Source organism: Actinospica acidithermotolerans (assembly GCF_018139625.1).
In the GTDB taxonomy this organism is placed as follows: domain Bacteria; phylum Actinomycetota; class Actinomycetes; order Streptomycetales; family Catenulisporaceae; genus Actinospica; species Actinospica acidithermotolerans.
Genome location: NZ_JAGSOH010000021.1, coordinates 1 through 57,671, shown reverse-complemented (window position 1 = coordinate 57,671; position 57,671 = coordinate 1). Strand labels below are relative to the sequence as shown.

The 57,671-nt window shown below is 71.1% G+C and carries 45 protein-coding genes and 1 pseudogene (1 of these 46 running past the window's edge); 27 read left to right on the top strand and 19 right to left on the bottom strand.

The window, feature by feature from the left end; translation table 11 throughout:
* Both KDK95_RS10310 and KDK95_RS10305 read left to right on the top strand, forming a co-directional pair.
* Positions 1-715: the 3' portion of an FUSC family protein gene (locus KDK95_RS10310; RefSeq protein ID WP_212517847.1), read on the top strand. Its footprint begins 413 nt before the window's first position; only the last 715 of its 1,128 coding nucleotides appear in the window; its start codon lies off the left edge, out of view; it ends in the stop codon at positions 713-715.
* The gene (locus KDK95_RS10305) at positions 712-882 is read left to right on the top strand and encodes a hypothetical protein (RefSeq protein WP_212517846.1); all 171 of its coding nucleotides are present in this window, start codon (positions 712-714) and stop codon (positions 880-882) included. Before KDK95_RS10310 ends, KDK95_RS10305 begins: the two co-directional genes overlap by 4 nt.
* Positions 883-891: 9 nt before the next feature.
* On the opposite strand, the gene KDK95_RS10300 is transcribed toward KDK95_RS10305, so the two are convergent.
* Complete coding sequence (locus tag KDK95_RS10300) at positions 892-2,310, bottom strand: cellulose binding domain-containing protein (RefSeq protein ID WP_212517845.1); 1,419 nt, start codon at positions 2,308-2,310, stop codon at positions 892-894.
* A gap of 300 nt (positions 2,311-2,610) precedes the next feature.
* The gene (locus KDK95_RS10295) at positions 2,611-3,108 is read right to left on the bottom strand and encodes a DUF3592 domain-containing protein (RefSeq protein ID WP_212517844.1); all 498 of its coding nucleotides are present in this window, start codon (positions 3,106-3,108) and stop codon (positions 2,611-2,613) included.
* A gap of 228 nt (positions 3,109-3,336) precedes the next feature.
* On the opposite strand from KDK95_RS10295, the gene KDK95_RS10290 reads away from it, so the two are divergent.
* The 10 genes from KDK95_RS10290 to KDK95_RS10245 all read left to right on the top strand — a co-directional run bounded on the left by KDK95_RS10290 (position 3,337) and on the right by KDK95_RS10245 (position 14,760).
* Entirely contained in the window at positions 3,337-4,542 is a 1,206-nt protein-coding gene (locus KDK95_RS10290; protein WP_212517843.1) for an MFS transporter, read from the top strand.
* Positions 4,543-4,977: 435 nt separating this feature from the next.
* Complete coding sequence (locus KDK95_RS10285) at positions 4,978-5,559, top strand: SRPBCC family protein (RefSeq protein WP_212517842.1); 582 nt, start codon at positions 4,978-4,980, stop codon at positions 5,557-5,559.
* A gap of 486 nt (positions 5,560-6,045) precedes the next feature.
* Positions 6,046-6,900, top strand: a complete 855-nt coding sequence (locus tag KDK95_RS10280) for an HpcH/HpaI aldolase family protein (protein WP_212517841.1) — start codon at positions 6,046-6,048, stop codon at positions 6,898-6,900.
* Between the two features lie 28 nt (positions 6,901-6,928).
* Positions 6,929-7,984 carry an amidohydrolase family protein gene (locus tag KDK95_RS10275; RefSeq protein WP_212517866.1) on the top strand — a complete coding sequence of 352 codons (1,056 nt, stop codon included), beginning with the start codon at positions 6,929-6,931 and terminating at the stop codon, positions 7,982-7,984.
* On the top strand, positions 7,981-9,630 hold the full coding sequence (locus tag KDK95_RS37640; protein ID WP_212517840.1) for a thiamine pyrophosphate-binding protein: 1,650 nt from the start codon (positions 7,981-7,983) through the stop codon (positions 9,628-9,630). The genes KDK95_RS10275 and KDK95_RS37640 overlap by 4 nt, the downstream gene beginning before the upstream one ends.
* Entirely contained in the window at positions 9,630-10,517 is an 888-nt protein-coding gene (locus tag KDK95_RS10265) for a hypothetical protein (RefSeq protein WP_212517839.1), read from the top strand. The genes KDK95_RS37640 and KDK95_RS10265 overlap by 1 nt, the downstream gene beginning before the upstream one ends.
* 35 nt (positions 10,518-10,552) lie before the next feature.
* The gene (locus KDK95_RS10260) at positions 10,553-11,533 is read left to right on the top strand and encodes a substrate-binding domain-containing protein (RefSeq protein ID WP_212517838.1); all 981 of its coding nucleotides are present in this window, start codon (positions 10,553-10,555) and stop codon (positions 11,531-11,533) included.
* A gap of 18 nt (positions 11,534-11,551) precedes the next feature.
* Complete coding sequence (locus KDK95_RS10255) at positions 11,552-12,403, top strand: amidohydrolase family protein (RefSeq protein ID WP_212517837.1); 852 nt, start codon at positions 11,552-11,554, stop codon at positions 12,401-12,403.
* 51 nt (positions 12,404-12,454) lie between these two features.
* Positions 12,455-13,129, top strand: a complete 675-nt coding sequence (locus tag KDK95_RS10250) for a GntR family transcriptional regulator (protein ID WP_212517836.1) — start codon at positions 12,455-12,457, stop codon at positions 13,127-13,129.
* Positions 13,130-13,161: 32 nt separating this feature from the next.
* Entirely contained in the window at positions 13,162-14,760 is a 1,599-nt protein-coding gene (locus KDK95_RS10245) for a carboxylesterase/lipase family protein (RefSeq protein ID WP_212517835.1), read from the top strand.
* Positions 14,761-14,843: 83 nt separating this feature from the next.
* Here KDK95_RS10245 and KDK95_RS10240 read toward each other — a convergent pair whose 3' ends face one another.
* The gene (locus KDK95_RS10240) at positions 14,844-16,370 is read right to left on the bottom strand and encodes a Na+/H+ antiporter (RefSeq protein WP_212517834.1); all 1,527 of its coding nucleotides are present in this window, start codon (positions 16,368-16,370) and stop codon (positions 14,844-14,846) included.
* A 424-nt stretch (positions 16,371-16,794) separates the two neighbouring features.
* Here KDK95_RS10240 and KDK95_RS10235 point away from each other — a divergent pair, with 424 nt between their 5' ends.
* Positions 16,795-19,626 carry a cellulose binding domain-containing protein gene (locus KDK95_RS10235; protein ID WP_212517833.1) on the top strand — a complete coding sequence of 944 codons (2,832 nt, stop codon included), beginning with the start codon at positions 16,795-16,797 and terminating at the stop codon, positions 19,624-19,626.
* A 150-nt stretch (positions 19,627-19,776) separates the two neighbouring features.
* Here the strand turns inward: KDK95_RS10235 and KDK95_RS10230 are convergent, their stop codons facing one another.
* The 4 genes from KDK95_RS10230 to KDK95_RS10215 form a co-directional block, all read right to left on the bottom strand.
* Positions 19,777-21,663: an ABC transporter ATP-binding protein gene (locus KDK95_RS10230; protein ID WP_212517832.1), complete on the bottom strand. Its 1,887-nt coding sequence runs from the start codon at positions 21,661-21,663 to the stop codon at positions 19,777-19,779.
* A 146-nt stretch (positions 21,664-21,809) separates the two neighbouring features.
* Entirely contained in the window at positions 21,810-22,283 is a 474-nt protein-coding gene (locus KDK95_RS10225; protein WP_212517831.1) for a peroxiredoxin, read from the bottom strand.
* 3 nt (positions 22,284-22,286) lie between these two features.
* Positions 22,287-23,156, bottom strand: a complete 870-nt coding sequence (locus KDK95_RS10220) for an alpha/beta fold hydrolase (RefSeq protein ID WP_212517830.1) — start codon at positions 23,154-23,156, stop codon at positions 22,287-22,289.
* A gap of 120 nt (positions 23,157-23,276) precedes the next feature.
* On the bottom strand, positions 23,277-23,498 hold the full coding sequence (locus tag KDK95_RS10215) for a hypothetical protein (protein WP_212517829.1): 222 nt from the start codon (positions 23,496-23,498) through the stop codon (positions 23,277-23,279).
* Between the two features lie 54 nt (positions 23,499-23,552).
* On the opposite strand from KDK95_RS10215, the gene KDK95_RS10210 reads away from it, so the two are divergent.
* From KDK95_RS10210 to KDK95_RS10200, 3 genes are all read left to right on the top strand, one after another.
* The gene (locus KDK95_RS10210) at positions 23,553-24,083 is read left to right on the top strand and encodes a P-loop nucleotide/nucleoside kinase family protein (RefSeq protein ID WP_212517828.1); all 531 of its coding nucleotides are present in this window, start codon (positions 23,553-23,555) and stop codon (positions 24,081-24,083) included.
* Positions 24,084-24,240: 157 nt separating this feature from the next.
* The gene (locus KDK95_RS10205) at positions 24,241-25,224 is read left to right on the top strand and encodes a D-alanyl-D-alanine carboxypeptidase family protein (protein ID WP_212517827.1); all 984 of its coding nucleotides are present in this window, start codon (positions 24,241-24,243) and stop codon (positions 25,222-25,224) included.
* Positions 25,225-25,537: 313 nt separating this feature from the next.
* On the top strand, positions 25,538-28,942 hold the full coding sequence (locus KDK95_RS10200; RefSeq protein ID WP_212517826.1) for a pyruvate carboxylase: 3,405 nt from the start codon (positions 25,538-25,540) through the stop codon (positions 28,940-28,942).
* A gap of 18 nt (positions 28,943-28,960) precedes the next feature.
* On the opposite strand, the gene KDK95_RS10195 is transcribed toward KDK95_RS10200, so the two are convergent.
* A complete protein-coding gene (locus KDK95_RS10195; RefSeq protein ID WP_212517825.1) occupies positions 28,961-30,559 on the bottom strand; it encodes an MFS transporter in 1,599 nt (532 codons plus the stop codon).
* 109 nt (positions 30,560-30,668) lie between these two features.
* On the opposite strand from KDK95_RS10195, the gene KDK95_RS10190 reads away from it, so the two are divergent.
* Positions 30,669-31,157: a MarR family winged helix-turn-helix transcriptional regulator gene (locus tag KDK95_RS10190; RefSeq protein ID WP_212517824.1), complete on the top strand. Its 489-nt coding sequence runs from the start codon at positions 30,669-30,671 to the stop codon at positions 31,155-31,157.
* On the opposite strand, the gene KDK95_RS10185 is transcribed toward KDK95_RS10190, so the two are convergent.
* Positions 31,114-31,422, bottom strand: a complete 309-nt coding sequence (locus KDK95_RS10185) for a hypothetical protein (RefSeq protein WP_212517823.1) — start codon at positions 31,420-31,422, stop codon at positions 31,114-31,116. The two genes, KDK95_RS10190 and KDK95_RS10185, sit on opposite strands and share 44 nt — an antisense overlap.
* Positions 31,419-32,042 (bottom strand): hypothetical protein, encoded by a 624-nt coding sequence (locus KDK95_RS10180; RefSeq protein ID WP_212517822.1) that lies wholly within the window; start codon positions 32,040-32,042, stop codon positions 31,419-31,421. Before KDK95_RS10180 ends, KDK95_RS10185 begins: the two co-directional genes overlap by 4 nt.
* A gap of 253 nt (positions 32,043-32,295) precedes the next feature.
* Here KDK95_RS10180 and KDK95_RS10175 point away from each other — a divergent pair, with 253 nt between their 5' ends.
* From KDK95_RS10175 to KDK95_RS10155, 5 genes are all read left to right on the top strand, one after another.
* A complete protein-coding gene (locus tag KDK95_RS10175; protein ID WP_212517821.1) occupies positions 32,296-36,288 on the top strand; it encodes a glycoside hydrolase family 3 C-terminal domain-containing protein in 3,993 nt (1,330 codons plus the stop codon).
* A gap of 122 nt (positions 36,289-36,410) precedes the next feature.
* Positions 36,411-36,824, top strand: a complete 414-nt coding sequence (locus tag KDK95_RS10170) for an STAS domain-containing protein (protein WP_212517820.1) — start codon at positions 36,411-36,413, stop codon at positions 36,822-36,824.
* 44 nt (positions 36,825-36,868) lie between these two features.
* Entirely contained in the window at positions 36,869-37,675 is an 807-nt protein-coding gene (locus tag KDK95_RS10165; protein ID WP_212517819.1) for a GAF and ANTAR domain-containing protein, read from the top strand.
* Positions 37,676-37,765: 90 nt separating this feature from the next.
* Complete coding sequence (locus KDK95_RS10160) at positions 37,766-38,527, top strand: SDR family oxidoreductase (RefSeq protein ID WP_307844299.1); 762 nt, start codon at positions 37,766-37,768, stop codon at positions 38,525-38,527.
* A gap of 22 nt (positions 38,528-38,549) precedes the next feature.
* Complete coding sequence (locus KDK95_RS10155) at positions 38,550-39,485, top strand: NADP-dependent oxidoreductase (RefSeq protein WP_212517818.1); 936 nt, start codon at positions 38,550-38,552, stop codon at positions 39,483-39,485.
* A 133-nt stretch (positions 39,486-39,618) separates the two neighbouring features.
* Here KDK95_RS10155 and KDK95_RS10150 read toward each other — a convergent pair whose 3' ends face one another.
* Complete coding sequence (locus KDK95_RS10150) at positions 39,619-45,117, bottom strand: ATP-binding protein (RefSeq protein WP_212517817.1); 5,499 nt, start codon at positions 45,115-45,117, stop codon at positions 39,619-39,621.
* 235 nt (positions 45,118-45,352) lie between these two features.
* Here KDK95_RS10150 and KDK95_RS10145 point away from each other — a divergent pair, with 235 nt between their 5' ends.
* Together KDK95_RS10145 and KDK95_RS10140 are read left to right on the top strand one after the other, a co-directional pair.
* Positions 45,353-46,675, top strand: coding sequence for a Tim44 domain-containing protein (locus KDK95_RS10145; protein ID WP_212517816.1), 1,323 nt, complete (start codon positions 45,353-45,355; stop codon positions 46,673-46,675).
* 94 nt (positions 46,676-46,769) lie between these two features.
* Positions 46,770-47,807 carry a hypothetical protein gene (locus KDK95_RS10140; RefSeq protein WP_212517815.1) on the top strand — a complete coding sequence of 346 codons (1,038 nt, stop codon included), beginning with the start codon at positions 46,770-46,772 and terminating at the stop codon, positions 47,805-47,807.
* 34 nt (positions 47,808-47,841) lie between these two features.
* Here KDK95_RS10140 and KDK95_RS10135 read toward each other — a convergent pair whose 3' ends face one another.
* Entirely contained in the window at positions 47,842-49,800 is a 1,959-nt protein-coding gene (locus tag KDK95_RS10135) for a serine/threonine-protein kinase (protein WP_212517814.1), read from the bottom strand.
* 164 nt (positions 49,801-49,964) lie between these two features.
* Between KDK95_RS10135 and KDK95_RS10130 the strand changes: the two genes are divergently transcribed.
* Complete coding sequence (locus KDK95_RS10130) at positions 49,965-50,612, top strand: Bax inhibitor-1/YccA family protein (RefSeq protein WP_212517813.1); 648 nt, start codon at positions 49,965-49,967, stop codon at positions 50,610-50,612.
* A gap of 85 nt (positions 50,613-50,697) precedes the next feature.
* Here the strand turns inward: KDK95_RS10130 and KDK95_RS10125 are convergent, their stop codons facing one another.
* From KDK95_RS10125 to chrA, 5 genes are all read right to left on the bottom strand, one after another.
* Positions 50,698-51,279 carry a TetR/AcrR family transcriptional regulator gene (locus KDK95_RS10125; RefSeq protein WP_212517812.1) on the bottom strand — a complete coding sequence of 194 codons (582 nt, stop codon included), beginning with the start codon at positions 51,277-51,279 and terminating at the stop codon, positions 50,698-50,700.
* A 58-nt stretch (positions 51,280-51,337) separates the two neighbouring features.
* Positions 51,338-52,771, bottom strand: coding sequence for an MFS transporter (locus KDK95_RS10120; protein ID WP_212517811.1), 1,434 nt, complete (start codon positions 52,769-52,771; stop codon positions 51,338-51,340).
* 165 nt (positions 52,772-52,936) lie between these two features.
* Positions 52,937-53,077, bottom strand: coding sequence for a hypothetical protein (locus KDK95_RS10115; RefSeq protein ID WP_212517810.1), 141 nt, complete (start codon positions 53,075-53,077; stop codon positions 52,937-52,939).
* A 182-nt stretch (positions 53,078-53,259) separates the two neighbouring features.
* Positions 53,260-53,889 carry an alpha-ketoglutarate-dependent dioxygenase AlkB gene (locus tag KDK95_RS10110; RefSeq protein WP_212517809.1) on the bottom strand — a complete coding sequence of 210 codons (630 nt, stop codon included), beginning with the start codon at positions 53,887-53,889 and terminating at the stop codon, positions 53,260-53,262.
* Positions 53,890-53,950: 61 nt separating this feature from the next.
* A complete protein-coding gene (chrA, locus tag KDK95_RS10105; protein WP_212517808.1) occupies positions 53,951-55,198 on the bottom strand; it encodes a chromate efflux transporter in 1,248 nt (415 codons plus the stop codon).
* 189 nt (positions 55,199-55,387) lie between these two features.
* Here chrA and KDK95_RS10100 point away from each other — a divergent pair, with 189 nt between their 5' ends.
* Entirely contained in the window at positions 55,388-55,774 is a 387-nt protein-coding gene (locus tag KDK95_RS10100; RefSeq protein WP_212517807.1) for an Rv3488 family transcriptional regulator, read from the top strand.
* 166 nt (positions 55,775-55,940) lie between these two features.
* Here KDK95_RS10100 and KDK95_RS10095 read toward each other — a convergent pair whose 3' ends face one another.
* Positions 55,941-56,420, bottom strand: coding sequence for a lipopolysaccharide assembly protein LapA domain-containing protein (locus KDK95_RS10095; protein ID WP_212517806.1), 480 nt, complete (start codon positions 56,418-56,420; stop codon positions 55,941-55,943).
* A 92-nt stretch (positions 56,421-56,512) separates the two neighbouring features.
* Between KDK95_RS10095 and KDK95_RS10090 the strand changes: the two genes are divergently transcribed.
* Complete coding sequence (locus tag KDK95_RS10090; protein ID WP_249160823.1) at positions 56,513-57,538, top strand: L-threonylcarbamoyladenylate synthase; 1,026 nt, start codon at positions 56,513-56,515, stop codon at positions 57,536-57,538.
* A 1-nt stretch (position 57,539) separates the two neighbouring features.
* Here KDK95_RS10090 and KDK95_RS10085 read toward each other — a convergent pair.
* Positions 57,540-57,671: pseudogene (locus tag KDK95_RS10085) on the bottom strand (integrase core domain-containing protein); the annotation flags it as partial.

Here is a 57,671-nt window from a genome sequence, read left to right as displayed (position 1 = left end):
CCTGTGGTTCATCGTCTGCCTCGGGGTCGCCGCGAGCCTCCACCACACGAGCGTCGTCACGAGCTACACCTGGGCTCAGACGCTCGCGTGGGCCGGGGGAGCGGCGCTGTGGATAGCGGTCACGTTCGCCTGGTGGCTGATCCGCGGACGCGAGGACCGTCCACCGCTCGTCGCCGAGCTCCCCGGCGACACGGCGCGCCGGAGCCTGACCCGGCCGATGATCATGTTCGCGGTGCTCCGCGCCCTGGTCATCGCCGGCACCGCCGCGCTCGCCTTCGGACTGAGCATCTCGCACGGCTACTGGATGCCGATCGCGGCCCTGGTCGCGATGAAGCCGAGCCTCGACCAGGCCACGCTCGTCGCCGCCCAGCGCGTGGCCGGTGCGCTGATCGGCGGCATCGTCGCCGCCCTGGTGCTCCTGATCCCGGCCGACGAACACGGGCTCAGGCTGTTCGCGATCGACCGCGGACTCGAAGTGGTCGCCCTCGTCCTGTTCGCGCACGCGGTCGGAATCCGCTTCTGGAACTACGCCGTCTACTGTGCGGCCATCGCCGCGGGTGTGCTGATACTCGTCGACCTCCCGCAGCCCTCCGACTACGGCGCCGAAGGCGACCGCGTGCTGTGGACGGTGTGCGGTGCCGGCATCGGCGTACTCGTCATGCTCCTCGCGGGCCTGCTCGGCAAGAGGCGGGAAGCCTCCGGCGATCGCACGTGATCACGAACCCGCTCACCGTCACCCTCGACCACGGCCAGGTCACCGAGATCACCGGCGGCGCGTGGACCCCGGCCGTCTACGTGCTCCTGGTCGTCGGCACCGTCATCTGCGGCCGCCTCTGGCGCCTGCTGCCCAGCATGCGGAAAGGGAGCGAAAGCCGGTCCTGATCCCGCTGCTCAGCCGGCCGAGCAGGTCGCGGACGTCGGCGGCGGCCCGCTCCCGTTCACCGTCATACCCCAGCTCGTCGACGCTCCCGCCGCCACAGCGCCGTCGTACGACGCCGCGACGGCGGTGACCGTCTGGCCCGACTGAGCGGTAGTCGCGTTCCACGAGCTCGCGATCGTGTCGGACCCGGGCAGCGCGAGCACGGTCTTCCACGTGGTGGTCGCCGCGGTCCCGGTGTTCGCGACATTGATCGAGACCTGATAACCGCCGGTCCAGCTGGACACGGTCGAGACGGTCGCCGCGCACTGCGCACCAGCGCTCGCCCCCGTCGTTCCTCCCGTCGCCCCGGTGGCCGTTGGACCAGCCGACGAAGAGCTCGTACCGCTGGTACTGGTACTGGCACTGGCACTGGCGCTCGTACTCTGGCTGGCGCTCGCAGTCGGTCCGGTGGAGGTCGTGTACGTCGTCGCCGTGTACGCCGCGCTGCACTGGGTCCCGCAGGAGGACGGCATCGAGAACGAGTACACCTCGCCGTTGTTGAGCAGGCTGTCGGAGGCGTCGATCACCTGGATCTCGTACTGGCTGCCGCCGCTGGTCGTCGGGGCGATGATGTAGTCGTCGCCCATGTCGCTGTCCATCGTGCCGGACTGCCACGTGCCGTTCGCGTAGTAGCGCACACCGTGGATTCCGTTGGGCAGGTGCGAGATCGCGATCGCCGACCACCACGCCTGCGCGCCCTGGATGAACCCGATGTTGATGTCACCGCTGTAGTTCGGCGCCGACACGAACTGCCAGCTGACCTGCCGGTTGTTCCACTTGCCCGGCAGGCCGGCGGTCGTTGCGCCGTTGAGCAGGAACTGGCTCAGCGAGTTCTGCGCGAGATCCACGTGGTACGGGTCGTCGCGGCACCACGCGTTGGCGTCCGCGCAACTGTCCGCGACGACGAACGTGAGCGTGGCGCCGTTGTACTGGTCCGCGACCCAGGAGCCGTTGCGGCAGAACGATTCGTTCTGCGCGCCGTCGTTGGTGCCCGTGCAGTAGTCACCGATGGTGACCTGCACGTAGCGGCCGCAGTTGAGTCCGTTGTCGAACATGCCCGTCATCGACGCGTCGGCCGCCGGAATAGGCCGCGGCTCGCTGCCGTAGTTGCCCGGCGTGTTGTAGACGTTCAGCGCGAGGAAGTCCTGCGTATCCAGGTCCGCCTGCGGCAGCCCGCAGCCGCCGTACGGCGAGCCGAGCCCGGAGAAGTAAGTGGCGTTCCCGGTGACCGGCGAACCGCTGCCGGTCACGTCCAGCGCGTCCGCGGGCGCCGAACCCGCGATCACCGCCATCGCGGCCAGCCCCACGGCGCAGAGGACGGCGATCAGCGTACGAATGCTGACGGCGGTGGCGTGGCGCCCCCGCACGGACGCATGAGTTCGGCTACGCATCGGCAGGTTCCCCGCATCTCCTCGCGACGGGTCGGATGCCGGAATGGTCGCGCCGGGCGCGGGACTATGTCAAAAGTCTGTGAAACTTTCAACGCGCCAACACACGGGATGCGGCCTGCGCCCACGGCGGATCCAGGTGCATCATTGCCTGGTGAACGCTTGGATACGCACGCAGTCGCTACCGAAGCTCTTCCTCGTCTCCGCGGGCATCGTGCTCGTGCCGTTAGCGGTCGTGCTAAGCGCCTTCACACTGCTGATCGTGCACCATCAGGTGACGCTGTTTGCCGTATCGGTGATCATCTATGGGACGCTGCAGTCGGCAGCCATCATCACCCTCAGTGAGCATGTCCGTCGCCGGCGGCGGGTCGCCGCCAACAGATAGCCGGGGCACGCCGCATTGAAACAGTGGTGGTGCTTGTGCCCGCGTTCGGCGTCGGCGGCGATCTCGGCTTGGGCGCGGGCTACGCGCTCCTCCTCGTAGTGCTTGAGGGTGGCCTTCGCGTCGGCGATCTGCTTGGCGTGCGCGGCTTCGAGGGCGGGCATGTCGATGACCGCCTTGGAGTGGTCGTCCGGGTCGTAGCGGACCGGGACCTTGTCGCCGACGCGGAGGATGCCGACCTGCGCGCGCTTGGTCCAGCGGTGGACGATCTCGGTCTCGCCGCCGTCCTCGAACCTGACCTTGACGCGGATCGAGTAGTCGAGTTCGCTGCCGAACTGGTCCCGCGCGATCTCCTTGTGGTCCGTGACCACGCCGTGGGTCGCGGCACCGTGCTTGAGCAGGTGGTTTCGCTCGAACATCCTGATCTTCCTCAGTCTCCTGCGGCCAGGTCGTCGGCGGGTGCGCCGATGACGGTCCATGAGGTGCCGGTGCCGGTGCCTGTGCAGACCTCCGCGCGGGATCTCCCACGCTGATACTCCAAGCGTGGGGACGAGGTGTCTTGAGTAGTGCGTACTCAGACAGAAGGTCGGTGGCAGGTAGCTCGCCGCAGGTAGCTCCTTACCCGAGCTAAATATACAGTGAGGGTTGTGCGCATAATCTCCTCGCTGGCCCATCGGAACTACCGGCTGTACTTCGCGGGCCAGCTCGTGTCCGTGATGGGCACGTGGATGCAGACGGTGGCCCAGTCGTTCCTGGTGCTCGGCCTCACGCACAGCGGCACGGTGCTCGGGCTGGCGACGGCGGCGCGGTTCGTGCCGATGCTGCTGTTCGGGCCGATGGGCGGATTGATCGCGGATCGGTCGAACAAGAGGCGCATCCTCTACGTCACGCAGACGCTGGCCGGCGTCGTCGCCGCGGTCTTCGCGATCCTCACCGGCACGCACGTCATCCGGGTCTGGTCGGTCGTGATGCTCGCGCTCGCGCTCGGGTTCGTGAACGTCTTCGACAATCCGGCGCGGCAGAGCTTCATCACCGAGATGGTGCCGCCGCAGGACCTGGCGAACGCCGTCACGCTCAACTCGGTGGCGATGAACCTGGCCCGCGTCTTCGGTGCCGCGCTCGGCGGAGTCCTGGTCGCCTCGCTCGGGCTCGCGACGTGCTTCGCGTGCAACGCGGTCTCCTACGGCGCGGTGCTGGCGTCGCTCGCGCTGATGAACTCGGCGCTGCTGTATCCGGCGCGGCCGGTCAAGCAGCGGAAGGGGCAGATCAGAGCCGGGCTGGCCTACGTCCGCGAGACGCCGGAGCTGCTGGTTCCGCTCCTGATGATCGGGCTGATCGGCGCGCTCGCCTGGGAGTTCCCGGTGACGCTGCCGCTGATGGCGAGCGGGGTGTTCAGGGGCGGAGCCGGGACGTACGGCCTGATGACCTCGGTGATGGGAGCCGGCGCGGTCGTCGGCGGACTCGTGTCGGCGTCAAGGGCGAGGTTGCGGGCCCGCTCGCTGTGCCTGGCGGCGATCGGCTGGGGGATCGCGATCACGGTGGCGGCGCTCGCGTCGTCGCTGTGGGCTGAGTTGGTGGTCCTGCTGTTCGTCGGGTACGGCAGCATCACGTTCAACTCGTACGCCAAGACCACGCTCCAACTGGGGGCGCGACCCGAGATGCGCGGCCGGGTCATGGCGCTGTGGGCGCTGGCGTGGCAGGGCTCGACGCCGATCGGCGGCCCGCTCGTCGGCTGGATCGCGCAGGCTGAGGGCCCTCGCTGGTCGCTGATCGCCGGCGGGGTGCCGACAGTGCTCTGCGGGCTGCTGGCGCTGCCCGCGCTCACCCGCATCGACAATCGGGTCGAAGCCTGACTGCGGCTTCGACCACCGACCTCCTTCCTGCGGTTCGACTCAGATTGTCGAACAAGAAGTAGTTTTAAGCTAACACTGCCCCTGGGGCGTGGCAAGCTACGTGCGAAGACATCTCTTTCGCGCCCAAGGTTGACCAACATGTATGGCTAAGTGTCTGCCAATCTGCCCTGAACAGGCCAGATGTTCCCGACCAGCCCGCGCCACCCGACGTCTCTAGCGACGATTGTTGGACAAAATACTTCGCCCGAGCAGGCGCATATCGGGCTAAAAATGCACGAGACCAGGTTCTTGCTGTTGGCTGAGGGCTCCTGCTACGGTGACGGAGGAGTTTGTAGGACAATCACTCTCCCGTGTTGGCGGAGACTCCCCGGCGCGCCGACCTCACCGGCCGGCGCCGCCCGCCCCACCGATGACTCGGCAAGCGAGGTCCCAGCTTTGATCAAGATCGAGGAAGCGATCCCCGTCCCGGCTCCGCCCGACCGGGTCTGGGCCGTCGTGTCCGACCCGTCCGAGGTGGTGTCCTGCATCCACGGGGCCGAGCTCGGCGAGTACCACGACGACGGCTCGTTCGACGGCGCGCTGGTCGTGAAGTTCGGCGCGGTGCGGGTGAAGTTCGGTGCCCGTCTCTCGCTGGAGCTGGACGAGCCCGCGCACGAAGGGCGGTTGGCCGCGCGCGGCCGGGACGGCCAGGGGGCGACCCGGTTCTCCGCGCAGGCCACGTTCCGGGTCGCCGAGGACCGGGAGGGCGGCGGGTCCTGGGTGCACATGTCCGGGGAGGTGACGCTCGCGGGCCGGCTGGCGTCCGTGATCGAGGCCGGCGCCGGCGCCGTCGTCGCCCGGATGACCCGGGAGTTCACCGAGGAGCTCGTCCGCCGGTGCGTCGTCGACGAAGCGGCCGCGCCGGTCACGGTCGCCCGGCAGGCGCCCGTGCGGCGCTCCTGGTGGACGGCCCTGCGTGCCTGGTGGCGCCGCGCGGTGAGCAAGCGACAGACCGAAGAGGCAGGGAGTGCTCGATGACGAGGCTCAACGGGCGCTCCTGGTGGACGGCCCTGCGTGCCTGGTGGCGCCGCGCGGTGAGCAAGCGACAGACCGAAGAGGCAGGGAGTGCTCGATGACGAGGCTCAACGGGCGCTCCTGGTGGACGGCCCTGCGTGCCTGGTGGCGCCGCGCGGTGAGCAAGCGACAGACCGAAGAGGCAGGGAGTGCTCGATGACGAGGCTCAACGGGCGCTCCTGGTGGGCGGCCCTGCGTGCCTGGTGGCGCCGCGCGGTGAGCAAGCGACAGACCGAAGAGGCAGGGAGTGCTCGATGACGAGGCTCAACGGGCGCTCCTGGTGGACGGCCCTGCGTGCCTGGTGGCGCCGCGCGGTGAGCAAGCGACAGACCGAAGAGGCAGGGAGTGCTCGATGACGAGGCTCAACGGGCGCTCCTGGTGGACGGCCCTGCGTGCCTGGTGGCGCCGCGCGGTGAGCAAGCGACAGACCGAACAGGCAGGGAGTGCTCGATGACGAGGCTCAACAGTGTGATCGGCGCGCTGGAATCGGGACGGCACGCCTTCGGCGCGTTCGCCGCGCCCGAGCCGGCCGCAGCCCTCGAATTCGCCGCGACCGACTACGACGGCCTCGTCTTCGAGGCCGAACACAAGGCGTGGGACGCGGCGATCCTCCGGGACAGCCTGCAGTACCTGCTCGACCGGCGGCGGATCTTCTCGGGCGAGACGCTCGCCGCGGCGCCCACGCCGCTGGTCCGGGTGCCGGTCAACGGTGCCGAGTACGGCCAGTGGCACGCCAAGCAGGCGCTCGACCTCGGCGCGTACGGCATCGTCTGGCCGCACATCACCCGAGTCGAGGAGGCGCGCAACGCCGTCGCGGCCTGCCGGTACCCGCGGCTGCCCGGCGAGAAGCTCTACGAGCCGGCCGGGGTGCGCGGCGACGCGCCCGCCGCGGCGGCGCGCTACTGGGGTGTGTCGAACCAGGAGTACTACGCGAAGGCCGATGTCTGGCCGCTCGATCCGGACGGCGAAATCCTCGTCGTGCTGATGATCGAGGACCAGCTCGGCATCGAGAACCTGCCGGCGATCCTCGAGCAGGTGCCCGGCATCGGCATGGTCATGATCGGCGAGGGCGACCTGAGCCAGGAGCTCGGCGTCCCCCGCCAGCTGGAGCACCCGCTGATGGTCGAGGCCCGCAGGCGCATCGTCGGGATATGCCTCGAGCACGACGTCGTGGTCGGGCACCCGCACGTCACCGAGGGCAACGTCGAACGGGTCCTCGGCGAGGGCTACCGCTTCCTGATGTCCGCCCCGACCCGCAGCTTCCCCGGCCTGGACGCGGGCCGCAGGCTCACCGGCCGCGGCTGAGCGGGCGGCTGAACGAAAGGCACACATGATCACCATCGACAGTCACGGCCATTTCACCACCGCCCCGCCTGCCCTCGGCGCCTGGCGCGCCCGCCAGATCAAGGACTTCGAGGACTCGGGCGCCCGCGTGCGCCCGGACGAGCTGCGGATCACCGACGACGAGATCACCGCCGCGATCGACGGCGGCCAGCTCAGGCTCCAGCAGGAGCGGGGCACCGACCTCACGGTCTTCTCGCCCGGCGCGGGCAAGATGGCCCACCACTACGGCGACGCGCGGACCAGCCTGGACTGGTCGCGCGTGAGCAACGACCTGATCGCGCGGGTCTGCGGCCTCTACCCCGACCGCTTCGCCGGTGCCTGCCAGCTCCCGCAGTCGCCCGGTGACGCACTGGCCGGCTCCGTGCGCGCGTCCGCCGTCGAGCTCGAACGCTGCGTCGAAGAACTCGGATTCGTCGGCTGCCTGCTCAACCCCGATCCCTCGGACGGGTACTGGCAGGCGCCGCCGCTGACCGACCGGGTCTACTACCCGCTCTACGAGAAGATGGCCGAGCTCGACGTACCGGCGATGGTGCACGTGGCGATGTCGCGCAACCCTGCGATTCAGGGCACGTGCGGGCACTATCTCGGCGGCGACACGACCGCGTTCATGCAGCTGTGCCAGTCCGACCTGTTCCGCGACTTCCCGACGCTGCGGCTGATCATCCCGCACGGCGGCGGCGCGGTGCCGTACCACTGGGGCCGCTACCGCGGGGTCATGCAGGATCAGGGCCGTCCGCCGCTGGAGGAACTGGTGCTGAACAACGTCTTCTTCGACACCTGCGTGTACCACAAGCGAGGCCTCGAACTGCTGACGGACGTCATTCCGGCGGCCAACATCCTGTTCGCCTCGGAGATGATCGGCGCCGTCCGCGGCATCGATCCGGAGACCGGCCACCACTTCGACGACACCAAGGCGCTGCTCGACTCCATCGACTCCATCGCGGACGCGGACCGGCAGGCGATCTACGGCGGCAACGCGCTGCGCGTCTTCCCGCGCTTGAGCCGCATCCCGCACATCGGCAAGCAGCAGGAGGTCGCACGGTGAAGGTCTACGAAGCCCTCGCGAACGCGTTCGCCGCCGAGGGCACGACGGACGTCTTCGGCATGATGGGCGACGCCAACATGCACTGGATGAACGCGCTCGCCGAGCGCGGCGTGAACCTCTACGAAGTGCGGCACGAGGGCTCCGGCCTCGGCATGGCTGACGGATTCGCCCGCGCGGCCGGCCGTCCCGGCGTGCTGACGGCCACCAGCGGCCCCGGCACCGCGCAGCTGGCCACCTCCATGATCGTGGCGGCCCGCGCGCGCACGCCGCTCATCGCGTTCTGCGGCGAGGTCGCGAGCGGCGACGAGAGCGCCGTGCAGTACCTCGACCAGCGGCGCTTCGCGGCGGCGATCGAGTGCGAGTTCGTCCACGTCACCCGCGCCGAGCAGGCCGAAGAGGCGGTCCAGCGGGCGTTCTACATCGCCCGCACGCAGTCGCGCCCGGTGATGATCAGCGCGCCGATCGACGTCCAGCTGCAGGAGTTCGACGACGCCGGGCCGTACACCCCGTCGACCGAGCTGGTCCGCGCGCCGAAGCTGGTTCCCCCCGCCGATCGCCTCGCGCGGGCGGTCGAGATCATCGCGTCCAGCAAGCGCGTCGTGATCGTCGCCGGACGCGGTGCACGCAGCGCCGGTGCCGGCGAGCAGATCCTCGCGCTCCAGCGTCGGACCGGCGCGATGCTCGCCACGACCTTGCAGGCCAAGAACTGGCTGTGCGCCGAGTCCGAGTACCACGTCGGCATCGCGGGCCTGTTCGGCAGCAAGCTGGCGATGGAGCTGCTGCAGGAGGCCGACTGCGTCGTCGCGGTCGGCGCGAGCCTGAACCACTACACGATCGAGAGCGGCTACCTCTTCCCCGAGGCCAAGTACGTGCAGATCGACATCGCGCCGCACCTCGTGATGGGCAACGGCCGCGTCGCCGACTGCTACCTCCAGGCCGACGCCGTCACCGCGCTCACCGACCTGACGCGGGCCTTGGAAGTGCGCGGTGTGCAGATCGAAGGCTTCCAGACCTCCGACGTGCGGCGACGCCTGTCCGAGCCGCTGATCGACCCGGCCGAGTTCCAGCGTCGGCCCGGCCTGCTCGACCCGCGCGAGGCCATTTCGATCCTGGACGCCGAACTGCCCGGCGAGATCGGCCTCGTCCTCGGCAGCGGCCACCAGGTCGACTTCGGGACGATGCTCTTCCAGCGCTCCCGCGAGATCACCTCGAACTACGGCATGTTCGGAGCCATCGGCCAGGCGCCGCTGATCACCATCGGGGCCGTCGTCGCCGACCGCAAGCCGATGTTCGTGGTCGAAGGCGACGCCAGCTTCCTGATGCACCTGTCCGAGTTCGAGACGGCCTGCCGCTACCGGCTGCCCGTTCTCGTCGTGGTCATGAACGACGAAGGCCTCGGCGCGGAGTACCACAAGGCGCGCGCGAAGGGCCTCGACCCCGAGCTCGCCGTGATCCCGACCCCGGAGCTCGGCGCGGTCGCCCGGGCCCTCGGCGGAGGCGGCGCGACCGTGCGTACGCCGGACGAACTGCGCGCCGCGCTGGCCGAGTACGTCCGCGACCCGCGGCCGTCCGTGATCGACGTGCGCATCACCCGCGACGTGCTCAGCGTGCCCTACCGCCGGATCCAGTACGGAGAGGATGTCTGATGAAGATCGTCTTGGGAAGGGACGAGCCGGCCGCGGCCGCCGTCGGCGCCGCGGTGTCGGCCGGAGCCGCCGCCGAGCGCGTCGAGGTCCGCCCGGTCCACAAGGCCTCGCGGGGGTTCGTCAACGACGGGTCCGTCGACGTGTGCGAGGTCGCCATCGTGACGCTCCTTCAGGCCTTCGCCTACGGCAAGCCGGTCGCATTGCTGCCGATCACCATGCTCGGCCGCTTCCAGCACCAGACCCTGGTGACGATGGGCTCGCTGACCGTCGACGAGATCGCCGGCCGCACCGTGGGCGTCAGGTCGTGGAGCCAGACCACCGGCGTGTGGGTGCGCGGTTTCCTCACCGAGCAATACGGCGTCAAGCTCACCGACGTCAATTGGCGCACCTACGAGGACGGACACGTCGACGGCTACACCGACCCGGCCTGGGTCGGCCGGGCCCCGGAGGGCGCGAAGCTGCCTCTCGACTTCCTCGAAGGCCGGCTCGACTACGGGATCATGGGCAACGAACTGCCCGCCGACGACCGCATCCGCACCGCGATTCCGGAGGCGTCGAGTGTCGCCGCCGACTGGTCGGCGCGCAAGGGCTTCGCGCCCATCAACCACGTCGTCGGCATGAGCCTGACCGCCGCGCGCGAGAACCCCAAAGCAATCCTCGCCGCGTACGACGCGCTCCGCGAAGCCGCCGCCGCCGGGAAGTCCGCCGCCGGGAAGCAGGAGCCGGTCGACCTGGCCCCGGCGGGCTTCTCCGCGCTGCGCGGCCCGGTCACCCAGGCCGCGATCTACGCCTACGAACAGGGCGTGCTGCCGCGTCCCGTGCAGTTCGACGAGCTGGTCGGGCAGACCTGTTCCGCGCTCGGCGTCGATCCCGCGCGGCTGGACTGAACCCGGCGACCCTCGAAACGATAGAAAGGCATGAAATGGCACAGCTTTCCGTCGTCCTCGGCGACTACGCCCACGGCCGCGCGCTGCTCGCGGGCGAGGTCCCGGTGCCGGGGCACGAGGTGCGGCCGGTCGAGGTCAAACCGGTCATCGGCGCCTACCGGCGGATGATCCGCGACCTCGAATTCGACGTCTGCGAACTCGCCCCGACCTCGTATCTCATGGCCCTGCAGACCGGCGTGCCGCTCACCGGCATCCCGGTGTTCCTCAACCGCCGCTTCCACCACGGCGACGTGCAGTGCGGCGTGAACTCCGGCATCCGCGTCCCGACCGACCTGAAAGGCAAGCGCATCGGAGTGCGCGCCTACACGGTCACGACCGGCGTGTGGATGCGCGGGATCCTGCGCGACGAATACGACGTCGACGTCGATTCCGTCACCTGGGTCGTGGACGACGAGGACCACATCGAAGGCCGCAACCCGCCGAACGTCGAGCACGTCGCCGACAGCCGGTCGCTCGGCGAGCTGCTGCGCGCGGGAGAGCTGGACGCGGCGTTCACCGGCAACGCGGGAACCGGCCGGGCCGGGGCGCCGAAGGCGGGCTGGGCCGCCGCCGCGGAGCAGCCCGCCGCCGAGGACGGACCGTACCCGCTGTTCCCGGACCACGACGTGCTCGCCGTCGACTGGTATCTGCGGACCGGCGTGTACCCGCTGCATTCGGTGATCGCGATCCGCCGCGAGCTGGTCGACGCCGAACCCGAACTGCCCACCAGGCTGTACGCGGCGTTCGCGGAGAGCAAGCGGCGGCAGGTCGCGGCGGACCCGCGGTGGAGCGCGCTGCCGCGGCTCGCCGAGCAGGAGAGGCAGATCGGCGGCGATCCGATCCCGTACGGACTGGCCGCCAACGAGGCGAGCATCCGCGCGCTGGTCAAATTCTCCCGCGACCAGGGACTGCTGGACGCGGACTTCCCCGACGACCCGGCCGGCGTGTTCGCCGCCGGCGACTACCCGGACGCGTGAGTGAGGAGAGGCGAAGCCATGGAGATCATCGACACGCACTGCCACGTCGTCTCGGCCGACGTGGACCGCTACCCGCGCGCCCCGATCGGCGGCAGGCAGTCCGGCTGGGCCACGACCCGGCCGGTGACCGCGGAGGGCATGGCCGAGCAGATGGACCGCGCCGGAGTCAGCCGGTCCGTGCTCGTCCAGGCGACGACCGCGTACGGATACGACAACTCCTACGTCCTGGACAGCGCGGCCCAGCGTCCCGAGCGCTTCATCGTGGTCGGCACGGTGGACCCGCTGCGTCCCGAGACCGCGGACGAGCTCGCCGTGACCTGCGGCAAGGGCGGCCTGTCCGGCGTGCGGCTGTTCACCAGCGGAAGCACCGTGCCCACGCAGGGGGAGTGGTTCGCCGCTCCGGAGACCTACCGGTTCTGGGAGCAGGCGACGGCGCTCGGCGTCACGGTGTGCCTGCAGATGCGCCTCGGAGCGGCGACCGCGCAGCTCAACGAGCTGCTGCTGCGGTTCCCGGCCGTCCGCGTGCTGCTGGACCACATGGCGTACCCCGACATCGACGCCTCCCCCGCCGACGCGGGCAAGCAGGTCGCCCTGCTGGCCACGCACCCGAACCTCTACCTGAAGCTCACGCACCGCAACCTGGAACCGCTCCAGCGCGCGGGCGCCGAGGCCGCGGCGTTCCTCGACCCGGTGGTCTCGGCCTTCGGCGCCAACCGGATCGCCTGGGGTTCCAACCTGCCCGCGGCGGAGCAGTCGCTCCCCGAACTGGTCGCGCTGGCCCGCGGCGTGCTGAGCGGCCTGCCGGAGCGCGAGCAGCAGGAAATCTTCGCGGCCACAGCGCGTCGGCTGTACCCTGACCTGGCCGATTAGGCGAGAGACTGAGGGTCTTCGAGACAGTTGGACGAGCACCGGGGCGCACACGTGGACGATAGCGACAAGATCAGCACGACCAGATCGACCCAGGTCTACGAGGAGTTGCGCTCGCTGCTGCTTTCGGGCAGCTTCGAGCCCAACACCCGGCTGACCGAGGCCGACCTGACGCGCATGTTCACGGTGTCGCGCGGCACGATCCGGCCGGTGCTCGTCCGGCTGGCCCACGAGGGCTACGTCACCAGCGAGGCCAACCGCGGCGTGCGGACCCGCAGCTTCAGCGTGGAGGACGCCGCCGACATCCTCGAGGCGCGCGAGACGCTGGAGGCGGCGCTGGCCGGCAAGGCGGCCGAGCGCGCCACCGACGCGGAGATCGAGGAGCTGCGCCGGACGCTCACCGAGATGGAGCAGGCCCAGCAGCGCGGCGACCAGCAGGCGTACTCGGCGGGCAACCGCCGCTTCCACCAGCAGGTCAAGCACGCCGCCCATCAGCACACTCTCGCGCAGGCGTACGACACGCTGCTCTACCCGCTCGTCATGCGCCAATACCGCGACCTCACGGCCCGGCACCCGCGCGGCGGATCGCTGCAGGAGCACCAGGCGATCTTCCTGGCGATCGTCACCCGCAACCCGCCGGCCGCCGAGGCCGCCATGCGCCACCACGTCGGCTCGGCCCGGCAGGCGCTGCTGCTCAACCACGCCGCGAACGGTTCCCCCCGGGACTGATCCGCGGCCCGCCGGCCCATCGGAAGGAACTGATGCACAGCCCGCTGGACATCGAAACCGGTCTCCTGCAGGGAATCCCCGGCCGGGACCGGTCGGTGACCGTCTACCGCGGCATCCCGTACGCGGCTCCGCCGACCGGCGACCTGCGCTGGCGCGCGCCGGGCCCGGCAGAGCCGTGGACCGGCGTGCGCGACGCCGCCCACTTCGGCCCGATGTGCCCGCAGTCGCCGCAGGACCGCGTCGCGGCCGGCATCGACCTGCCGCTGTCAGAGGACTGCCTGAGCCTCAACGTGTGGACCGCCGCCAGGGACGAATCGGAGCGCCTGCCGGTCCTGGTCTGGATCTACGGCGGCCTGTTCCGGGCGGGCACCGGCGCGAACCCGCGCTACGACGGCGAACGGCTGGCGGGCAAGGGCGTCGTCGTGGTGACCTTCAACTACCGCCTCGGCGTCTTCGGCTTCCTGTCCACGCCCGAGCTGAGCGCCGAATCCGGCCACGAGGCGTCCGGCAATTACGGCCTGCTGGACTGCATCGCCGTACTGGGGTGGGTGCAGCGCAACATCGCGGCTTTCGGCGGCGACCCGTCCCGGGTCACCGTCGCCGGCCAGTCCGCGGGCGCCGGGACGGTCAACTTCCTGTCCATGTCGCCGCTGGCCCGAGGCCTGTTCCACCGGTCGATCGTGCAGAGCCACGCGCGCTACTCCGCCGACCCGGAACTGCGCTACCTGTCCACCTCGTACCGCGCGCTCGCCGACGCCGAACAGGCCGGCGAACGCTACGTCAGGGAGCACGGCGGCGGCGGGCTGCGCCGCCTGCGCAAGCTGCCCTGGCAGAAGCTCGTCGACGGACACGCCGCGGTCGACGACGCGGTCGATTCGCTCAGCGTCGCCAAGCCCCCGCTGTTCCGGCCCGTCGTCGACGGCTACGTCATCCCGCACGGGTACGCGGAGACGTACGCGCTCGGCGAGCAGAACGACGTGTTCTACATCGCCGGCAACAACCTCGACGAGAGCGGCGCCGTTCCGGACGCCGCGTTCGCCGAGTACCGACGAGCGGGTGCCGGCACGTTCCGCCCCGGCGCGCCGCCGGTCTACGTCACGCGCGCGGACTTCGTCGCCGCCGCCGAGCGCAGGTTCGGCCCGATGACCGAGGAGTTCTTCCGCCTCTACCCGGCCGACGACGAGGACCAGGCGGCCCGCTCCGCCGCCGCGGCCGCCCGTGACAACGCCCGCGTCTCGACGTACCTGTGGGGCGCCGAGTGGACCAGGCACGCGACCAAGCCGCTCTACACCTACCTCTGGGCGTACCCCGCGCCGCCGCTCAACGGCGCAGGAGGCACAAGGCGCGCGGGCCACGGCTCGGAGATCGAATTCGTGTTCGGCAACCTCGACCCCGACGATCCCCGCTGGAGCTACGAGGACCGCCGCGTCTCCGAGACCATGACGTCGTACTGGGCGAACTTCATCGCCACCGGCAACCCGAACGGACCCGGCCTGCCCGACTGGCCGCCGTACGTCCCGGGCAGCGGCACCGTGATGCGCTTCGGCGAGAAGTTCGCGCCCGAGCCGGTCGCCGAGGCCGCCCGGTTCGAGTTCTGGCAGCGCTTCTTCGCGACGCAGAAACCCTGGTGACGGCCGGCTCCCGGCGCCCGAAGGAAGCAGAACTCTGCGATTCACCCTGTTCGAGCACGCGGGCGCGCGGCGGCGCCGCCGGCTCAGCGCACGATGCCGTTCTCGGTGCGGTCGAGTTCGTGGGTGAACCGCCGTTGCGCGGCGTCGTTGATCCGGCCGTCGGCGTACAGCCGGCGCAGCTCCGCGCGCTGCACGTCGATCACCGCCCGCTGCAGCCGGGCGAAATCGCCGACCGGCCACGCGCCGTCCTCGTGGCCGCCCAGCCGGGCGTTGTACCGGCGGCGGAGCCGATCGACCACCTGCGGCGGTATGCCGTCGCCGAGGTTGTCGAGGAATTCGAGCGCCGCCTCGTCGAGCGAGGTGCGCACCTCGGCTTCCTGCGCGGCGAGAAGCTCCGGATCGACGGCCAGGCCCGAACTGCGCACGACGCGGCCGAGAGTCAGGCCTTGAACCGTCAGCGTGATCGCGACCACGGTCGTCGTGAGCACCAGGACCAGGGGCCGATCGGTCAGCGGCGCACCGCCGTCAGCCGTCAGAGGGATGGACAGGGCGGCGGCCAGCGGCATCACCCCGCGCGTGCCGGCCCAGGCCATCACCCGCGCCAGCGGCCAGGCCGGATACCCGCGGGTGGGTGCCGCGAGCGCGACCGTCGGCCGCATCCACGCCACGCGCACCACGATCAGCGCCCCAGCCAGCGCGGCGGCCTCCAGCGGCCACCACGAGGTGCCCGGCGGAAGGTCGCGCACGAACGTGGGCAGCTGCAGGCCGATCAGCGCGAACACCACCGATTCGAGCAGGAAGACGATGACGCCGTACACCGCGTGCACCTGCAGGCGGATGCGCGCGTCGGTGACCCGGTGCCCCGCGCTGCCGACCACGACCCCGGCGACGACGACGGCGGTGACGCCGGAGACCCCGGCGCCCTGGGCGAGCACGTACGCGGCATACGGCGTGACCAGCGCGATCACCGTCTGCAGCATCGGATCGGCGGTTCGGGCCCGTAGCGCGATGACCAACAGCGCCAGCGCCGCACCGACCCCCATCCCGCCGCCGGCGAGCACCACGAACCGGCCCGACGCCGCGAGCAGGTTCACGCCGTCCGTCCCCACGGCGACGCCGACCGCGACCTGGAAGAGCACCAGCGAGGTCGCGTCGTTGAACAGGCTCTCCGTCTGCACGAGCGCCTGAATGCGCGGCGGAAGCGGAAGCCTGCGCCCCAGCGCGGTGACCGCGACCGGGTCGGTGGACGCGAGCACCGCCCCGAGCACGAACGCCATCGGCGCGGCCAGCGATGTGACCCAGAGCGCGATGCCGCCGATCGCGAAGGCGGTGGCCAGCACCAAGCCCAGCGCCAGCGCCGCCACCGGACGCCAGATATCGCGCAGTTCCCGCGCGGAGATGTCCTGAGCCGAGGCGTAGAGCAGTGGCGGGAGCACGACGAGACTGATGAGCTCCGGCGTCGTACGCACGGCCGGAACCCCGGGGATCAGCGCCACGAGAAGGCCGAAGACCACGAGCACCGAAGGCGCCGGAACCCGCCACCGATTCGCGTACGTGGCCACCAGCGTGCTCGCCACCACCAGTGCCACCACGATTCCGGCTTCGCGCACGCGGGCACCTCTCGAGTCCACCGGGCCCCCAAGCCGATCCGGCGAGGTTCTTCCCGAGCCGACCAGACTTCCCGGCACACCACCGGCCAGTATAGCGATCACCGCATCAAGCGCTTGGCCACCTGCGCAGGCCGTTCTCCGGGACCTCGTCGCCCGGCCGATCGCGGGCAACTGCTGCGTGCCGCCGGAGAGCCGTCGGCGGCATTTCGGCGGGACGGCTGTCGAAATCCGAATACCGGCACGTCATCGCCGGGTTGGGCTGAAATTTCATAAGGCTCGTTGCCGAAGTCCGGCATCGACTCTACCGTGCGGTTCGCACCGGTAATCGAAGCGCTTCGACGATGTGCCGCCGCGGCGTCAGCGTGCTGCGCGCAGCGTCCGACGCGCCCTTCCCTCGCTGTTTCGAAAGGGCGGACGACCACCTATGCACGTGCGTATCCCTCGCATCTCCGCGCCGCGGGCGCTGCTGCCCGGGCGCCGCGCCGCCCGCGGGTTCGCCGCCGCGGCCACGGCGCTGGCCGCCGCCGCGGCGCCGCTGCTGGTCCAGGCCGCGGCCAGCCCGGCCGCGGCGGCCACCCCCGCCTCCACCGCCTACACGTGGAGCAACGTCCCGATCGGCGGCGGCGGATTCGTTCCCGACATCGTCTTCGACCAGGGCGCGGCGAACATCGCCTACGCCCGCACCGACATCGGCGGCGTCTACCGGTGGAATCAGAGCTCGAGTTCGTGGACCCCGCTGATGGACTGGGTCGGCCAGGCCAACTGGAACCTGATGGGCGCCGTCTCGGTGGCCGCTGACCCGATCAACACGAACAAGGTCTGGGTCGCGGCGGGAATGTACACGAATTCCTGGGACCCGAACGACGGCGCGATTCTGCGCTCGTCGGACCAGGGCAGCACGTGGAGCGAGACGACGCTGCCGTTCAAGCTCGGCGGGAACATGCCGGGCCGGGGGATGGGCGAGCGGCTGGCCGTCGACCCCAACGACGACAACATCCTCTACCTCGGCACGCCGAGCGGGCACGGACTGTGGAAGTCCACTGACTCCGGTGTCACCTGGTCGCAGGTCACGAGCTTCCCGAACGTCGGCGACTACGTGCAGGACTCCACCGACACGACCGGCTACCTCGCCGACGACCAGGGCGTGACCTGGGTCGCGTTCGACAAGGCCTCGGGCACCTCGGGCAGCGCCACCCCGACGATCTTCGTGGGCGTCGCCGACCTGCAGAACACGGTCTACGAGAGCACCGACGGCGGCACCACGTGGTCCCGCGTGGCCGGCCAGCCGACCGGCTTCCTGGCGCACAAGGGCGAGGTCGACCCGAGCGGCTCCTACCTGTACATCACCACCAGCAACAAGGGCGGCCCCTACGACGGCTCGTCCGGCGACGTGTGGAAGTACGCGCTGTCCACCGGCACGTGGACGCAGATCAGCCCGGTCCCGTCGTCGAACACGTCAGGGGACTACTTCGGCTATTCGGGCCTGTCCATCGACGCGGAGCACCCGAACACGATCATGGTGACGGGCTACAGCTCCTGGTGGCCGGACACCTTCGTCTACCGGAGCACCGACGGCGGCGCGACGTGGAAATCGGCGTGGAGCTACACGAGCTACCCGAACCGCTCCGACGCGTACACGATGAACATCTCCGCGACGCCCTGGCTGACGTTCGGGAGCTCGACGGCCGAGCCGGTCGAGTCGCCGAAGCTCGGCTGGATGACCGAGGGCCTGGCGATCGACCCGTTCAACAGCAACCGGATGTTCTTCGGCACCGGCGCGACGCTGTTCGGCACGACCAACCTGACCAACTGGGACAGCGGGACGACGTTCACCATCCAGCCGTTCGTCAGCGGGCTCGAGGAGACCGCCGTCAATGATCTGATCAGCCCGCCGAGCGGAGCGCCGCTGCTCTCGGCGCTGGGCGATCTGGACGGCTTCGTGCACACGTCGCTGACCAGCGTTCCGTCGATGATGTACACCGCGCCGAACCTCTCCAGCGGCGACAGCATCGACTACGCAGGACTCGACGCGTCCGACATCGTGCGTACCGGGGACATCGACAAGACCTCGAATCCGAGCGTGAACCGGATCGGCTTCTCCACCAACGGCGGCACGAGCTGGTGGCAGGCCTCGACCGAGCCGCCGGGCGTCACCGGCGGCGGGCACGCGGCGATCGCGGCGGACGGCAGCAGCGTCGTCTGGAGCCCGGCGGGCACCGGCGTGTACCACTCGACCGACTACGGCAGCTCGTGGACCGCGTCGAGCGGTATCCCGGCGGGCGCGGTGATCGCCTCCGACCGGGTGAATCCGAAGGTGTACTACGGCTACTCGGCCGGCACGTTCTACGTCAGCACCGACGGCGGCGCGACCTTCGCCGCGACGGCCGCCACCGGGCTGCCGTCCACCGGCACCGTGTACATCAAGGCCCTGCCGGGCGTGGCGGGCGACGTCTGGGTGACCGGCGGATCGTCTACCGGAAGCTCGGGCATCTGGCACTCGACCAACCAGGGCACGAGCTTCACCCAGCTCGGCAGCGTCTCCGCGGCCGTCAACCTGGGCTTCGGCAAGTCCGCGACCACCGGCGGCTACCTCGCGCTCTACTCGATCGCGACCGTCAACGGCGTGCAGGGCGTCTTCCGCTCGGACGACGAGGGCGCGACCTGGACGCGGATCAACGACAACGCGCACCAGTGGGGCAACATCGGCGCGGCGATCACCGGCGACCTCAACGTCTACGGCCGCGTCTACGTGGGCACCAACGGCCGCGGGATCATGATGGGCGTCCAGAGCGGGACGAGTACCACGACCGCCTCGGCGTCCGCCTCGAGCACGGCCACCGCGAGCTCGACGGCGACGGCCACGGCTACGGCGTCTGCCTCCGCTTCGTCGACCGCCTCCGCCACGGCGAGTTCGACCCCGACGACGTCCGCGACCGGGTTCGCCTGCCACGTCGTCTACACGAAGAACAGCGAGTGGTCCGGCGGCTTCACCGCATCGGTGGCGATCGACAACACCGGAAGCACGACTATCAGCGGCTGGACCGTGGGCTTCACCTTCGGCGGCGACCAGAAGATCACCAGTGCGTGGAACGAGGGCTCGTACACCCAATCCGGCGCGGCGGTCAGCGTGACCAACGCCGGCTACAACGGCTCGATCGCACCAGGCGGCAACACGAGCTTCGGATTCCAGGGAACCTGGACATCCAGTGACGCCGCGCCGACGGCCTTCACCGTCAACGGGACGACGTGCACATAGGCGGCAGCGCACGAGCGGGTGGCCGGCACGCAATCGTGCCGGCCACCCGTGCTTCTCGTCGCGGTCGCGCCGGAGGCAGACGCAGCCAGACCGTGACGCCGACCGCGGTCAGGCGCCGGGAGCCGAGTCAGACCGTGGCGCCGACCGCATTCAGACCGTGGCGCCGACCGCCTCGCTCGCCTCCTCGCTGGTGTCTTCGCTGCTGTCTTCGCTGGTCTCCTTGCTCGCGTCTTCGCTCGTCTCCTCGCTCAGGAAGCCGCCCGACTGGTGCCGCCAGAGCTTCGCGTACGCGCCCTTCGCGTCCAGCAGTTCGTGGTGCGTGCCCTGCTCGACGATCCGGCCGCGGTCGAGGACGACGAGGCGGTCCATGCCGGCGACCGTGCTCAGCCGGTGCGCCACCACGAGGGCCGTGCGCCCCTCCATCAGCCGCCAGAGCGCCTCCTGGACGAGGATCTCGCTCTCCGAGTCCAGCGCACTGGTCGCCTCGTCCAGCAGCAGGATCGGGGCGTCGCGCAGGATGGCCCGGGCCAGTGCGACGCGCTGGCGCTGCCCGCCGGAGAGCTTCACGCCGCGTTCGCCGACCATCGTGTCGTAGCCGTCCGGCAGCGCCTCGACGAACTCGGCGACGTGCGCGGCCTCGGCCGCTCGGCGGATCTCGGCCTCGGTGGCGCCCGGCCGGGCGAACGCGATGTTCTCGCGCAGCGTCCGGTGGAACATCGCCGGATCCTGCGGCACGTACGCGATCTGGCTGCGCAGGTCCGCCTGGCGCAGGTCGCGGATGTCCTGGCCGCCGATCAGGATCCTGCCGCCGTCGATGTCCGTCAGCCGCAGCAGCAGCTTGGTCAGCGTGCTCTTGCCGCCGCCGGAGCGGCCCACCAGCCCGATCCGCGACCCGCCCGGCACCGCGAGATCGAGCCCGTCGAACAGCGGCTTGCCGCTGCCGTAGCCGAACGTCACCCGCTCGAAGCGGATCTCGGCGGCCCCGGAGCGCAGCGGCTCGGGCGTCACCGGGTCGAGCACCGTCGGCGGCGTGCGCACCAGGGCCGTGAACTGCGCGGCCTCGGTCATCGCGCTTTCCAGGTTGCGGTAGATCCGGCTGAACTCGAACATGATCCGCGTCGCGCTCGAGTAGTAGGAGAAGACGACCACGATCGCCGCCACTCCCTGGCCGCGCGTCGCGAGCACGACCGCCAGCAGCAGCCCGAGGCCGATGGTCAGCACCGACATCGGCGCGATCACCGTGTCGACCCGCAGGTTGCTGTAGTCCCAAGAGCGCACCGAGAGCCGCTTCGCCTCCGCGACCCGGCTGCGGTGCTCGGCGGCCTCCCGCCGTTCGGCGGCGAAGGCCCGGACCGTGTCCATGTTCGTCAGGCTGTCCGCGACGTGCCCCGCCACCCGCGCGTTGGCCGCCTCGCGCAGATCCACCAGCGCCTGGCGGTGCCGGATGATCGGCACCACGGCCGCGCCCGTGATCGCGATCATCCCCAGCAGCAGGGCGACCAGCCACGGGTCGTAGCGCCACAGCACCACCGAGCCGAAGGCCAGCGGCACGAAGTTGCCCACGACCTCGAACACCAGCGTGTCGGCCGTCTGCTCGAACCGGGACGCGAAGCTCACGACCCGCTTCGTGAGCGAGCCGGCGAAGTTGTCGTGGAAGAACGCCGCGTCCTTCGCGAACAGCTCGTCCAGGCCGACCACGTATAAGTGCTCGATTCCGAGCGCGTCGAGCCGGTTCAGAAAATGCATCCCGATGCGCCAGAGCACCTCGGAGATCAGCAGAATTCCGGTGAATCCGAGCACGTAGGGAATCGCCGCGCCGAGGGTCAGGTGCGCGTTCCCGGTGATCCGGGTGACGAGCTGCGCGACCACCAGCGGCGCGAGGTAGAGAATGCCGATGTTGCCCAGCGCCGGCCCGAACATGGCCGGTAGCGTGAGCCGCCAGAGCCGCGTCATCTCGCGCCGGTAATAGCGCACGGCGAGCATCACCGAACCCTTGTCCGGTTTCTCCTCGCCCGTTTCATCGCGTGAAACACCCATCACGCCGCCTCCTTGATGTGCCCGCAGGATTTGGCGGAAGGCCGCCGTCAGAGCTCTCAGTGTCGCGTGACGGCGGCGACGGCGTCCAAGGGTTTTTTCGCGCTATGTGCGGACAAGCACTCGAATTCGGATCGTCGTTCGAGAGGTCACGCGCTCTCTTCCTGCAAGCGGCGGACGGCTTCGAGCGCCTCGGTGACGTGCGCGCCGAAGTTCATCATGGAGTTGAACGTGTGGCGCACCGTGCCCGTGCGGTCGATGACGTACGTGACCCGGCCGGGCAGCACGACGAGCGTGCTCGGCACGCCGTAGAGCTTGCGGACCTTGCCGCCGGCGTCGCTCAGGAGGGTGAACGGCAGCCTGTGCTTGCCGGCGAACGCCTCGTGCCGCTCCACGGAGTCGGAGCTGACGCCGATCACGTCGGCTCCGAGGTCGGTGAACGACTCGTAGCTGTCGCGGAAGGCGCAGGCCTCGGCCGTGCAGCCGGTGGTGTCGTCCTTGGGGTAGAAGTAGAGCACGACGGCGTTCTCGCCGATCCGGTCATGCAGGGAGACCGGTTCGCCGGAGGCCGACGGGAGAGTGAAGTCGGGTGCCTTGTCGCCTACGCCGATGCCTCGGGGCATGGGTCACGCGTCCTTTCCTTGGAGCCAGGCCGTGATGGTGCGTGCGGTTTCGACGGGCAGTTCCATGTGCGGGACGTGCCCGCCGTCCTGGCGCCGGTAGCGCCAAGACGGGTGCTTGCGCGCGGCGGTGTCGGCAGCGCTGACGCTGACGAGCCGATCGTGCGTGCCGTGCAGCAGCAGGACCGGCGCGCTGATCGCGGCCATCTCGCGGCGATACCGCGGACGAACGCCGTGCAGCACGAGCGACCGCGCCGCGCCGACGTACGCCGCGACCGGCGTGAGCCCCTCAGCCTCTGCGAACTCGGTGAGCCCGACCTCGGCATCGAGCTGCTCATCGGTCAATCGGCTGATATCCCCGTAGCAGACGGACAGCGTCGAGAGCGCGCGCTCCCGTGCACCCGCGGCGGCCCGCCGCCGAACCAGCACCCTCGGCCCCAGGACGGGCAAGAGCGCGATGACGATGCCGACGATCGCGGCCGGGTCGAGCCGTGCCCCCGGCGACGTCGGCAGCACGGGATCGAGCAGCACGACGCCCGTGACCAGTTCGGGGTGCGCCGCCGCCGTCATGATCGAGATCATCCCGCCCATCGAGTTCCCGACCAGCACGGCGGGCTCCCCGACCTCCTCGCGCAGGAAGCGCTCGAGCAGCCGCGCGTTGGCCGCCACCCGCGCCGTCTTCCCCGTCCCCGGCGTATACCCGAACCCGGCCAGATCCACCGCGACCGGCCGCGTCGACTCCGCCAGCAGCGGCCCGAGCGCCGCCCAGTTCGCATGCGACCCGCCGAGCCCGTGAACCAGCACGACGCGCGGCCCGTCCGCCGGCCCGCCGAACTCGACGCGGTGCGGCAGGACCCGCCTCGTGGTGGTCGTCATCGCGGTCCCTGTCCGCTCGTGGGTACTGACCTCGCATGGTATCGGTCGGCCACGCGGCCTGGCGGGACAGGGCGTCGAGCCCGCGGACGAGGAGGGTGCCGCCGAAGGCGTGGCTCGCGGTCACGCGTCGGGTGCGTCGAGGGGGTCCGGTGGTTGGCCGCCGCCCGGAGTCAGGCCGGCCATCAGGTTCTCGACGTGCGACCGGGTCCAGCTCGCGATCATTCTCTCCGGCGTCGCGTGGTACAGCTCGGCCAGGGCGGTCAGGTCCTGCGCTACCTGTTCGGGCAATGAGATGTGCAATGTCACGGTTTCCGAGGTTTCACGGTGCTCGTCGTGTGCCACCCCGCAAGTGTGCTCCGGCCGTCAGCGATCCGCCCGCACTGCTAGCGTCGGCCCGTGATCGTATGGCTGAACGGCACCCACGGGGCGGGCAAGACGACGACCGGTGCTCTCGTCCAGGAGTTGATTCCGGACTCGCGGGTCTTCGACGCCGAGAAGGTCGGGGAGATGCTCATGGACATCACGCCCGGGCTTCCGGAGACGGACAACTTCCAGCACTGGACGCCATGGCGCCAGCTCGTCGTCGAGACCGCCCGGCAGATCCTCGACTACACCGGCGGCACGCTCGTGATGCCGATGACCGTCCTCGTCGAGCAGTACTGGCGTGAGATCAGGACGGGCCTCGCCGCGCACGGCATCCCGGTGCGGCACTTCGTCCTCCACGCCCACCAGGGCACTCTCCGCCGACGCATCGCAGGGGACACCGTCGTCGGCCCCGACTCGCCGTTCCGGCTGAAGTACCTCGAGCCCTACGCCGAGGCGGCCCGGACCTGGCTGCATGCGGAGGCGGAGGTCGTCGACACGACGCACCTCACGCCGGGACAGGCCGCCGCGCGGATCGCAAACGCCGTCGCCCGCGCCGCCTGATCGGCGCAATCTGAGCCGTCTTCATGAAGACATCGTCCCAGAGCATTGCTTTCGGGGATCGACTCCGCGAGGATCTGACGCGGCGCGCCCACAGCCGCCACGGGGTCTGTCATGCACGGCTTTCAGAGCGCTTTTCGCGAACGTACGGAGGGGTCAAATGCACGGAACCATGGGGATCGGTCGGCTTCTGACGGCGGCGGGTGTCGCCGTGAGCCTTGCGGGGACGTCGCTCGCGGCGGCGGCGCCTGCGGAGGCCAGTGCGCTCAAGCCGCTGCCGACGAAAGCCATCTCCGCCCACCCTGTCGCGCCCGCGTATATCCTCAGGATGCCGCATTCGCCGGGTAACATCACGGCTCCTTACAACGAGGTCGAGGACACCGCGACCGGCGCGGAGATCTGGGGCAAGTCGGAGAACACCGAGGTTCCGATGGGCTCGATCACGAAGGTGATGACGGCCCTCGTCGTCCTGCAGTCCTCAGGCCTGGACCTCAACCAGCTGGTCACGGTGCCGTCCGGCATCACCGCGTACGACAACGAGTACGGCGCCAGCACCGCCGGGCTCGTGCCCGGGCAGCAGCTGACCACGCTCGAGCTGCTGTACGCGCTGCTGATCCCCTCGGGCTGCGACGCGGCCTACGCGCTGGCGCAGGCGTACGGGCCGGGGCTGGACGGGTTCATCGCGAAGATGAATTCGACCGCCGCCGCCCTCGGCATGACCAGCACGCATTTCACCGACTTCAGCGGGCTTCCCGACCCGACCGAGACCTCGACGTACTCGACGCCGAGCGACCTGCTCAAGCTCGGCCGTGCCGCGATGAAGGTGCCGCTGATCGCCTCGATCGTGAAGCTGAGCACGTATCACGTCGACGCCGTCTCCGGTGAGCACCCGGCCTTCACCTGGAACACGACCGACCCGCTGATCGGCGTGTACCCGGGCATCGAGGGCATCAAGACCGGCAGTACCAACGGCGCCGGCTACTGCCTGCTGTTCGAGGCGTACCAGGGCAGCGAGGACGTCATCGGCGTGGTCCTCGACGACCCCAGCTGGACCGTGGTGACCTCGGACTCCGAGGCGCTGCTGAACTTCGGCTTCGCGAACTACCCGCGCAGCGGAAACTGGCGCCCGCTCGCAGCGCACTGAGGCCCGTTCGGCTCGGGCCGTCCTGGGGTCGGCCGAACTGCCCGGGTCGGCGGCCCGCCTAACGGCCCGGGTCGGCGGCCGGCTGACTGCCCACCTCGGCCCTCGCCGTCGGGCGGCGATCCGCGCACGCCGGTCGTCGCCGACCGGATATCGAGCAGCCGGCCGAGCCCCCGCGCCCGGCTTGCCCCGATGATCCACGAAACCCTCCCGATCGGGTGTACCGGCGCCCGGGATTGGACACCACGAAGCTTGAATCCCGATTTGTGAGCCTCAGGCCGGACCCGCGCCCGGCTGTGACGAGCGAAGGACCGACGTGAGCGTTCCTCTTGTGCCCGGCCGGCAGTTCGCCAAGGTGCTGGTGGCCAACCGCGGCGAGATCGCCGTCCGCGCGTTCCGGGCGGCTTACGAGCTCGGCGCGAAGACGGTGGCCGTCTACCCGTACGAAGACCGCCGCAGCGAGCACCGGCTTAAGGCCGACGAGGCCTACGAGATCGGCGAGCGCGGGCATCCGGTCCGCAGCTACCTGAATCCGCGCACGATCGTCGCGGCCGCGGTGAAGGCCGGGGCAGACGCCGTCTACCCGGGCTACGGCTTCCTGTCGGAGAACCCGGCGCTGGCCGAGGCGTGCGCCGAAGCCGGCATCACCTTCGTCGGGCCGTCCGCCTCCGTGCTCGAACTGACCGGCAACAAGGCGCGCGCGATCGCCGCCGCGCGGGAGGCCGGGATTCCCACGCTGCCCGACGTGCCGCCGTCCCGGGACGTCGACACGCTCGTCGCCGCGGCCGAGGGCATGGCGTACCCGCTGTTCGTGAAGGCCGTGGCCGGCGGCGGCGGACGCGGCATGCGGCGCGTCGATGCGCCCGACGCGCTGGCCGAGGCGGTGCGCACCTGCATGCGCGAGGCCGAGGCCGCGTTCGGCGACCCGACCGTGTTCATCGAGCAGGCAGTCGTCGACCCGCGCCACATCGAGGTGCAGATCCTCGCCGACGCGACGGGCGAGGTCATCCACCTGTTCGAGCGCGACTGCTCGGTGCAACGCCGGCACCAGAAGGTCGTCGAGATCGCGCCCGCGCCGAACCTCGACCCCGAGCTACGCGCGCAGATCTGCGCCGACGCGGTGAAGTTCGCCCGTCACATCGGCTACACGTGCGCCGGAACCGTCGAGTTCCTGCTCGACACGCACGGCAAGCACGTGTTCATCGAGATGAACCCGCGCATCCAGGTCGAGCACACCGTGACCGAAGAGGTCACCGACGTCGACCTGGTCCAGTCGCAGCTGCGCATCGCGGCCGGCGCGACGCTCGCGGAGCTCGGGCTGAGCCAGGACACCGTGCGGCTGCGCGGCGCGGCGCTGCAATGCCGGATCACCACCGAGGACCCGGCCAACGACTTCCGCCCGGACACCGGCGTGATCACCGCCTACCGCTCACCGGGCGGCGCGGGCGTGCGCGTCGACGGCGGCACCACGTTCACCGGCGCCGAGGTGAGCCCGCACTTCGACTCGCTGCTGGCCAAGCTCACCTGCCGCGGCCTGACCTTCGAGGACGCGGTACGGCGGGCCCGCCGCGCGGTCGCCGAGTTCCGGATCCGCGACGTCGCCACGAACATCCCGTTCCTTCAGGCGCTGCTCGACGACTCCGACTTCGCCGCGGGACGGATCACCACCTCGTTCATCGAGAGCCACCCCGAACTGCTCACCGCCCGCGCCTCCGGCGACCGCGGCACCAAACTGCTGAGCTACCTCGCCGACGTCACCGTCAACCAGCCGCACGGAGCGGCGCCGGCCACCACCGCGCCGCGCGAGAAGCTGCCGAAGCTCGATCCGAAGGCGCCGGTCCCGGACGGAACCCGGCAGCGGCTGCTCGCGATCGGCCCGGAGGCCTTCGCGGCGGAACTGCGCGCGGCGAAGGGCATCGCCGTCACGGACACGACGTTCCGCGACGCCCACCAATCGCTGCTGGCCACGCGCGTGCGCACGCGCGACCTCGTCGCGGTCGCCGGGCACGTCGCGCGGATGACTCCGCAGCTGTGGTCGATCGAGTGCTGGGGCGGCGCGACGTACGACGTGGCGCTGCGCTTCCTGGCCGAGGATCCGTGGGAGCGGCTTGCCGCGCTGCGCGAGGCCGTGCCGAACGTCGGCCTCCAGATGCTGCTGCGCGGCCGCAACACCGTGGGCTACACGCCGTACCCGACCAAGGTGACCGACGTCTTCGTGCAGGAGGCGGCCGCTACCGGCATCGACGTGTTCCGCGTGTTCGACGCCCTCAACGACGTCTCCCAGATGCGGCCCGCGATCGACGCCGTGCGCGCGACCGGAACCGCCGTCGCCGAGGTCGCGATGTCCTACACCGGGGACCTGTCCGACCCCGCCGAGAAGCTCTACACGCTCGACTACTACCTGCGCCTCGCCGAGCAGATCGTCGAAGCCGGAGCGCACGTCCTGGCGATCAAGGACATGGCCGGGCTGCTGCGCGCACCCGCCGCCCGCACGCTCGTATCAGCACTGCGCGAACGCTTCGACCTGCCGGTGCACCTGCACACGCACGACACCGCGGGCGGCCAGCTGGCCACGCTGCTCGCCGCGATCGACGTCGGCGTCGACGCGGTGGACGGCGCCTCGGCGGCGATGGCCGGAACCACCTCGCAGCCGCCGCTGTCCGCGCTCGTGGCCGCGACCGACTTCAGCGAGCGGACCACCGGGCTCTCGCTCGCCGCCGTCAACGCGCTCGAGCCCTACTGGGAGGCCGTCCGCCGCGTCTACGCGCCCTTCGAATCCGGGCTGCCGTCGCCGACCGGGCGCATCTACCGCCACGAGATCCCCGGCGGCCAGCTCTCCAACCTGCGCCAGCAGGCGATCGCGCTCGGCCTCGGCGAGAAGTTCGAGCAGATCGAGGAGATGTACGCGGCGGCCAACGACATCCTCGGCCGGATCCCGAAGGTCACCCCGTCCTCGAAGGTCATCGGCGACCTGGCGCTCTCCCTGGTCGCCGCCGGGGCCGACCCGGCCCTGTTCGAAGCCGACCCGGCGTCCTACGACATCCCCGCCTCGGTGATCGGCTTCCTGCACGGCGAGCTCGGCGACCCGCCGGGCGGCTGGCCCGAGCCGTTCCGCTCGAAGGCGATCACCGGCCGCCCCTGGACGCCGCCCGCCGAGAACCTCGACCCGGCCGACGAGGCGAGCCTCGACCAGGACCGCCGCACGACGCTCAACCGGCTGCTGTTCCCCGGCCCGGCCCGCGAGTTCGCCGAGGCCCGGTCGCGCTACGGCGACGTGTCGGTCCTGGAGACGCTCGACTACCTCTACGGCCTGCGCCAGGGCGAGGAGCACGTCGTCGAGCTCGAACCGGGCGTGCAGCTCCTGGTCGGCCTGCGGGCCGTCTCAGAGCCCGACGAACGCGGGTACCGGACCGTCGTGACCACGCTCAACGGCCAGCTGCGTCCCGTCTCCGTCCGCGACCGCTCCGTCTCCGCCGACGCGCCCGCCGCCGAGAAGGCCGACCCGGCGGTTCCCGGCCAGCTCCCCGCGCCCTTCCAGGGCGTCGTGACCGTGCTCGTCCACGCCGGCGACAAGATCTCGGCGGGCGACCGTGTCGCGACGATCGAGGCGATGAAGATGGAGGCCGCGATCACTTCGCCCGTGGACGGCGTCGTGCGCCGCCTCGCCTTCACGGCCCCGACGCCAGTCGAGGCCGGCGACCTGGTCGTGGTGGTCGATTGAGCCGCGGCCTGACCGCGCCTACTGCTCATCGAAGTCACGTGCGGGCACGGTTGATGGGCCCAGGCGGCGGGAGGCGATGAGGCCGAGGAGGAGGAAGGCCGCGGCGGTGGCGGCGGTCCACTGGGTGGCGTCGCTGAGGGCGGCTTTCGCCGCGGACGCGGCGTCGGCGGTGGCCGAGGTCGCCTGAAGGGCCTGGATGGAGGCGCCGGCGCTTTGCTTGACGGCTGTGACGATGCCGGCGGCGCCGGCCGGGGTGAGGGCGTGCTGGTCGGCTAGGCGGTTCTGGAGGTCTCGGCCGAGGGTGGTGAAGAGGACTGTGCCGAGGACGGCGACGCCCAGTGCGGCGCCGATCTGCCGGGTGGTGGACTGGGTTCCCGAGCCCTGGCCGCCCGCGGAGACGGGGATCTCGGCCAGGACGACGCCGGTCAGCTGCGCGGTGGCGAGGCCTACGCCGGCGCCGTAGACGAAAAGTGCGGGGCTGATGGCCCACCACGGCGTGGTCGGGCTCACCACGGCACCGACCGCGGCTACGCCGGCGAGTTCGAGGCCGATTCCCAGGCGCACGACGGTGAGCGGCCCCCGCTTCTGGCCCAGTACGGCGCCGAAGCCGGAGGCGGCGAAGCTGCCGAGCGCGAGGGGCAGCAGCGCCAGGCCGGTCTGGAAGGCGCTGTAGCCGCGTACGTTCTGGAACCACAGTGGCAGCGCGAAGAGCAGGCCGAACTCGCCGAGCGAGACGATGCCCGCGGTCAGGTTGCCGTTGCGGAAGGAGGCGATCGCGAAGAGGTTCAGGTCCAGCAGCACGCTCATGCCGCGGCGGGCACGGCGGCGTTCGACGAGGGCGAACACGACGGCCAGCAGGATGCCCGCGGCGAACGCGGCGGGCACGGGGGAGATGCTCGCGCGCCAGGTGAGTCCGGCGATGCGGGCGTCCGTGCCGAGCAGGTGCCACCAGCCGAACGCACGGCCCTCGATCAGGCCGAATACGACGCACGTCAGCGCGAGCGCCGAGGTGAGTGCGCCGAGCAGGTCGGTGCCGCCGCGCCTCCCGTCGTCGCCGCGGGACTCGGGGACGAGCACAAGCGTGCCGACCAGGACCGCCGCCGCGATCGGCACGTTGACCGCGAACGCCCACCGCCAGGAGTACGTGGTGGTCAGCCAGCCGCCGAGCAGCGGACCGAGCGCCGCCGTGCCGCCGATCGTCGAACCCCAGACCGCGAACGCGGCGCCGCGCTCCTTCCCGCGAAAACCGGCGTTGATCATCGACAGCGATGTCGGAAGCATCATCGCGCCGCCCACGCCCTGCACGGCGCGAGCCGCGATCAGCTCCGGCGCCGAGCCCGCCCGCGCCGCCAGCACGCTCGCGGCCGCGAACACCAGCGCGCCCAGCACGAACACGCGCCTGCGTCCGTAGAGGTCACCGAAGCGGCCGAAGGTGAGCAGCAGCGCGGCGAATACAAGGGTGTAGATGTCCTGGACCCATTGCGCGTCGGAGGAGGTGATGTGCAGGCGCTCGATGACCTGGGGCACCGCGACGTTCACGATGGTGACGTCCACGATGATCATCGCGACACCCAGCGCGATGAACAGCAATCCGCCCCACCGACGAGCCCGGCTCACGACGCCTCCAGCTTATTACTGAGCATGCTTAGTAATGCGAGTCGCCTAAGTGTGCCCTCCCGGCAGCGCGCAAGGCAACACGGCTGCGTGCCGCGTACTCTGATGGACCATGGAAGGCCCCGGTGACGATGGCGATGACGGTGGTGTCCGCCGCGGCGGCGCATCGCCGTCCCAGTGGTCGATGGGACGGCTGCTGTCCACTGCTGCGCGGATGGTCGAGCGCGAGTGGAACGCCCACTTGGCCGAATGCCATCTGACCCACGCGGGCCTGCTCGCGCTCGACGCCCTCGCCCGCGGCACGCACACTCAGCGCTCGCTGGCCGCGGCGTGCCGGGTCGAGGAGCAGACGATGCGCCGCGTCCTCGAGCGCCTGGAACGGGACGGGTACGTACGCCGTACCCGGGACGGCGCCGACCGGCGCCGCCTCGTGATCGAGGCTACCGACGCCGGTCGGGAAGCACTGCGCTCGGCGCTCGCCGACGACGTCGCCAACACGATCGTCGAATCGGCAGTCACCGATGCGGACTCACTGCGCGGTCAGCTGACGCAGCTCGTCAACCGATTGTCGCGGGGTGAGGACTCAGATCGGACTGCGTGAGCAGCGTGACGAGTTCGCGAGAGCGGCGGACCGCGAGTCGCAGGTTCTCGGTGTCGGGGCTTGCGCCTTCGTCGTCAGCTGCTTCGAGTTCGCCGCGACGGCGGGCCATGTCGTCGGCGATGGCCCGCAGCAGTTCGGCCACGAGGTCGTCGGCGTCGCGTGCGGCCTGCCGCGGGTCGTCGATGAAGGCGAGTTGGATGGCGTTCAACCGCTCGGCGTACGCGGTATCCGAAACTTGATCGTTCGTGACTTCGTGCTCGATCATGCGGCGACCTTCTCCCTGGCCGGAGTGCTCACCTGCGCCCGGGCGCCGACGCCGACCAGATCGTCGAAGAGCACGCGGAAGCGCAGCATCGCCTGCCGCAGCTGCTCGGTCGCGTCCACGTCGCGCGAGCCCGTGTGCGAGCGCTGCATCAGCTCGTGCCCCTCGCGGAAGTCCGCGAGCGCGTGCGCGTGGTCGACCGAAACGAGGCCGAGCTGGCGCTCGGGGTCGTCGGACGACGGGTAGCCGAGCAGGGCCATCGCCTCGCCGATCAGCTGCTGGGCGCGCCGCGTGGCGTCGCCGGGATCGTCGATGAAGCCGACCTGTGCCGCCGTCCAGCCGTCCACCAGCCGGACGCGGTCCTCGGGATCGAGGGGCCTGATCTCCAGCCGGGCCCGCTCGCGTTCGCGCCGGCTCAGTTCGCGCTCCACGGCGTCGTGGTCGCCGTGCTGCGCGTAGAGCCGGTCGTATTCGCGGCCGTACCGGGCCCGCAGCTGCCTGGTGCTCGATCGGCGGGAGGGCAGGAGGTGCCCGGTGAATCCCGGTGCCTGCCAGCGCAGGTACGCCGCCGCGCCCGCGAGAATGATGATGAACACGACGATCGCCGTCGCCAAGGCGCTCATGCTTCTGATTTCCTCCCTCGGGCCGCCGGCCCGTCGGCGGTGACTGCCTCGTGGTGCCTCGGTTCGGAACAGGTTCCGGATTGCCGTGCTTCGCCGTGCTAAACCCGCCAGGTACCGGAACTTTCGCAGAGGCTTGACGCCATCGTGCGCCAGGCATACACCTCTCCTGTCGGGAGAGCGCTCTCCCACGGCCCGCGCGGGAGGAAGCGCGCAGGACACAGCAGGACCCAACGCAACCTGGAAGGGAAACGCAATGAGGCCTCTCCCACCACGCGGCCGCCCACGGCTCCGGGCCGCCCTCGCGGCCGCCGCCCTGTTCGCCCTGTCCCTGGCGGGGACGACCACCACTGCTCAGGCGGCGGCCGGTGCGCCGTACGGCGGTACCGCGGCTGCGGTACCGGGGACCGTGCAGGCGGCGAACTATGACACCGGCGGTCAGGGTGTGGCGTACAACGTCACCTCGGCCAACGGTTCCGCGAACAGCTACCGGTCCGACGGCATCGACCTAGAGTCCACTGCCGACACGCAGGACACGACCGCGACCGGCGGCGCGTACGACATCGGATGGACGACCGGCGGCCAGTGGTTCGACTACACGGTCAACGTCGCGACCGCGGGCACCTACAGCGTCGCCCTGCGACTCTCCTCGCCTTACGGGATAAGCGATGCGCTGCACATAGCGAACTCCGCGGGTACGAACCTCAGCGGTTCGATCGCGGTCCCGAACACCGGCGGGTACGAGACCTGGACCACGGTCACCGCCAGCGTCACGCTGCCCGCCGGGCAGCAGACGCTCACCTTGGATCAGGACTCGAACGGCTGGAACTTCCATTTCATGACGTTCACGCTGAGTTCGAGTGGCGGCTCGGGTGGATCGGGGAGCGGTAAGCCCTTCGGCGGGACAGCGGCGCCCGTTCCGGGCACGGTCCAGGTTGCGAACTATGACACCGGCGGTCAGGGTGTGGCGTACAACGCCACCTCGACCAACGGTTCAGCCAACAGCTACCGGTCCGACGGCATCGACCTTGAGACCACCGCCGACACGCAGGACACGAGCGCGGCCGGCGGCGGCTATGACATGGGCTGGACGACGAGCGGGCAGTGGTTCGACTACACGGTCAACGTCGCGGCCGCGGGCGTCTACACCGTCAGCTTCCGTGTCTCCTCGCCCTACGGGATCGCCGACGCGCTGCACATAGCCGACTCGTCGGGCACCGATCTCACCGGCGCTGTCGCCGTTCCGGACACCGGCGGGTACGAGACCTGGACCACGGTGACGGCGAGCGCGACCCTCTCCGCCGGACAGCAGACACTCACCGTCGACCAGGATTCGAACGGCTGGAACTTCCACTACCTGAGCTTCGCGCAGGGCACTAGTGGCGGCGGCGGCGGTGGTGGTGGCGGTGGCGGCGCGACCGAGTACTGCGGCGTCAACGACCTCGCGCTCGACCAGCCCGCGACCGCGTCGTCCACGCAGGACGCGACCGACTACCCGGCGGCCGACGCCGTCGACGGCGACCCCGGCACCCGCTGGTCGAGCGCGTCCAGCGACCCGCAGTGGCTGGAGGTCGACCTCGGCACCAAGCAGCAGATCTGCAGCATCGGCATCCTGTGGGAGACCGCGTACGCATCGGCGTTCCAGCTCCAGGTCTCGAACGACGCAAGCACCTGGACGTCGATCTACTCCACCACCACGGCCACCGGCGGGAGCGAGACGTTCCCGGTCTCGGTGACGGCGCGCTACGTGCGCATGTACGGCACCGCGCGCGGCACACAGTTCGGCTACTCGATCTTCGAGTTCGACGTCTACGGCCTGACGACCACCGCGCCGGTCGCCGGCGGCACCGGGAGCGGCGGCAACGGGACGTGCCCGTGGGTCGGCTCGACCGCGCCGGTCGCCCAGCGGGTGCAGCAGGTGCTCGGCACGATGGATCAGGCCGAGGAGGCCGCGCTGCTGTCCGGTGACGGCACCACGAACTACATCGGCCACGTCGCCGCGATCCCGAACCTGTGCATTCCCGCGATCGACATGGAGGACGGCCCGTCCGGGGTCGGCGACGGCAACGGCGGTGTGACGGCGTTTCCCGACGGCGAGAGCGACGCCGCGACCTGGGACCCGACGCTGATCGAGCAGGAGGGCGCCGCGAAGGGCGCCGAGTTCGCCGGCAAGGGCGCGACCGTCTCGCTCGGCCCGACGACGAACCTGGTGCGCGACCCGCGCTGGGGCCGGACCTACGAGACCTACGGCGAGGATCCGTACCTCGCCGGCCAGATCACGTCGGCCGAGGTCGACGGGATCCAGAGCCAGGGCGTCATGGCGATGGTCAAGCACGTCGCCGCGTACGACCAGGAGCAGTACCCGAATGGCAGCAACAACGAGACGGTGGGCCGGCAGGCGCTCGAAGAGCTCTACCTGACGCCCTTCCAGACGGCCGCCGAGCAGTCGGCGCCGGCCTCGATGATGTGCTCCTACGCCGTGGTCAACAGCGCCCCGTCCTGCTCCAGCGCCCAGCTTCTGCAGAACGGCCTGGACCAGGAGGCGAACTACGGCGGCTTCGTCACCTCCGACTGGGGCGGCGCGGGCAACTCCGTGTCCACGCGCGAGGGCGGCATGAACATCGCGATGCCGTTCTCCGACGCCGGCAACCTGAGCTCCGCGCTCACGGCCGGGACGATCAGCCCGGCGATCGTCAACGAGCGCGTGGCCCAGGTCCTGACCCAGCTGTTCGCCTTCGGCATGTTCGACAACGCGCCGAGCGGCTCGCTCTCGGCCACGGTCTCCACCCCGGCGCACCAGCAGACCGCGCTCCAGCTCGGCGAGGAGGGCACGGTGCTGCTGAAGAACAACGGCATCCTGCCGCTCAACGCGAACCCGTCCAGCAAGCAGTCGATCGCGGTGATCGGTACGGACGGCGGCGCCGGCGTGGAACTCTCCGGCGGCGGCAGCGGCAGCGTCAACAGCGCGAACACGGTGTGGCCGATCACCGGGATCCAGAACGCCGTCGGGTCGAACGTCACGGTGACCTACACCGCGGGCGACGACAACGGCACCACCGACATCCCGAACGCGGTCGCGGCCGCCAAGGCCGCCACCGACGCGATCATCTACGTAAGCCTGCCGGAGGGCGAGGAGAGCGACCTGGCCTCGCTCGACCTGTCCAGCACGGACGAGACGATGATCGAGGACGTGGCCGCGGCCAACCCGAACACGATCGTCGTGATCAACAGCGGCGGGCCGGTGGTCATGCCGTGGCTGAACAGCGTGGCCGGAGTGTTCGAGAACTGGTACGGCGGCGGCGAGACGGGCGCGGCGACGGCGGCGCTGATCTTCGGCGCCGCGGACCCCTCGGGCAAGCTCCCGGTCACCTTCCCGTCCAGCCTCAGCCAGGTTCCGGCGCAGACCACGGCGCAGTGGCCGGGGACCTCGACCGGCGTCACCTACAGCGAGGGCGTGGACATCGGCTACCGCTGGTATCAGTCCCAGAACATCACGCCCGCGTTCCCGTTCGGCTACGGCCTTTCGTACACGAAGTTCTCGTTCTCGAACCTGTCCGTCGGCAGCTTCAACGCGAACGGCCAGGCCACGGTGACGGCGACGATCACCAATACCGGCTCGGTGGCGGGCGCGGACGTGGCCCAGCTGTACATCGGCGACCCGGCGGCCAGCCAGGACCCGCCGGAGCAGCTCAAGGGCTTCGATCGCGTGACGCTCAACCCCGGGCAGAGCGCGACCGTCACCTTCCCGCTGACGATCCACGACCTGGCCTCCTGGTCCGCGACGGACAACCAGTGGGAGGCGCAGGCCGGCACGTACTCGATCAAGGTCGGCGACTCCTCGGCCAGCCTGCCGCTGTCCGGTGCGACGATCCTGAGCCAGGAGCTGACCGGGCAGGTCGCGGCCGGCACGTCGGGCGCGGGCGTATCCGCGGCGAACACCGCGGTCAGCGCGAACGTCACGGCGAACTCCGGTGTGGCGGGCGCGGAGACGGTCGGAGTCGTGAACCCGTACGGCTACAGCAGCCCGCAGGGCTCGGCCGTCTCCTTCGCCATGCAGGCCGTGGACAGCAACCCGTCCCAGACCCTCAAGTTCACCGCCGCCGGCCTGCCGCCGGGGATCGCCATCGCCGCGAACGGCACGGTCTCGGGTACCGGCACGACCCTCGGGACCTACACGGTGACCGTGACCGCGACGGACACGGAAGGAGTCTCCGGCACGGCCACCTTCGTGTGGACCGTCGCGCGCTGATCAGTGGCCTGATTCGCCCGCTCCCGTCCCGGCGTCTCGCCGGGGCGGGAGCGGCTCGGGCTATGATGAACCCGGTTCGACAGTGAGCCCGGAAGAACGCAGACGTGTCGGGAGCGACACCAATGGCGTCCGATTCATCCGGATCTCTTGTCGGGGGCGACCCTGAATACGACCATGTGCGCTCGTGGCTGCTCACGACGCGGCTGCGCGCCGAAGCGCGCGATCCCGGCCTGCAGGTGCTCACGGTTCGGGGCGAGATCGACCTCAACACCGTCGAGCAGCTGTCCGACGCGGTGTGGGCGGCCTTCGGGCACCGGCCGCGCCGGCTCACGCTCGACCTCGCCGGAGTCGAGTTCATCGGCGTCGTCGGGGTGCGCGCGCTCGTCGCCCTGCTCGAACCCGCCGCGATCTTCGGCTGCCGGCTTGCGGTGCGCAATCCCTCCCTGGCCGTCCGCCGCGTCTTCGAACTCCTCCCGCCGCCCGCGGAACTGCGTTTCGAGCCCGATCTTCGCAGGTCGGAGGGGGTGAACGAATGATCGGCGGCTGAGACGGGCACTCGGGGTCCAGGAAGGGAGGAGAGATGACCGACATCGACTGCTCGACCCGGCTCGCCCGCGAGTTCGCCGTTACCTCGGCTTCGCTGCTGGGCCACTCTTCACTGGAGAACACCGTGCAGGCGGTCGCCGACATGGCTCCCGACGCGGTCCCCGGCGCCGAAGCGGCCGCCGTGTGCGTGCTGCGCCGCGGAGTGCTGGAGACCCCGTCATTCAGCGATGACCTGGGCTTGGACCGCGAGGCGATCCGCGCCGTACTCACCGAGGGCCCGTACGTGCGGGCCGCGGCCGAGGGCCGGACGGTGCTCGTCGAAGACCTCGCCGAGGAGTCCCTCCGGTCCGCGTTCGCGTTCCAGGCCGCGGACCTCGGCGTACGCAGCATGGTCGCGGTACCGCTGCACCTTTCGGCGGGGGTGCGCGGCGCGCTCGTCGTGCTCTCGCGCAAGCCGGAGACCTTCGACGGCGCCGTGATCGAACGCGCGGAGATCTACGCCGCGCACGCCTCGGCCGCGCTGGACACCGCGCGCTCGGCCGACTCGCTGCGCGATGCCGTGCGGACCCGGCAGGTGATCGGCGAGGCCACCGGAATCCTGATGGAGCGCCACCGGATCGACGACGGCCGCGCCTTCGACATGCTGGTGCGCGCCTCGCAGAACCTGAACGTCAAGCTCAAGGCCGTCGCCGAGCGCGTCGTGCAGACCGGCCAGGACCCGCACACCCTGGGCCGGCCCGACCTGCCCGCGCGTCGCACGGCGCCGGCGGGCCGCCCGCTGCGCGGCGCGGGTATGCGCCGGACGGATACTCTGAATGACAAGGATGCATTGGACAAATAATCCCGAGCCGCGGAAGGTGGATCCCGGCGGCCTAGCCGCCGACGGACACCGAGCGCGGGCCTGCGCGCGGACCTCGAACCGGGAGCGATCGTGAGCAGTCTGATTTCAGAGGGCGGATCCGGAGAGCGCAGGGTGGCGCTGGTCACCGGCGGCTCGGGCGGCATCGGCAGCGCGGTCTCGCGCCGCCTCGCCGCGGACGGCATGGCCGTCGTCGTCCACTACGCGGGCAGCGCGGCGTCGGCCGAGGCCGTCGCCGAGTCGATCACCGCCGACGGCGGCACGGCGCTCGCGCTGCCGGGCGACGTAGCCGAGCCGGAGCAGATGACCGCGCTCTTCGACGCCGTCGAGGAGCGCTTCGGCGGCATCGACGTCGTCGTCAACACCGCCGGGATCATGCTGCTGGCGCCGCTGGCCGAGATGGAGCTGGAGGCCTTCGACCGGATGCACCGGGTCAACGTGCGCGGCACCTTCGTGGTCTCCCAGCTCGCCGCCCGCCGGCTGCGCCGCGGCGGCGCGCTCGTCAACTTCTCCACCTCGGTGACCAGGCTCCAGCAGCCCGAGTACGCCGCCTACGCCGCGACGAAGGGCGCGGTCGAGGCCATGACCCTGATCCTCGCCCGCGAGCTGCGCGGCCGAGACGTCACCGTCAACGCGGTGGCGCCCGGACCGACCGCGACGCCGCTGTTCACCCAGGGCAAGAGCGACGAGCTGATCGCCCGGATCGCGTCCGCCGCCCCGCTGGAGCGGCTCGGCACGCCCGAGGACATCGCCGAGTCCGTCGCTTTCCTGGCCGGAACCGGCGGCCGCTGGATCAACGGGCAGGTGCTGTTCGCCAACGGCGGCATCGCCTGATTCCCGGACCGGAGGACCGAATATGAAAGCCGTGCGCTTCCACCGCTACGGAGACGTCGACGTGCTGGGCGTCGAAGACGTCGAGCCCCGTCCGCTCGGGCCGGGCGAGGTTCTCGTCGCGGTGATGGCCGCCGGGATCAACCCCGGCGAGACCAAGATCCGGACCGGTGCCCTGCACGAGCGGTTCCCGGCGACGTTCCCGTCCGGGCAGGGCAGCGACTTCGCCGGCACCGTCGCCGCCCTCGGCGACGCGGTGACCGGCTGGGCTGCCGGGGACCAGGTCCTCGGCTGGAGCTGGGAGCGCTCCAGCCAGGCCGAGTACGTCGTCGTCCCCGCGGACCAGCTCGTCCGCAAGCCCGACGAGCTCCCCTGGACCGTCGCCGGCGCCCTCTACGTCGCGGGCGCCACCGCCTACGCCGCCGTCGAAGGCGTCGATCCGCGCGCCGGGGAGACCGTCGTCGTCACCGGAGCCACCGGCGGCGTCGGCAGCCTGGCGGTCCAGCTCCTGCGCCTGCGCGAGGCGAACGTGGTCGCGATCGCCTCCACCCGGCACCGGACCTGGCTGGAGTCCCAGGGCGCCACTTTCGTCGAGTACGGCGACGGCGTCGCCGACCGTCTCCGCCGCGCGATCGAGGGCGGAACCGGCGGCGTGGATGCGTTCCTGGACTTCCAGGGCCGCGACTACCCGGACCTGGCGCTCTCGTTCGGCGTGCCGCCCGAACGAATCAACACGCTGGATTACGGCGCCGCGGCACGGCTCGGCACCCGCTCGCAGGGCAGCGCCGAAGGCACCAGCCAGGCGGTGCTGGCCGAACTCGCGCAGCTCGCGGCGAGCGGCCGGATCGAGGTGCCGATCAGCCGGACCTATCCGCTGGCCGAGGTCAGGGCGGCCTTCACCCACCTGGAGAACGACCACCCGCTCGGCAAGGTCGTCCTGGTGCCACCCGCCCTCGCCTGAGGACCGTGTCGCGCTCACGGGCAGGTGCTTCGGCCGACCCTCCAGGGGGAGTGGCGGCCTCCGGGAACGGCCGTGCCCCGCGCTCGGGTGAGCGCGGGGCACGAACCGTGGATCAGCCGATCGGCGAGCGGGGTCAGCCGAGACGCGCCTCGATGGCCTCGATGATGCGCGGGCGCAGCTCGGCGGCGCTGATGACGGCGTCGACCGAGCCGACCTCCACAGCGCGCCGGATGTTGTGCACGCGGTCGAACTCGGTGGCCACCTCGGTGAGCTTCTCCGTGCGCACCGTCGCGCGGGTCTCGTCGAGTTCGGCGGTCAGCGTGGCACGCTCGGCACCGGCCGACGCGGCCACGCGGGCCTCGAGTCCGCGGATGCGCGGGTCGTTGGCCGTGCGCGCGTTGACGTCGGCGGTGAACACCACCGCGGCCGCCGGCGCGCCGCCGAGCACCGAGGCGAACGAGCCCTCCAGCGCCAGCACGGTCATGTTCGGGTTCAGCGTCTTCGAGAAGACCACGAACGCGCCGCCGTGGTACCGCGAGATCACGCAGAACACGATCGGGCCGTCGAAGTTCACGATCGCACGGCCGATCTCCGCGCCGTACTCCAGCTGCAGCTTGCGCAGCGACTCCGGCGAGCCGTCGAAGCCCGAGAGGTTCGCCAGCACCACCAGCGGCCGGTTGCCGCTGGCCGCGTTGATCGCCCGCGCGGCCTTCTTCGAGGACTGCGGGAACAGCGTGCCCGAGGTGTAGGTGTCGGGGCCGTCGGCCGGCGGGAAGCCGCGCCGCGCCACCGAGCGCGACTCGATGCCCAGCAGGCACACCGGGATACCGCCGAGGTGCACGTCCTGCACGACCGCGGTGTCCGCCTCCGCCATGCCCGCCCAGCGCTCCAGCACCGCGTGGTCCTGGTCGGCGACGGCGCGCATCACGGCCCGGATGTCGAACGGCTTCTTGCGGTCCGGGTTCGCCTCCGCGGAGAAGATCTCGCCGACCGTGCTGAAGTCGCTGTCCGGCGACGAGTGCGGGAAGGCCGAGATGTCCCGGTCAAAGGGGTCGTTCGTGGCCGCGCGGCGCGGGTGCCGCTCGCCGGGCGCGATGTAGCAGTGGTCGTAGTGCGCCATCACCACGTCGCGCGCGCCCATCAGGTCCGCGGCCCAGTACTGCGCCTGGCCGTTCGGGCCCATGATCCGGTCGTAGCCGCCGATGCCGAAGTTGTCCTCGGCCGAGACGCCGCCGGAGAAGTCCAGCGACTGCTTGCCGGTCAGCACCATCGCGGAGTCCGGCGTCATCACCAGGATGCCCTTGGTGTGCATGAGCATCGTCGCCTCGGCGTTCCAGTACGGCTGCGCCCCGACGTTGATCCCGGCCACCACGACGTTGATCTCGCCGCCGTCCTGGGTGAACTCGACGATCCGCTTGAGCGCGGCGGCGACCCAGTCCATGTTCTCGGTGCCGGACTCCATCGAGATCCGGGCGCCGGCCGAGAGCGCGTACCACTCCAGCGGCACCCGCATCCGCTCGGCGAGGTCGATCGCCGCGATGATCCGGCGGCACTCCGGCTCGGAGAGCGCGCCGAGCGCCTTCGTGGGGTCGCCCAGCAGCAGCACGCGGGTGACGCCCTCGGGGTAGCGCTCGGTCGGCGTGGTCACCACGCCCGCCACGATCGCCGCGCTGTTGCGGCCCTTCGGCCGGTCCACCGGCACCAGCCCCCCGGCGTCGTCGAGGTCGTACTCGGCGAACGCGCCGAGCAGGCCGGTCAGCTCGTACGGGTAGACCGTGTTGCGGCTGCTGGCCCGCAGCACCTTGAGCCGGTAGCCGTCGAGCGGCTCGACCAGCTCGTCGGACGGCTCGCCGATGATCAGCCTGCTGCCGCCGGTGGCGTCGAAGGTGAAGCGCACCTCCACCTTCGCCAGCGCGCCGGTCTCCGGGTCGCGCTGCCGGGCGATGAACAGGATCTCCTCGAGCCCGGCGCCCGCGGTGGTCGGCATCACGCGCGCGGCGATCGTCTCGACCTCGGCGCGGGTGATCTCGATCGGCGGCCAGACGTAGATGACGATCCGGTTGGTCGGGAAGCGGTTCTTCGCCGGCCGCCGCGACTGCGCGCGCCGGATCGAGTCGAGGCACGCGGCGACGGTGTCCTCGGCCGTGGGCAGCGCGGCCAGCCGGCCCTCGTGGTCGCGCAGCTCGGTCAGGTCGCGGACCTGCGCGAAGGCGACGAGGCGGTCGTCGTCCTTGTTCTGCTTGGCCACGCACTGGAAGAGGTAGACCTCCTCGTCCGAGGAAGGCAGCCGGGTGAGGTCGAACTCGCGCAGCCGCTCGAGCTGCATCCGCTGCGCGATGTACGGGTGCAGGCCGCGGATCAGCCGCTCCTCGGCCATCCCGTTCTCGCCCGGCCGGAAGGTGAAGTGATGGTGCATCACCGCACCGCCGATGCCCGCGACGGTGGCGGTCAGCCGGCGCACCCGGCCCGGCAGCGGCTGGCCGTCGATCACGGCCTGCAGGCCGGCGGCCAGCGCGTCCGAGTCCTCCGGCTGCTTCTCCCAGGAGAGGTAGACGTCCGCGTCGACGCCGTCCTCGCCGGCCTCCGCGACCTCGGCCAGGCCGCGCAGCGCGGCGCCGAACTCGTCGAAGACCACCGCCGTGGACGCGAGCCGGGATCCGGCCCGCTCGGCGACCACGAACCGGCAGCCGCCCGCGTCGAGCGTGCGGACGTCGACCAGGCCCTTGTTGCCGTAGTAGCGCCGGGTCAGCACCTCGAGCATCGGCGCGTGGTCCAGCCTGTGGTCGACGCTGTCGCGGCCGATGCGCTGGCTGAGCAGCCGGACCAGCGGCTCGGTGCTGGCGACCATCGCCGCGATGTGCTCGGCGCGGTCCGGCGCCTGGGGGTTCGCGTCCAGGTGACGCAGGCGCCTGCGGACGTCGGCGTAGACGCGGGCGCGGTTGCGGCGCAGCAGCGGCTGGCCGAACCACCCGAACACCACGCCGCGGGAGAGGTCGGAGACCACCGGGAAGCGCACCTGCGTCGCCGCGACCAGGCGTTCGAGCGCGAGGCCCGCGGTCTCGCGCAGCTCGTCGTCCGCGGGCGGCGCCTCGGCCAGCCACGCCCGCAGCAGCGCGGTCACGGCGTTGGCGTCGGAGGAGGCGCGCTGGAGCGCGAGGAAGATCCGGAAAACGGCCTCTTCCAGCTCCGGCGTGCGCTCGAGGTCGGTCACCCCGTAGTGCCCGAGCGCCTTCGCCAGCCGCGCCTTGAAGGACTCGGACAGTCCGGCGCGCTCGGCGTCGAGGCTCTGCAGATAGGTGTGGAAGTACTCGCGCGCGCTGTGCACGCGGGTCTCGGTGCCGCCCTCGTCGCCCGCCTGCCGGTTGCGGCTGAGCTCGGACAGGTCGGCGAACACCGACAGCAGGTCGATCTCCTCGGCCAGCGGGCGCCGGCCGGCCTCGGCCAGCTCCTCCCGCGCGGCGAGGTAGTCGGCGAGCACCCGGCTCTCGTCGTGCGGGTCCACGTCGAAGCCCAGCAGCAGGCTGCGAATGTCCTGCAGTCCGCGCAGCGCCCGCTCCCGGGCCGGCACGTCGCAGCTCACGGCGGGCAGTTCGAGGCGGATGCCCTCGGTGTCGGCGGCTCCCGGGGCGGCGTCCTTCCCGGCCTCCTCGCCCTCCTCGGCCAGCGGCTCCAGACGGAGGATCGCCGCGCCGGTCTCGACCTGGCTGCCGACCGTCACCGAGCATTCCTTGAGCCGGGCGCGGAAGGGCGCGCGCAGCACCGTCTCCATCTTCATGCTCTCCAGCACGACGATCGGCGCGCCGGCCTCGACCTCGGCGCCGACCGCGACCGGCACGGCGACCACGAGCGCGCGGGCGGGGGAGCGCACCACGCCGCCCTCGCCCCGGCTGACCCGGTGCGCCACGCCGTCCACCTCGACCAGGTAGACCGGGCCGTGCGTGCCGGTGACCAGGCGGAACCGGGTGCCGTTGACGATGATCTGGCCGGTGTGCTCGTCGAAGCGGTCGAGCTCGACGTCCGCGGTGTGCGTCTGCCCGGCCGCGTCGATGCCGACCCGGAACCGGCGCGCGCCGACCCGGGCCACCTTCACCCCGTAGGCCGCGCCGCGCAGCATCAGCTCCAGCGGACGGCCGCTCTCGTGCGCCACCTGCGGACGTCCGCCGAACGCGGTCGAGAGCAGCCGCTGCCGCTCGACGCCCTCCTCGTCCTCGTACGCCTCGATGGCGGCCGCGGCCAGCGCGATCGCGGAGTGGCGGTGCGAGACCAGCCGGCCCTCGCCGCGCACCCGGTCGATCCAGCCGGTGTCCGCGCTGGCGTCGATCACCTCGGGCTGGTCGAGCAGGTCGAGCACGAAGCTCTTGTTGGTCGCGCCGCCCTCGATCAGGACCGTGGTCTCCAGCATGGCGCGGCGCAGCCGGCCGAGCGCCTCGTCCCGGTCCCGGCCGTAGGCGATGATCTTCGCGATCATCGAGTCGAAGTCGGCGGGGATCGTGTCGCCCTCGCTCACACCGGTGTCCACCCGGATGCCGGGGCCGGCCGGCAGGTCGAGCCGGGCGATCCGGCCGGGGGAGGGGGCGAAGTCGCGGTCCGGGTCCTCGGCGTTCAGCCGCGCCTCGACGGCGTGCCCGCGCTCGGCCGGGATCTCGCCGGTCAGCCTGCCGCCCGACGCGACGTGCAGCTGCAGCTTGACCAGGTCGACGCCGGTGGTCGACTCCGTGATCGGGTGCTCCACCTGAAGGCGGGTGTTGACCTCGAGGAACGCGAACAGCTTCTCGCCCGGGTGGTAGAGGAACTCGACGGTCGCCGCGCCGCGGTAGCCCACCGCGACCGCGAGCCGCTCGGCCGAGGCCTTGAGCTCCGCGGTCTGCTCGGGGCCGAGCACCGGCGAGGCCGACTCCTCGATGACCTTCTGGTTGCGCCGCTGCACCGAGCAGTCGCGCACGCCGAGCGCCCACGCGGTGCCCTGGCCGTCCGCGATGACCTGCACCTCGACGTGCCGGGCGCCGGTGACCAGCCGCTCGAGGAAGACGATGCCGCTGCCGAAGGCCCGGGCCGCCTCCAAGCTGGTGCGCTCGTACGCGTCGACGAGCTCGGCCTCGTTCGTGATCACGCGGATGCCGCGTCCGCCGCCGCCCGCGGTCGCCTTGAGCATCAGCGGGTAGCCGATCTCGCCCGCCGCGCGCACCGCCGCGTCCAGGTCCTCGACCGCCCCGCGGCTCCACGGAGCCACCGGCACGCCGACCTCCTCGGCCAGCAGCTTCGCGCCGATCTTGTCGCCGAGCCTGCGCATCGCGTCCGCGCTCGGCCCGACGAACGTCACCCCGATCCGCGCGCACAGCTCCGCGAACGCCGGGTCCTCCGCGACGAACCCCCAGCCGACCCACGCCGCGTCCGCCCCCGACTCGACCAGCGCCCGCTCCAGCACGGCGAGGTCCAGGTACGGCCGCGCCGAGGCCTTGCCCAGGTCGTAGGCCAGATCCGCCTCGCGCACGAAGGTGGCCGTCCGGTCGACGTCGGTGTACAGCGCGACCGTCTCGATCGGCGCGCCGGTCTCCGCGGCGAGGTCTCGGACGGCGTGGATGAGCCGCATCGCGGCCTCACCCCGGTTGACGATGGCGACGCGACTGAACACCGAAGCAAGCCTTCCTTGCAGTTAAAGCACAATGGGAACCGTCTGCACCGGTTCCCCTGCCACGACCATTCTGGCGGCTCCGCCCACGTCTGGGCATGCCGGGGTGGAAGCAGGCCTCGCGCCGAGCTTTGTGGGGTGTCGCCAAAAACGGGCCGCGCCCGGCGCTGACGTCCGCCGGGGTACGCGACCGGTAGCCTGGTCCGGGGGTTGTTTCCGATTCTTCAGGAGGACACGCGTGCGTGCCGGTCGGCGGATTCTTGTGCTCGCTGCGGTCGCGGGGCTGGGCAGCCCGGCTGTCGCGTACGCCCGCGGTGGGGGCGGCAGTCACGGATTCAGCGGCGGCGGAGGCGGCGGTGGCGGTGGCTACCACGGGACGACCGGCGGGTACGGCGGCGTGGGCGGCGTCTACGTGGCCGGTGGCGGCAGCGCCGTCGGTCTGCTGATCCTTATCGCGATCGTCGTGCTGGTCCTCTGGTTCCGGTCGCGCAGCCGGAGGGCGGGGAACCGGAGCGGGCTGAACACCGCGTCAGACCGCACGGCCCACCGAGCGGACGCGCAGGCGGCGCTGCGGGCCACGCAGATCGAGGCGCGGGTCGCGGGGATCGCGGACACGGATGCGACGTTCGATCTCGAGACGCTGAAGCAGCGTGCTGTCTGGTTGTACGGGACCGCGCAGCGCGCGTGGACCGACCAGGACTACAGCACTCTGCGGCAGATCATGTCTCCGGTGCTCTACGGCAAGTGGGCCGAGGAGCTGCGCGACTACGCGTCACGAGGCGAGGTCAACGTCGTGGAGATCCTGGCCGGCCCGAAGGTCGAGCTGGTCGACGTCGCGAACCGGTCCGGCGAGGTGAACGACACCGTCACCTTCCGCATCACCGCGACGCTCAACGACTACGTGCGCCGCGTCAACGGATCGCAGGCCGTGCGCAAGGACGGCTCGTCGACCCCTGTCGAGTACTGGACGCTGCGCAAGGACGACGCCGGGGCGTGGATCGTCGCGTCGATCGAGCAGGCGGAGGAGGGCGCGCACCACCTGACGAACGCCATCGAGACGGACGGCTGGGATCAGAGGGCCGTCAAGCGTGAGGCCGTGCTCGAAGTGGCGGGGCAGTCGACGGTCAGGGGCGAGAGCGACATCCTCGCGCTCACGAACATCTCGTGGAGCACCGACGCCGATGCGGCCGCCACTGACCTGAGCCTGGTCGACGCCCGGTTCGACAAGTCCGTCCTCGAGGTCGCCGTGGAGCAGTTCCTCGAGGAGTGGGTCATGAACGACGGCAGCCTCGACTTCACGTCTGTACGCACCCCGAACCGCACGGTCATGCGCCAGGCTTCCGTCGCGTCGATCGAAGTGCGCTCGCTCGTCTCGCGCGATCCGGTGGTCTTCAGCATCGCCGTCGGCGCGGAAGGCCTCTACTACGAAGTCGACCGCCGCACGGAGGAGGTGCTCCGCGGCGACGCCCACAAGCGCCGCTCCGTCACCCTCGGCTTCGACCTGCGCCTGGACGAGGAGGCGGCGAAGGGCTGGACCGTGGTCGCCGCAGAGGTGAGGTAATACCCGTCGTTTCCCTGGGGCGGTCGCGGGTAATGGTCGAAAAGTGCACCTTCGCCCACGAAGAATCACCTGCGCCGCCTTAGGGGCGCTTGCCATGACGCTGATCGCGCCGGCCGCGGCCTGGGCGGCGGAGCCGCCCAGCGTGTTCGGGACCGGGACCGCCTCGGGGATCGTCGACCGGGCCGGCCAGAAGGACAACGAGGTCTGGTTCGCGGCCCAGGATCCGAACAGCCGCGCGAAGCTGTTCCTGAGCTACAACACCACGCCGGCGCTGGGGTCGCCGGTGCCGGCGATCGCGATCGTCGGGATGGTGCCGCAGGACGACACCGCCTTGGCGGCGAGCAACGGGTGGTTCGAGGAGCCGGTTCCGGTGCCGCTGGGGTATTCGGTCGCGGACGATCCGCCGTCGATCGTCTCGCCGGAGGGCTCGGCGGTCTACGATCCGGCGCGCGGGGCGTACCACATCACCTTGACCACGAGCCTCGGCGTGCTGGCCGACCTGTGGTTCTCCGGGCCCGTCGGCGGACTGACGGATCCGGCGATGTGGGACGGGCAGACGTCGTACTGGAACCAGTCCATCGGGACCGGGACGGTGAACGGCTGGATCGTCTTCCCCGGCGAGACGGCGAAGACCGCCGTTACGAACTGGGGCGCCGAGCAGGAGACGCAGTCGGGCACCTACGAGCTCGGCTCGATCCCCATCGAGCAGGCGCCGCACAACGGCTACTACTACGCCCAGTCGGTCAACGCCGACGGATCGGCCACGACGTTCTACGTCTTCCCGGAGCTCGATGGAACGATCCGCGGGATCCTGACGAAGACGACGGCCGGCGGGCAGGTGCTGGAGTGCGAGCCGAGCGGGAGCGGGCAGACGACGGCTGCGGACTGGTACACCGATCCGGGCGGGGTCAGCTATCCGCTCTCGCTTTCAGCGCACTGCGCCGACATCAAGACCGGGGCCGAGCTGAGCGCGAGTTGGAGCACCACACCGGCTCAGAGCAACGCCTACTACGTCGACGTGGCCCTCGGCGGCTTCGCGGCGGTGCAGAGCAACGCGACGTCGCCGGGCGCGAAGGCGGCGTGGATTCAGCACGTGGCGGACGACGGGCACTTCGGGCCGTACTTCAGCTGACATCTACTCAGTGGCGCCGGGTAGTGGGTGTGGATCACGCGGTCCCGGCGTCGAACCAGATCTGCGCCGTGTCGTTCGCATTGCAGGTCTCGGTAACGTAGCTGCCGCTCTTGTACGCCAGGCACCCGCCAGCGGGGCTCTCCAACGTTCCGCCTTGCGCCGTGCGCGATCCGATCTCCCAGTACTGGCCGCTGTACGCGTCGCAAAGGCCGAGGGTGGCGTAATTGTCACCTTCGCCGTTGATACAGTCGCCGTTGGCCTGATTCACGATCTCGAACGTGTTGCCGGACTCCTTGACCGCGGTCCAGCCCTCGCTCGACCCGCCGGTGCACGAGGCGCTCGTCGGCGTGACGCCGCCGCCGTCCTCCACACAGTTCTTCTGCCCGACGTTCTCGAGCATGCTGGGTGTGGAGAACGAGACCACGGCCGGGTCCGACGTGCTCTGCCCGCTGGTGCCGCCGCTTCCGCTGCTGCCGCCGCTCGAGCTGTGGCTTGTGCCGGCGGTCGTCCCGCTGCTCGTGGCGCCCGCCGTCGATCCGCCGTTGCTTCCGCCCGTAGCAGAGTCCTGGCTGTTTGCGGAGCTGATCGGCTCGCTGGCCGAACGCGAGACGCCGGGCTTGCCGGATTCGCCAGGTGACGCAGTGGACGACGCCGAGACGCCGTGGCCCGGCGTCGCGGTCGCACTGCCCGGGTTCGCGTTGCCCGGCCCCTGGGCGCTGTTCGCCGAGGACGAGGTGGTGAACGGTGCGAGATGCAGTCCGTAGAGCGCGGCGGTCGTACCTGTCACGAGGATCACCGGCAGAACCAGCGCCAGCGTCTTGCGAGAGACGTGGCGCTTGCGCCGGCCGGGGTGTCCGGCATCGGAACCCGGTCCAGCGGGGCCCTTCTGCGCACGTGGATCCGCGTTCTGAATCGTCTGGACGTCGTCCGGACCCGGCGGCACCGGCACTGCCCCGAGCGCGAGCGCCTCGGTCTCCTCCTCGACCGGGATGGCAGGCTCGGAGGGCGGAGCGGTCGCCGCGAATTCCGCGCGGACCCTGATTCGCCGGGCGATGACCTCCGGCCAGGCCGGCTCCGCCGCGCCTTCCAGAACCGTTTCCCCTTCGTCGTCCGCGGCGGCGAACCTCTCCGCCACGAGATCGGCCAGTTCCGCGGCCGACGGACGCTTCGCGGGGTCTTTGGCCAGGCACCGCGCCACGAGCGCGCCCAGTTCCGGGTCGAGCTCGTTCAGCGTTCCCAGATCAGGCTCCTGGTGGATGATCCGATAGAACAGGTCCGCTCCGGCCCCCTCGCCGAAGGCCGGAATCCCGCTCGCCGCGAAACCGAGCATGCTGCCGAGCGAGAAGATGTCGACGGCCGGCGTCAGATTCTTCACGGCTTGCGCCTGCTCGGGCGCCATGTAAGCGGGCGTCCCGACGGCTACGCCGGTCGCTGTCACAGAGCTCTGATCAACGGCTCGGGCCACGCCGAAGTCGATGAGCTTCAGACCGTCCTCGGTGAGCATCACGTTGGAGGGCTTCAGGTCCCGGTGCACGATGCCCCGCGCCGCGACCGCTCGCAGGCTCTTCGCGAGCTCCCACGTCAGGGTCCACAGGGTCTCCGCGGGAAGCGAGCCGCCGTTCAGGCAGACCGCCTCGTGCAGCGTCACGCCAGGGACGTACTCCGTCGCGAACCACGGCGGCCGCGCGGTCAGATCCGCCGCGAGCAGCCGGGCGCTGACACCGGAGGGCAGCTTCGCCTGATTGCCCAGTTCCTGCCCGAAGTGGTGAAGGAAGACCTTGTCGCCCGCCAGATGCGGCAGCACGCTCTTCACCGCCGCGTAGCCCTCCGGCGCGAGGCCGAGGTACACCCGACCCATGCCGCCCGACCCGAGCACCGCGTTGATCGGGAACGCCCCGATCCGCCGCGGGTCCTCGGCCTCCAGCGGTTCGGCACCGATCGCCGCGTAATCGTGTTCTACGGCGTTGTCGTCTACAGCCCCCTGCTCGTTCACCCGGTGAAAGTAGCAGAGCCCTCATGGGGACCGGTCCTGGACCGCACGGTCACGTCACCCTGCGCCCCCCGGCGTTCTCCTTCCGGCTGCTCCGGACGCGTATCATCGCGACCAGCGCGGATCGGTCCGGATGCCGCGGCGGAGGAAGTGGGTAGGAACCCGGCATGTACAACGCAACCCTGAGCCAGCCGAGCTACCGGATCTCCGCGAACACACTGTTCGCGCAGACCATGACGTATGTGGCCGGAACGGCCGGGCTCTTCGCGCTCGGCGCCTACCTGGGCCGGAACCTCAGCGGCGGGGCGGGCATCATCGCCTACATCGTCGCGTTCGTCTGCCTGATCGCGATGCGTGCCACCGCCCGCCGCTCCAAGGAGGCGACGCTCGCGCTGCTCGGCGCGTTCGGGCTGCTCATGGGCGTGGCCCTCGCCCCGACCCTGGTCTACTACGCCACCGCGAACCCGCAGGCGCTCTGGCAGGCCGGCGGCGCGACCGCGCTGTTCATCGCGGGCCTCGGCTCCGCTGGGTACGCCACCCGCCGCGACCTGTCCGGCGTCGCCCGCGCCAGCTTCTGGGCGCTGCTCGCGCTGATCCTGTTCGGGGTCGTCACGATCTTCGTCCGGATTCCGCACAGCTCGATGATCTACTCGATCGCCGGCCTGGTGATCTTCGCCGGATTCACCCTCGTCGACTTCCAGCGCCTGCGCCGCTCCCAGGACATCAACTCGGCGCCGCTGCTCGCCGCGTCGATCTTCCTGGACATCCTGAACGTCTTCCTGTTCTTCCTGAACCTCCTGGGCCGCCGCAACTGAGCAACTGAGCCGTGCCACCGCCCGACGGCGAAGGGCCGTTTCCGCACGCGGCGGAGACGGCCCTTTCGTGTTCGGGAGGCGGTGGTCAGCGGCCCGGGAGCGCGGCGTCGAGCAGCGTCTCGGCGGCCGCCCGCGAGACCGTGTACGCGGCCGGGTCGTGGTCGAGCCGGGCGGAGAGGCAGCCGCCGTCGTACAGCAGGTGCAGCTTCCGGCCGAGGTCGGCCGGGTCGCCGGCGCCCGCCTGCTCGGCGAGGTCGGTGAACAGCTGCCGGATCCGGCCGCGGAAGGCCGCGGTGACCTGCTCCACCTGGTCGCCGGGGTGGGACTCGGCGCTGGCCCGGACGAACGCGCAGCCGCGGTAGCCCGACTCGGCGGCGGCCTCGGCCTGGGCCTCGAACACCCCCAGGATGCGCTCGCGCGCCGACTCGTAGCGCGCGATGTACCCGAGGATGCGGTCGAGGACCCGGGTGCCCCGCTGATCGAGGTAGGCGCAGATCAGCGCCTCCTTGCTGCCGAACGAGTTGTACAGCGACGCCTTGGCGACGCCGGCCTGCTCGATCACCCGGTCGATGCCGACGGTCCGCACGCCCTCCTGGTAGAAGAGCTCGTCCGCGGCGGCCAGCAGGCGATCGCGGGCCGTGCCCTTCACCGCGCTGTGAACAGTCATCGGAAACACCTCCTGAACAGACCGATCTGTCTATGGTAAACCGCGTGGTCGGGCGGTGTCACGCGCCCTCGGCCGCCACCTTCTCACGGCCCGTGGAGCGCGCCGGGCGCAGGAGTTCGACGAGGGCGGGGATCGCCAGCACGATCACCGCCGCGCCGAACTCGTACGCTGTGGTGACCAGGCCGCCGCCGTGCACGACGAGGAACCCGGCGATCACCGCGGGCAGGCCCAGGCCCAGGTAGGAGACCGTGTAGAGCAGCGAGAGCACCCCGGAGCGCTCGTGGGCCTCGGCGCGCGGGACCACGGTCCGGATGCCGCCCTGGAAACCGCTGCCGAAGCCGACGCCGGCGATGACCGTGCCGACGAAGAACAGCGTGATCGAGCGCAGATCGAGGGCGAGCAGGGTGACCGCCACGCCGCTGATCAGCGAGAGGATGCCGGTGCGCATCACGGTCCTGGCCTCGGCGCGCCGCAGCACGACGATCGCGACCACGGCCGGCGCCGCCAGCGCGGTCAGGCTCAGCGAGCCGAGGATCGCCTCCGAAGAGCCGGTCAGTTCGCGCACGAGCGCCGGGCCGAGCGCGCCGTAGAGGCTCGCCAGCGCCCAGACCGCGAACAGCACCGGTGCGGCGACGAGCACGGATCCGCGCAGTTGACGCGGCAGCTTGATCTCGGGCACGAGCGTGGCCAGCGCGCCGGGCTTGGGGGTGACGGTCTCGCGGATCGCGAGGACGCCGAGGGCCTGCAGCACGAACACCCCGAGCAGCGCGAAGTAGACCAGCTGGGTCGGCGCCGGCAGGTAGCGGACCAGTATCGCCGAGAGCAGCGCGCCGCTACCTGTGCCCATTCCGGGCGAGACCGAGTTGGCGAACGTCCCGCGCTCCCGGTCGATGTCGAGCATCCCCGCGCCGATCGCGCCGAGCGCCGCGCCGGTGGACAGCCCCTGGATCACCCGTGCGGTGATCAGCATCGGCACGCCGTCCGCAGTAGCGAACACCAGCAGCGACGCCGCCTGCGCGGCGATCGCAGCCAGCAGGATCGGGCGCCGCCCGAGGTGGTCGGACATCTTGCCGAGCGTCAACAGCGCGACCAGCACGGCCAGCGCGTAGACCCCGAAGACCACGGTCGTGGTGATCGGACTGAAGCCCCATCGCGCCTGGTAGATCGCGTACAGCGGGGTCGGCGCGGCGGACGACGCGAGCAGCGACACGATGAGCGACGCCAGCAGGAAGATCGCCGGCCGCCCGGACAGCCGGGGCACCCGCGTGATCCGCGCCTGCCGCCCTTGCCGATGCTGCCGTCCCTGCCTTCCCACATCGGAGGCGACCGCGGCTGCGCGCCCGGCCCCCGCCGAAATGCCGCCCGGCCCCGTGGCCGGTTCAGCGGCGACGGACGCCGCCAGCGGGAGCGGCCGTACGAAGCCGTCCACCCACGGGTGTCCTCGATGCGTGCGTGCGGGGCGCGGCCCGGGCGCGGACATGGTCTCGGTCATGATGGGCTCCTCGCCGGATTGAAAAGACAGGTCTGTCTAGTGCTGCACACCCTAAGACAGACAGGTCTGTCTAGTCAAGGATTCAGCGCGAGGGCAACGGTTCGGCACCGACCGCCTCGGCGTCGGCGTCTGATGAAGGCGACAGGGGCGGCCGGGCCAATCGCCTCAGCGTCGGCGTTTGATGAAGGCGACGGTCGCGGCGGCGGCGACCAGGAAGAGGATGAGGGTGCCGGCGACGGTTTCGGCACCGGTGTAGGACGGCACGCCGCTGAGCGCGGCGGCGAGGGGCGGGCTCGCGGTGGCCACGTGTCTGCTCGTTCCCCGATGGGGTCGGTCCGGGTGGATGAGGGCATGGAACGGCGCCCGCAGACGACGCTAGCGCGACCGCGGGCAGGAGCGTAGCCCCCCAGGGTGCTGATCCGGGGACGGAGGCGATTCCGATGCCGGAGGGGTTGATTCCTCGTCAGAATTCGGGCAGGGCGGCGCGGTCAGCCGACGTTGTGCGGGCGGAACTGGGCGCTGATGCGGGGGCCGACGGGGCGTGCGGTCTTCGGGACGGAGTGGTCCCAGGTGCGTTGGCAGCTGCCGCCCATGACGACGAGGTCGCCGTGCCCGACTTCGTGCCGCTGGACCGGCCCGCCGCCGCGCGGGCGGAGCGCGAGGGTGCGCGGCGCGCCGAGGGAGAGGATCGCGACCATCGTGTCGTGCGTGCTGCCACGGCCGAAGCGGTCGCCGTGCCAGGCGACGCTGTCCCGTCCGTCGCGGTACAGGCACATGCCGACGCTGGTGAACGGCTCGCCGAGTTCGGGGGAGTAGTGCGCGCTCAGCTGCTCGCGGGCCGCGGCCAGGATCGGATCCGGGAGCGGCTCGCCGTCGCGGTAGCCGCAGAGCAGCCGTGGCACGTCGACGACCCGGTCGTACATCCGCCGCCGCTCCGCCTGCCACGGCAGCCGGTCGACCAGCCGCGCGAACAGCTCGTCCGCGCCGGTGATCCAGTGCGGTCGCACGTCCAGCCAGGCGCCGTGGCCCAGCTCGATCCGCCGCAGCGACGTGGCCAGCGAACCGACGGCGACCTCGTCCGCGAGATCCAGCAACGAGCCCTGCAGTGCTCCCTTCATGGGTTCACGGTAACACCCGATCGAACCTGTGTGCGAGAAAATATCGGGGTGGATCCGGCGGCTACGAGACGGCGGCTCCGGCGAGGGCGGCGATGACGCCGCAGGCGGCGGCGAGCAGCAAGGTGGAGACGACGCCGCGGCGGGCCGCGAAGAGCCAGAGCGCGGCGGCGGCGAGCAGCAGGTACTGCCAGTCGTGCGAGAGGGCGCGGGCGAGCGGGATCGCGGAGCCCGCGATCGCGCCGATGACCGTCGGCCCGGCGCCGGTCAGGAACGCCTGGACCGGCTGGTTGCGCCGCAGCCGGTCGAAATGCCGGCCGCCGAGCAGGATGAATGCGAACGACGGGCTGAACGCGACGGCCACGGCGAGCAGTCCGCCGCCGATCCCCGCCGCGGCGTAGCCGACGACGCCGGTGGTGAGCACGACCGGTCCCGGCGTGATCTGGCCGAGGGCGACGGCGTCGAGGAACTGGGCGCCGGTCATCCAGTGGTACGTGCTCACCGCGTCGTGCTGCATCAGCGGGATGATGACGAATCCGCCGCCGTACGACAGGGCGCCGACCTTGAACGCCGTCCACGCGAGGGCGGCCAATCCGCCGGTGGCGGCCGCCGCGGGGAGGGCGAGCGGGAGCGCGGCCTTCGGTGAGACGGGATTTCCCGCTGCGCCGGGGCGGATGCGTACGCCGATCTCGATGACGCCGCACGCGATGAGGATGAGCACCAGGTAGGGGCCGATCGTCGCCGCGGCGGCTCCGCCGATCAGCGCGTAGACGATCCAGCGCACGCGGGCGGCGCGGGGGGCGTGGCGGCCCGGCTGCCGAGGATCCTGGATCCGGTTCCAGCTGGCGGGCGCGAGGCCCCAGGCGGCGTGGACCGCGACCGCGGGCACGGCGGCGCCGGCTCCGGCGGCGGCGCCCAGCACCCAGGTCGGCGGATGCGCGGCGAGGAAGAGCGCGGCGAGCGCGAGGATCATCACCAGGCCAGGACAGATGAAGCAGAGCCCCGCGACGACGGCGCCGGCCCGGCCGCGCAGCCGGTAGCCGCACCAGATCGCCAGCTGGGTGGAGGCGGGCCCGGGCAGCAGGTTGCAGGCGGCGATCGCGTCCTCGAACTCGCCCGCCGGGATCCAGCGGCGGTTCGTCACGCACAGCCCGCGCAGCAGCGCGATGTGCGCGGGCGGCCCGCCGAACCCGGTGACCCCGATCCGCCCCCACTCCCGGGCGATGACGCGCAACGGCACGTCCGCGACGGCCTCGCCGGACGGCGCGGCGTCGTCCGCCGGGGAATCGGCGCGACCCTGCTCTAGCCCCACGTTCGGTCCCTTCGCCCTTCGATATCGCTTCACGATATCGGCAGCCGCTATCGGTGGGCCAGTGAACGGCCGGTGAACGGTGGCGATCAAGGCCGCCGCCGACGGTAGTATCGGAAGCCGATATCGGTTCCATCACCGCGCGCACCGCGCCGCCACCACGGCGCCGGACCGGGCGGGAGCGGAGGGGTCGTGCGCGATTTCGTACGCGGCGCGGTGCGGCTGCACATCCTGCATCACGCGGCCGAGCAGGAGATTCACGGGGCGTGGATGACCGAGGAGCTCGCCCGCCACGGCTACAGGATCAGCCCGGGGACGCTGTATCCGACGCTGCACCGGCTGGAGGGCGAGGGGCTGCTGACCTCGCGCCAGGAAGCGGTGGACGGGAAAGTCCGGCGGCTCTACCGGGCCACCGACGCCGGGCACGCGGCGCTCGCCGAGGACCGCGCCGCCCTCGCCGAACTGGTGCGCGAGGTGCTCCCGGGCTTCCGCGTCGTGCAGACGGGCCCAGCAGGAGCCGGGGCCGCCGCGAGCGGCGCGGACGGGGCCCACCGCGAAGCTTCGACGGAGTCGCGGTGAGCCTGAGCCGCAGGTCGGGTCGCAATGGCCGGTCTGGAGTCGGTTAGCTCGGTCGAGTCCCCGGTTGACGCCGCGAGCGGCGCGGACCGCGAAGCTTCGACGGAGTCGCGGTGAGCCTGAGCCGCAGTTCGGGCCGCTGCTGCCGGTCCGGCGTCGGGGGAGTCGGTTAGCTCGGTCGGGTCTCCGGCTGCTGCGGGGGCGCTGTCGGTGCCGCCGCCGTCGGGTCCGGTGCGCCAGGCGCTGTCGTCACCGGAGCGCCCGCCTGCCGGCCGGACGCGGGAGCCGGACCGTCGCCGGGGGCGACGGCCTCCTCCTGGCCCTCTCGGAGGCGGAACGCGAGGTGCTCGCGGTCCTGGTGCAGCCGTCGCGCGGCGCGCTTGAGCTGGAGGATGCGGCCGCCGCCGGGGACGACCACCAGCAGCACGCCCAGGGCGGCGGCCAGCAGCAGCGCGACGCCGAGCGGCGCGTTGAAGTGCGCGCCGTAGAAGTGGACCTGCACGCTCTGGCCGTTCATCAGAATGAACACGAGCAGCAGCACGAGGACCGCGGCGCCGAGAGCGAGCATCAGCCAAGTTCCGCCCAACCGCGTGCCCTTGACCTGAGCCGGGATGGGTGCGGCACCCTTCACATCGGTCTTCTCGCTCACGGTGATCCTGCCCTCCTCCGCAAGGCCTCTCCCTCGCCTCGGCAATCGCTGTGCGTATCAGCACCTATCTTGTGCCCGCCCTCGCCGGATTCATGAACGCCGTGCCGGGGGCAAGCGCGGAACGTGAGAGAATTTCGCGGGTGACAGCGACACCGAGCGACATCCAGGCGGCCGCCGACGTACTGCGCGCGGGAGGCCTGGTCGCCTTCCCGACCGAGACCGTCTACGGCCTGGGCGCCGACGCGGAGAACCCCGCCGCCGTCACCCGCACGTTCACCGTCAAGGGCCGTCCGCCGTCCCATCCGCTGATCGTGCACATCGCGGGCCTCGAGCACCTGGACGCGTGGGTCGCCGACGTCCCCGAGACCGCCCGCGTGCTGGCCGAGCGCTTCTGGCCGGGGCCGCTCACGCTCGTGCTGCGGCGCAGTCCCCGCGTGCCGCTGGAGGCGACCGGCGGCATGGACACGGTCGCCGTGCGCGTGCCGGACCACCCCGTCGCCCTCGAACTGCTGAAGGCCTTCGGCGGCGGCGTCACGGCCCCGTCCGCCAACCGCTTCGGTTCGGTCAGCCCGACCACCGCGGAGCACGTGCGCTCCGAGCTGGGCGACGCGGTCGACTTCGTGCTCGACGGCGGCCCTTGCCACGTCGGGGTCGAGTCGACCATCGTCGACACGACCGGCGAGGTCCCGAGCGTCCTGCGGCCCGGCGGCGTCACCCGCGAGCAGCTCGAGGAGGCCCTCGGCCGCCCCCTCGCGGTCGACTCGTCCAGCCGCATCCGCGTGCCCGGGCAGCACCCCTCGCACTACGCGCCGCGCGCGACGGTCGTCCTGGTCGAGCCCGGCGACGTCATCGCCGAGGCTCAGCGCGCGCAGGAGGAGGGACACCAGGTGGGCGTGTTCCTGCCGCCGCAGTTCGCCGACGCCCCGGTGAAGGCGCACGCCGTCGCCGTCGTGCCAGGCTCGGACGCGGAGTACGCCCGCGAGCTCTACGGTTTCCTGCGCGAGCTGGACCAGCGCGGCTGCGATCTGATCATCGCCTCGCTGCCGGCGGAGGAGGGTCTCGGGCTCGCCATCGCCAACCGGCTCCGCCGCGCCGCGGGACCCCGCTCCGGCCGCTGACCTAGGTGTTCTGTCCTGTGAGGTTGGGTACGCGGCTGGCGGGTGGTTGGCCTTTGAGCGCGGTGTGTGCTCGGTGATGGTTGTAGATGTGCAGCCAGGGGTCAAGCGCGGCGCGTCGTTCGGATTCTGAGGC

Coding starts and splice junctions, on each gene's coding strand:
- KDK95_RS10245 (WP_212517835.1), top strand. CDS start 13,162: ATGCACAGCCCGCTGGACATCGAAACCGGTCTCCTGCAGGGAATCCCC.
- KDK95_RS10170 (WP_212517820.1), top strand. CDS start 36,411: ATGGCGTCCGATTCATCCGGATCTCTTGTCGGGGGCGACCCTGAATAC.
- KDK95_RS10110 (WP_212517809.1), bottom strand. CDS start 53,889: ATGAAGGGAGCACTGCAGGGCTCGTTGCTGGATCTCGCGGACGAGGTC.
- KDK95_RS10300 (WP_212517845.1), bottom strand. CDS start 2,310: ATGCGTAGCCGAACTCATGCGTCCGTGCGGGGGCGCCACGCCACCGCC.
- KDK95_RS10180 (WP_212517822.1), bottom strand. CDS start 32,042: ATGAGCGCCTTGGCGACGGCGATCGTCGTGTTCATCATCATTCTCGCG.
- KDK95_RS10255 (WP_212517837.1), top strand. CDS start 11,552: ATGGAGATCATCGACACGCACTGCCACGTCGTCTCGGCCGACGTGGAC.
- KDK95_RS10165 (WP_212517819.1), top strand. CDS start 36,869: ATGACCGACATCGACTGCTCGACCCGGCTCGCCCGCGAGTTCGCCGTT.
- KDK95_RS10125 (WP_212517812.1), bottom strand. CDS start 51,279: ATGACTGTTCACAGCGCGGTGAAGGGCACGGCCCGCGATCGCCTGCTG.
- KDK95_RS10120 (WP_212517811.1), bottom strand. CDS start 52,771: ATGACCGAGACCATGTCCGCGCCCGGGCCGCGCCCCGCACGCACGCAT.
- KDK95_RS10175 (WP_212517821.1), top strand. CDS start 32,296: ATGAGGCCTCTCCCACCACGCGGCCGCCCACGGCTCCGGGCCGCCCTC.
- KDK95_RS10090 (WP_249160823.1), top strand. CDS start 56,513: ATGAACGCCGTGCCGGGGGCAAGCGCGGAACGTGAGAGAATTTCGCGG.
- KDK95_RS10295 (WP_212517844.1), bottom strand. CDS start 3,108: ATGTTCGAGCGAAACCACCTGCTCAAGCACGGTGCCGCGACCCACGGC.
- KDK95_RS10155 (WP_212517818.1), top strand. CDS start 38,550: ATGAAAGCCGTGCGCTTCCACCGCTACGGAGACGTCGACGTGCTGGGC.
- KDK95_RS10140 (WP_212517815.1), top strand. CDS start 46,770: ATGACGCTGATCGCGCCGGCCGCGGCCTGGGCGGCGGAGCCGCCCAGC.
- KDK95_RS10280 (WP_212517841.1), top strand. CDS start 6,046: ATGACGAGGCTCAACAGTGTGATCGGCGCGCTGGAATCGGGACGGCAC.
- KDK95_RS10130 (WP_212517813.1), top strand. CDS start 49,965: ATGTACAACGCAACCCTGAGCCAGCCGAGCTACCGGATCTCCGCGAAC.
- KDK95_RS10205 (WP_212517827.1), top strand. CDS start 24,241: ATGCACGGAACCATGGGGATCGGTCGGCTTCTGACGGCGGCGGGTGTC.
- KDK95_RS10185 (WP_212517823.1), bottom strand. CDS start 31,422: ATGATCGAGCACGAAGTCACGAACGATCAAGTTTCGGATACCGCGTAC.
- KDK95_RS10260 (WP_212517838.1), top strand. CDS start 10,553: ATGGCACAGCTTTCCGTCGTCCTCGGCGACTACGCCCACGGCCGCGCG.
- KDK95_RS10220 (WP_212517830.1), bottom strand. CDS start 23,156: ATGACGACCACCACGAGGCGGGTCCTGCCGCACCGCGTCGAGTTCGGC.
- KDK95_RS10225 (WP_212517831.1), bottom strand. CDS start 22,283: ATGCCCCGAGGCATCGGCGTAGGCGACAAGGCACCCGACTTCACTCTC.
- KDK95_RS10230 (WP_212517832.1), bottom strand. CDS start 21,663: ATGGGTGTTTCACGCGATGAAACGGGCGAGGAGAAACCGGACAAGGGT.
- KDK95_RS10235 (WP_212517833.1), top strand. CDS start 16,795: ATGCACGTGCGTATCCCTCGCATCTCCGCGCCGCGGGCGCTGCTGCCC.
- KDK95_RS10190 (WP_212517824.1), top strand. CDS start 30,669: ATGGAAGGCCCCGGTGACGATGGCGATGACGGTGGTGTCCGCCGCGGC.
- KDK95_RS10265 (WP_212517839.1), top strand. CDS start 9,630: ATGAAGATCGTCTTGGGAAGGGACGAGCCGGCCGCGGCCGCCGTCGGC.